We start from the raw sequence: 57,671 nt of genomic DNA, 5'->3' as shown, positions 1-57,671 counted from the left end.
GTCTCCGGCAGGCCGGGTTCGCGGCCCTCGGTGCGGGCCGTGTACAGCTCGCCCAGCTCGCGGGTGACGATGCCCATGGACCAGCCGTCGGTGACGATGTGGTGCATGCCGAGGACGCACACGTGCTCGTCGTCGGCGAGGCGGACCAGCAGCACGCGGAACAGCGGCCCGGCCGTCAGATCGTAAGGGCGCTGCGTCTCGGCGCGGACGAGTTCGCGCAGCCGCTCGTCACGCGGCGCCTGCGCGAGGCCGCTCAGGTCCTCGGTGCGCCACTCGGGGGCGAGCCGGGGGTGGACCACCTGGACACCACGTCCGCCGACGACGCCGAACGTCGTGCGCAGGGATTCATGGCGGCCCGTCAGGTCCTCGGCGGCGGAGCGCAGCGCGGCGGTGTCGAGGGCGCCGGTGAGGCGCAGCGCGGTCGCGGTGTGGTACTCGGCGCTGCCCGGGTCGAAGTCCTCCAGGAACCACAGCCGCTGCTGACCGTATGACATGGGAAGGGCGCCGTCGCGCGGGACGACGGGGATCGCCGGGTCCTCGTCCGTCTCGTCGGGGGCGAGGGAGACGGTGAGTCCCGCGATCGTCGGGGTGTCGAAGAGGATGCGCGGCGGCAGGGTCATGCCGAGCGCGGCGCGCATCCGGGAGACGGCGCGGACGGACAAGATCGAGTTGCCGCCGAGGTCGAAGAAGTTGTCGTGGACGCCGATGTCCTCGATGCCGAGGACATCGGACCAGACACCCGCGAGTGTCTCCTCGACGGCGTTGCGCGGTGCGGCTCGACCGGTGCCGGCCCGCTCCTGGACCGCGGCCGGGTCGGGCAGCGCCTTGCGGTCGACCTTGCCGTTCGGCGTGAGCGGCAGCGTGTCGAGCACCATGATCACGGACGGGACCATGTGGTCGGGCAGGCCCTCGGCGAGGTGGGCGCGCAGGTCCTCGGGGGAGGGGCGGCGTACCCCGGACGGCGACACGTAGGCCAGCAGGTTGGTGTTGTGGGTGAGGACCACGGCCTGGGCCACGTCGGGATGGAGCGCGAGGGCGCTCTCGATCTCACCCGGCTCGATGCGGAAGCCGCGCACCTTCACCTGGTCGTCGGCGCGGCCCAGGTACTCCAGGTTCCCGTCGGTGTTCCAGCGCGCCACGTCGCCGGAGCGGTACATGCGCTCGCCGGGGTCGCCGAACGGGTTGGCGACGAAGCGCTCGGCGGTGAGGCCCGGACGCCCGTGGTAGCCGCGGGCGAGGCCGACACCGGCGATGTACAGCTCGCCGCGCACACCGGCGGGCACCGGGCGCAGGGCGTCGTCGAGGACGTACACGCGGAAGTTGGCGATGGGCGTGCCGATCGGCGGGACCGTCGCACCGCTGAGCGGGGCGCTCATGGTGGCGCAGACGGTCGTCTCGGTCGGGCCGTAGGCGTTGATCATGCGCCGGCCGCGGGACCAGCGGGCGACCAGGTCGGCGGTGCTGGCCTCGCCGGCGACGACGAGGGTGGCGTCGTCGGGCAGGCCGTGCCCCTCGGGGAGGACGGCGACGGTTGCGGGGGTGAGGGTGGCGTGAGTGACGCCATGTGCGGCGGCGTAGGACGCGAGCGGCTCTCCGGGGGCGAGGGTCTCCTTCGAACCCATGACCAGCGTCGCACCGGTCAGGAGCCCCATGCACACCTCCCAGAACGCCGCGTCGAAGCTGGCGGAGGCGAACTGCAACACGCGGCTGCCGGGAGTCACGTCGAACGCCTGAACCTGTACGGCCGCCAGGTTGCCGATGCCGCTGTGGGAGACGAGGACTCCCTTGGGACGGCCGGTGGAGCCGGAGGTGTAGATGGCGTACGCCAGGTCCTCCGGTGCGAGCGCCACGTCGGGCGCGGTGGCCGGGTGGGCGTCGAGGGCGGCGCGGTCGGCGGTGAGGTCGACCAGGGTGGCTCCCGTGTCCGGCAGCCGGTCGCGCAGCTTCTGCTGGCTGACGACGAGGCGGGCGCCGGAGTCCTGGAGCATGTGGGCGAGCCGGTCGGCCGGATAGGACGGGTCGAGCGGCAGGTAGGCGGCGCCGGCCTTCATGATGCCGAGCAGACCGGCGGCCATCTCGCCGCTCCGCTCGACGCACAGCCCGACCAACTGGTCGCGCCTGGCGCCGCGTTCGATCAGGTGGTGGGCGATCCGGTTGGCCCGCTCGTCCAGTTCGCGATACGTGAGGGAGCCGTGTTCGTCGATGATGGCGACGGCGTCGGGCCGGGCGGCGACCTGGGCGGCGTACAGCTCGGGGAAGGTGCCGGTGGGCACCTCGCGCGCGGTGTCGTTCCAGCCGCGTACGACCTGTTCGAACTCGCCGTCGGTGAGCAGCGGCAGCGTGGTGAGGGGCGACTCCGGGCTCTCGGCGGCGCCGGCCAGCAGGACCGTCAGGTGGTCCGCCAGGCGGGCGGCCGTGGCCTCGTCGAACAGGGCGGTGCTGTACCTGACCCGCAGACGCCGCCCGGCGGGGGTGATCTCGACGGACAGGTCCAGCGGGTCGAAGTCCCGCTCCTCCTCGGTCAGCTCGCCGAGGTCGGCGACCATGGCCTGGATGTACGGCGTGATGCTGGTGTCCGGCGCGGGGGCCAGGGCCTCGACGAGGTCCGGGAAGGGGACGCCGTCGTGGGCGAGGGCGTCCGCCAGGGCGCGGGCCGTGTCGCGCAGCAGGGCCGTGAAAGGGGCTGCGGCGTCCACTTCGGTCCGCAGGACGATCGTGTGCCCGGTGCGTGGGGAGACGGTGCCGAGGGCTGTGTCCTCCTGCCCGGAGTAGCGGGTGAGCAGGGCGGTGACGGCGGCCGCGAGGACGGCCGTGCGGCTGGTGGCATGGCGTCGGGCCAGCTCCGTCAGCGTTCGGGCGGCGGAGCCGGGTAGCGCGCGGGTGTGGACCGCGGTGTCGGCCGACCGGACGACGGGGCGTGACCGGTCGGCCGGGAGTTCCAGGGGCGGGACGCCGTCCAGCCGGGCCCGCCAGAACTCGGTCTGGTCGGACACTGCCCGGTTCACCGGTGCGTCGGCGCGAGCCACGTGGGTACCTCCAGAAACGGGGCGGCTTCCGGCCACTGGTGGGCATGGCGAGGCACGGAAACCGGAGAGAGCCGGAAAGTTGGAATGCTGGAAAGGTGGAGCGGGGAGGGCGGTGCCGGCCGGAGCGTGATGGCGGGGCTCGGCGCGCGTCCGCGGTCGGCGAGGGGCTACGCGGCCGACGTCCGCCGGGCGGAGCGTCCGCCGAGTTGCATGAGGACCACATCGCCCGTGGCGGTTTCGGTGACGAACCGGCCGGAGAAGGGGGCGGTCTCGGCGTCCGTGCGCCGGGCGTCGAAGGTCAGGTCGCCGCGGAGCGCGAGGCCGGCGGTGAGACCGGTGGCGTCCGTCAGGTGCAGGGTGGTGCCGTCCTGGTGGGTGCGGACGATGAAGCGCGTGTCGCCGTTGCGGTAGTCGCCGGTGAAACGGTTGAGACCCGTCTGCACGGCAGATGCGGTGGAGGTCGTGGGGCGGTGGTCGCCCACCGGTATACCGTGCTCCCGCAGGATGTCGACGAGGTCGGCCCACAGCAGGGTGCCGGTGGTCGCGTTGGTGGTCAGTGCGACGGCGGTGCCGGTGCGCGGATGGAACCGCAGGTGCGCGGTGCCGCCGTCGGCCGTGCCGTCGTGTCCGAGCCAGGGGCCGTCGGACGAGGCGTAGTGGGCGAGGCCGAGGCCCCATCCGTCGGCCATACCGAAGGCGTTCGCGCGGGGATCCCGGGCCGCCATCTCGGCACGGTCCGCGGCGGGGAGCAGGGCGTCGGCGTCGGGGTGGTCGCCCAGGTGCAGGGCGGCGAGCGCGACCAGGTCGTCGGCGCTGCCGGCCAGCCCGCTCGCCGGTGCCCAGCCGTCCGGCACGTACACGCCGACGGGGTGCACACTGCGCTCGCGGCCCGGCCGTACGGTGTGGCCGTCGGCGACGGTGCGAAGGCCTTCCGCCGGGCCGCCGCTCAGGAACACCGGGTCGATACCGAGCGGTCGTAAGAGGGAATTTTCGACGACCGCCTGCCATTTCATGTCACCGACCGTCTCGATGACGTGTCCGGCGATGTTGTAGCCGGTGTTCGAGTAGGAGAAGTATCGACCGGGTTCGTGCAGGGGAGAGGTGAGCACGGCACTTGCCGTGTAACGCGCCAGGGACGATTCCCGGCTGCTGTCGAGTTCATGGTCGGCGACCAGCCCCGCGGTGTGAGAAAGCAGGTGCCTCAGGGTGACGGCGGACATTCTCCCGTCCACCGCCCCGTCGAACTCCGCCAGGTATTCACAGACCGGGTCGTCCCATTCCAGTTCGCCCTGCGCGACGAGTTGGGCGACTACGGTGGCCGTGAACGCCTTGGTCACCGAGCCCAGGGCGAAGGCGGTGTCCACAGTCACCGGCCGGGCGGTCCCGACGCGTGTCACACCCGTGGCCACCGATACCCTTTTGCCGGCCCGGCGGATGGTCAGCTGGGCGCCGGGAACAGAGTGGTCGTGCGTGAGTCCTCGCAACCGATCCGCCGTGAAAGGCGCTTCCACATCTCCCCCTTGATGGATGTCATCGGTACGGCTACCCGCACCACGGAGGTGCGGGTAGCCGTACCCCTTCATCCTCGATCACACGTTCAATGAACGGCAAGGGCTTTCGATTTAGAGAAAAGATGCAGGTCAGACAGGGTGAATCGACCAAGGGAGAGTGGCGGTCACCGTGGTCGGCCCACCCGGCGGACTGCTGACCTCCAGCTGCCCGTTGAGGGCGGCCGCCCGGTCCTCCAGCCCCCGCAGGCCCGTCCCGGCCGCCGGTGAGGCGCCGCCCGTGCCGTCGTCCGTCACCGCGACGACGAGCTGGTTGTCGTGTTCGTCCAGGCGGACCCGAATGCACGTGGCGGACGCGTGCTTGACCGTGTTCGCGAGGCATTCCGCGACGATGTAGTACGCGGTCGACTCCACGCTCACATCCGGGCGCCGAGCGAGCGCGCCGCACACGGTCACGGGCACGTGAAAACGTTCGGTCAATGCCGTGATGGCCGCTTCGAGACCGCGGTCGCTCAGAATGGGCGGCTGAATGCCGCGCACCAGGTCCCGGATGTCGTCGAGCGCCCTGCCGATCTCCTGGTGGGCTTCTTCGACGAGCGCGGACAGGTATTCCGCATTGTCGCTCCGGCGGTGTTTCGCGTACGACAGGCGCATGAGCAGGGCCGCCAGGCGCGCCTGTGCCCCGTCGTGCAGATCCCTTTCCAGGCGGCGGAAATCCGCGTCGTTGACCCGCAGCGCCGCGATGCGCTGGCGTTCGGCCGCCTGCTCCCGCAGTTGCGCCTCGGCCTCGTCGATACGGCTGAGGACGCGCCGCACCAGCCGGGCCCGGAGCTTGCCCATCCAGAACAGCAGCACCACGAGCACCGAGAAGAGCGCCACGGCCGCGGCAGCCACCGACACGCGCGTGAACGCCCCGGTCACCAGCAGGGTCACGCCGGGTCCGAACGCGAGTTGCTCGGGCGGCCCGACCGGCAGGGCCACGGCGAACAGGACCACAGGGAGCGCGAGTGCCGCGAGCGGCAACAGCCAGACCGAGCCCAGCAGCAGCAGTCCGAGGTAGCCGATGTCGTCCCAGCGCGGCTCGGTGGAGCGGCGCTCCCGCTCCACCTCCCGGTTCGCCTCCGCCGACCGGTGCGAGGGGTCCCCGGGGTCGCCGACGACCGAGTGGGCGAGCAGGCGTTCCAGGTCGGCGACGGCCCGCAGCAGCGGCAGGCTGAATGACATGCCGTCGTGCAGGGCCGCCATCCGGGCTGCTACCTGCCGCGGAACCTCGCCCACGGCCTGGTCGGCTCTCGGCGGTCGCCGCCGCGACGCGGCCACGGCCCGCCGAACCACCGCCGCCGTACCGTGCACGAGGGTGACGACCACCGTCGGCAGGCCGACGAGCAGGAGCCACGAGACGGCGCGCAGCGCCAGGGAGGCCGCCAGAAGGGGGACCAGCAGCAGGCCGACCAGACTGCCCACGGAGAGGTAGATCAGGCCCGCGGCCACACGGTAGGGGGTCGGAAAAGTCATGGGGCTACGAATTGCGATACGTCAGCCGGCTCAGTCCTTCAGCCTGTCCAGGCCCCGTAGATAATCCAGCACCGCCAGCACCCGGCGATGGTTCTCGCCCGAGTTGGGAATCTGCAACTTGCCCAGGATCGACGTGACATGCTTTTCCACCGCGCGTTCGGAAATACCGAGCCGATTCATGATTCCACTGTTGGTCAGCCCCGTCGCCATGAGTTCGAGTACCTGGCGTTCGCGCGGCGTCAGCAACTCGGTGGCACGCTTCTCGCGCGGACTGCCGACGAACTGCTTGAAGACGTCGGAGTCAAGGACGGTCTCCCCGTGCTGCACCCGGTGCAGGGCCGAGAGGAACTCCTCGAAATCTCCGACGCGTTGCTTCAGCAGATAACCCGCCCCTGCCGACGCGTTCCGCACCAACTCCTCGGCATAGGTGGGCTCCACGTACTGGGAAAGAAGCAACACGGCCGTGTCCGTGCGGAGCTGTTGTATGTCCAGAGCGGCGCGTATGCCCTCGTCCGTGAATGTGGGCGGCATGCGGACGTCCATGATGACCACATGCGGGCGAGCGGTACGGACGACTTCCAGAATCCCCGTCGCGTCGCTCAGCGAGGCGACCACTTCAATTCCTTCGTCCGCCAGCAGCCTCGCCATCCCGGCTCGCAGGAGCGCGGAATCCTCGGCGATCGCGACGCGCATGGAGACTCCCGCTCGTTAGGATCGTGCCAACCAATAGCCGGGCATGATGCCACCCGGTGGCTGAAAGAAGTGAAGTTGTGTGGGGGGCATCAGCATAGGGCGGCACGATGGACGACGCCACGCCCGGCAAGGCGCGGCCAGGGGCCCGAAGGGCCTACCGGCGGGAAGCGACCATCGAGACGCCGGCTTGCCGCAGCAAACGCCCCGACGCCGCCAGACTCACCACCACCCCCGCGAGCACGCATGCCGCCGTAAGTGCCGAGAGCATCCCCCACTCCACGCTCAGCGGCGCCTCGCCACCGAACACGGTGAGTGCTCCCCGGTAGGCCCGCGCACCCAGCGCGACCACTCCCGCCGCGATCAGCACACCCAGCGCGGAGGTGGACAGCGTCTCCCACAGAGCCATGCGGCGTACCTGCCCCGCGCTGACGCCGAGCATCCGCATACCCGAGACCTCCCCGCCGCGCCGGCTGTACGACATCACCAGCGTGCCCGCCACGGCGATCAGCGCGTACAGGGACGCGGGCACCGTCAGCACTCCCAGCACCAGCCGGTTGAGCCGGTCCTGGTCGGTCGCCGTCTTGCCGAGCCACTGCGCCGACGGCACGACCCTGACCCGGTCGCCCCCCAGACGCGCGGTCAGCTCGGCGGCCGTCGCCCGTGCCGAGCCCGCGGCCTCCTTGTGGAGCAGCACGGTGGCACGCGACGGGGCCGGGGTCGTACCCCGCGCCCCGTCCGGCAGCAGCAGTGAGGGCACGGCCGAGCCGCCGTCCAGCACCGCCACCACGCGGGCCTTGACAGGCCGACCGCCGAACAACCCGTAGGTCACGGTCGATCCCGCACGTTTCCCGTACCAGTCGGCGAACTCTCGTGACACGGCGACCGTCCCCGGCCGGAGCGGTCCGAGCGTTCCGCCGACCACGGAGATCCGGTGCGTGCGGGCCAGGGCCGGCGGGTCCGCGATCGCCGCCTGTTCCTTCCACACCGAGTACGGGCCCGCCACCGCCACCTCCAGCTCGGCGGGGGCGGAGACGGCCGCCACCGCCGGGTCGGCACGGAGCGCCTTGATGTCGGCCGCGCTCAGCGCGCCACCCCGAGCGGGTTCCACGACGAGCTGTGCGACCGTGCGCGCGCGGTCGTCCGCCTGCGTCGCCGCGCCCGTGGTGGACAGCACCGTGGTGAAGGCGCCGACGACCGTGAGGATCGCCAGTACCGGCCCAACCAGGGACGCCGTGCGCCGCCGCGACGTGCGCACCGACTCCGCGGCCAGGCGCCCGGCCACCGGGTCCAGCCAGCGCAGCGGCAGCGCCATCAGCCTCAGCAGCGGCGGCAGGTACACCGGTCCCAGCAGTGTGGCGGCGACCGCCAGCGCCATGGTGCCGAACAACGCGAGCGGAGTCGCCGCCTCCGCCCCGGCGCCGGGCGCCAGAGCCAGCATCACCGCACCGCTCACCAGCGCCAGCCCGCCCGTCACCCCGCGCCCCGCCGTCATGGTCCGGGCGTCCAGGTCCGCCTCGCGCAGCGCCTCCGTCGGGCGGACCCGGGCGGCGCGCCTCGACGCGGCAAGGGTCCCCAGCACGGCCATGAACAGGCCACTGCCCGCCGCGAACACGAGCGGCCAGAGCAACGGTCCCTGCCGCAAATCGACCGGGGACAGGCCGGTGCCGTTGAGTGCCCCGACAGCGACCGGCGCGGTCACAGCGGCGACCGCGCACCCCACGAGCGCGGCGGGCACCGCCACCGCCAGCGCCTCGCCCAGCACCATCCGGCGCACCTGCGGCCCGCCCGCGCCCACCAGGCGCAGCAGCCCCATGTCGCGTCGGCGCAGGGCGATGCCGAACGCGCAGGTACCGGTGACGACGACGATCGTCACGAAGGCGGACACCACCCCCGCCATCGCCAGCACGCTCTGCACCCCGCCCATGTCCACGTCACCGCCGGACAGGGTGTGCGCCGCGCCGGTGCCGTCCGTGAGCGTCACCGAAGGGCGGCCGGCATCCGTCGAGGTCGGCACCGCCCAGGTCGCGGCCAGCGCCGAGGCGGACACGCCGATCAGCGCCACGCCGAGCGTGAGGGCCACGAAGGTACCGGTGAACAGGGCCCAGTAGTGCCGCACCGAGCGCACGGAGATCCGCCACATCACCGCTCCCACATGCTCAGCCGCTGGGCGACCGCGTCGGCCGTAGGGTGGTCGAGCCGCCCGACGACCTGACCGTCCGAGAGGAACACGACCCGGTCCGCGCAGGCCGCCACCGCCGGATCGTGCGTCACCATGACGACCGTGCGCCCCGCCCGGTCCACCACGGTCCGCAGCAGTTCCATGACCTGCCGCCCGCTGGACCGGTCCAGAGACCCGGTCGGCTCGTCGGCGAAGACGATCTCGGGCTCGGCGACCAGCGTGCGCGCGATCGCCACCCGCTGCTGCTGGCCGCCGGACAGCTGCGCGGGCCGTCGGTCCGACTTGTCCTCCAGGCCCACCTCGCGCAAGGCATCCACGACCCGGTCCCGCTTCACCCGCCGGCCCTGCAGCCGCAGCGGCAGCGCCACGTTCTCGTACGCGCTCAGCATCGGCAGCAGATTGAACTGCTGGAAGACGAAGCCGATCCGGCTCCTGCGGACCGCGGTGAGTTCCCTCTCGTCGCAGGCGGCGAGATCCGTGTCGCCGAGCAGGACCCTGCCGCTGTCGGGCTTGTCCAGACCGGCCGCGCAGTTCAGCAGTGTCGTCTTGCCGGAGCCGGACGGGCCCATCACAGCGGTCATCGCGCGCTGCGAAAAGCCCAGACTGACCTCGCGCAGCACCGGGACCGGGCTCGCGGCGCCCGCGTAACTCTTGGAGACGGCGGCCAGCTGGACAGCGGGAAGCTGGACATCGGTGAGCAATGACATGCTCCCAGTCCAGCAGAGCGGGCCGCCCAGGTCAGTGGACCTTCGCAGAGTCCTGGGGGGCGGGTTTTCCCTACCATCCGCCGGGCGCGCCGGCCGGATAGAGTAGCCGGTGGCCCCGCACGCGTCCGCCCCGGAGGGACACGCACCATGACCGTCGCCGTCTGGGAGTCCTTACGGCGGAACCCCCTGCGGTTCGCCTTCTCCACATGGCCGCTGCGGTGCTGGGCTTTCCTGCTGAGCGGAACCGTCCTCGGCTTCGCCGTGCTGTTCCTTGTGACCGCCCTCCTCTTCGTCGGTGTCGGCCTGTCCGTGGTCGGAGTCGGCCTGCTCGTCCTCATGGCGGTCGCCGTCTCCGGCATCCCCGTCGCCGCCCTGGAGCGGCGCCGGTTACGGCTTGTGGAACCGGAGCCCCTCCTCGACCCGCACGGCTCCCTGCCCGGTACGGGAGCCTGGCCGTGGCTGCGCACCCGGCTGCGTGAACGGGCCACATGGCGGGAACTGGGGTACACGCTCGTCCTGGGAGTCGTCTCCACCACCACGGGGTTCGGCTTCGCCGCCTTGTTCGGCCTGTCGGTGATCCTCACGCTGACACCGGCCATCGTGTGGGCGATTGCGCCCGACACGGTGATGCTGGTGCCCGGCAGGTCCATCTCCGACCCCGTGGCAGCCCTGCCGGGCAGCGCCATCGGCCTGTTCGGGCTGTTCGTCTCGGCCTACGTGGGCGGGCTGCTCACCGGCGCGCACGTATGGGTCGCCCAGTTCCTGCTGTCGGCGCGGGACGAGGACCTGAGCTCCCGGGTCATCGAACTGACCCGCTCCCGCGCTCGGTTGATCGACGCGTTCGAAGCCGAGAGGCGACGCATCGAACGCGATCTGCACGACGGTGCCCAGCAGCAACTCGTGGCACTCAGCATGACCTTGGGACTGGCCGAGATGGAGCTGCGAGGCCAGGACTCGCCGGCTGTCGCGCTCATCGCCCGAGCCCGCGGCGAGGCCCGCGAGGCCCTGGGCCAGTTGCGTTCCCTGGTCCGCGGCATCCATCCCCAGGTCCTCACCGACCACGGCCTGCCCGCCGCTCTCGCCGAACTCGCCCTGCGCAACCCGATCCCGGTGACCGTCGACATCGATCTGCCGCACCGGTTGCCACCGGCCATCGAGACGACGGCGTACTTCACCGTCACCGAGGCGCTGACCAACGCCTCCAAGCACAGCGGTGCCGACCAGGTCACCGTCGTCGGACGGCTGCGCGACGACAAGCTGGTCCTGCTGATCACCGACAATGGGCACGGCGGCGCCGATCCGGCCGCCGGTGCCGGTCTGCAAGGACTGGCGGACCGCGTGGCCATTCTGAAAGGGAGACTCGTCGTGACAAGTCCCGTCGGCGGACCCACGCAACTGCGGGCGGAGGTGCCGTGCTCCGCATAGTGCTCGCCGAGGACGCCGTCCTGCTCCGCGCCGGCCTGGTGGAGCTGCTGTCCCAGGTCGGACACGAGGTGACAGCCGCTGTCGGGGATGCCGGTGAACTGGCGCGCGCCGTGGACGCCGACCGGCCGGACGTGGTCATCACCGATGTCCGGATGCCGCCCGGCTTCCGCGACGAAGGGCTGAAGGCGGCTTTGGAACTGCGCGGTCGGCACCCCGGCCTGCCGGTGCTCGTGCTGTCGCAGTACATCGCCACGGCCTACGCGACACAGTTGTTCAGCGGCAGTTCGCCGGCCGAGGGGGGACTCGGGTATCTGCTCAAGGACCGGGTCGGAGAGGTCGCCGACTTCCTCGACGCGCTGGACCGCATCGCCGACGGGCAGACGGTGATCGATCCGGAAGTGGTTCGCGTGCTGCTGCAGCAGCGTGCCGCCGACGAGCCGCTGCAGCGCCTGACGCCCCGCGAGCGGGAGGTACTGGCTCTCATGGCGGAAGGACTCAACAACCAGGCCATCGCGCAGCGGCTCACCATCACGGAGGCGTCGGTGGTCAAGCACTCGAGCAACATCTTCATGAAGCTGGATCTCGACCCGGCAGAGGGCAACCGCCGAGTCCTGGCCGTCCTCGCCCACCTGCGCGGGCAGCCCCCGCGAGTCTGAGCGGGGGCACCCTCAGGAGGCCGCAGCTCCGTCAGCTTTCCCCGTCACTCCGCCCGGACACCGCCGCGCTGAGATCCGCACCGGGGGAGAGCAGCTGGGCCAGCCGCTGTGCCGACACGTCCCAGGACCACTGCGAAGCCACCCAGGCCCGGCCGGACTCGCCCATCGCCGCGGCCTTGTCCGGGTCGCGCAGGATCTCCGTCACAGCACGGGCCACGGCCCCTTCGTCCGTGCCGTCAACGACGGTCCCCGTCACCCCGTCGACGACCGCGTCCGGCGCGCCCCCCGAGTCTCCGGCGACCACGGGCAGCCCGCTGGCGGCAGCCTCCAGGAACACGATGCCCAGCCCTTCCGCCTCCAGCCCGGCCTTGCGGGTCCGGCACGGCATGGCGAACACGTCCGCCGCCGAGTAGTACGCAGCCGTCGACGCGTGATCCAGCCCGCCGGCGAACACCACGTGGCCGTCGGCGTGCAGCCGTGCGAGCCGGCGCAACCGGTGCTCGTCCGGGCCGCGGCCCACGATCACCAGCACCGCTTCCGGCACGGCCTGCCGTATGCGGGGCATCGCCCGGATCAGCATGTCCTGGCCCTTGCGCCGGACCAGCCGTGAGACGCACAGGACGACTTTGCGGTCCACGATGCCGTGCCGCTCCCGGATCTGCCGGGCCCGGCCGGGCTCCGGCAGGAACGCCGCGGTGTCCACGCCGGGAACCAGCCGCGCGAGTTCGGCCCGCGGCCCCAGCGCCGGCGCGATACGACGCCGGGTGTACTCGCCGAGGTAGGTGACCGCGTCCACATGGTCGCCGATGCGTCGTAGCACCTGCCTGGCGCCCGGTGTGCGTGCCCACCAGATCTCGTGACCGTGCGTGGTGGCCACCATCCGCTGGATCCCGCCGCGCCGCAGTGCCGGCGCCATCGCCGCGAGGGGAGCGGCGGCGCCGAACCAGACCCGGTCGCAGCCGTACCGCCGGGCGATCTCCAGAGCGCGGCGGGTCACCTTGGGGGTGGGCAGCAGCTTGCCGCTGGGATCCCGGACCACCGGGAACGGCAACGTGGCGTCGTACTCGGCGGCGCCCGGCTCACTGGACGTGTAGACGACCACGTCGTTGCCGGGTATGCGCGTGGCCATGGCGTGGACGAACGTTTCGATGCCCCCTTGGCGAGGCGGGAAGTCGTTGGTGACGATGAGAGTGGTGCCCATGGTCGGTCGCTGCCTTCGGGACGGGGACGGTCAGGTGGTGAAGAGGTAGTTGCGGCGGTCGTCGGTGATGCGGGTGACGGGATCCCAGCGGCCACGGCGCCAGCAGTGGGCCCGGTAACCCAAGTCCCGCAGGTGGGTGAGGACATCGGCCGGATCCGCGCCGTACTTCGCCAGGTGGCGCCGCTCGATCTCCAGCAGCAGCGTGGGCCGGTGGCGGAGCAGAGTGGCCGAGCCTCCCTTCAGCAGGGCGAGTTCAGTGCCCTCGACATCGGCCTTGACGAACGTCAGCCGCTCCAGGGCGATCTCCTGGGCCAGCTGGTCGAGGGTCCGGACCGGGGCCGGCACGGTGCGGGAGTCGCGGAACTCGGTATTGGGGCCGGGCCCGTCCGCGCCCGCGGTGAGATAGGCCCGCCCGTGCACCGGCAGACCTCGCCGTACCGGCAGGCTGAGCGTTCCGGACCCGCACCAGTCACCGAGGGCGGCGCGGTGCACGGTCACGTTGCGGGCGCCCAGGAGCCGCGCGGTGCTGCGGAGCAGGCGGTAGGGACCGGGCAGCGGCTCGACGCTGTGCACCCGGCCGGACGGCCCGGCCAGGGCGGCCAGCACCCAGGTGTACAGCCCGTACTCCGCGCCCGCGTCCACGCACACCGATCCCGCCGGTACGAACGCCCGTAGACCCGCCACCTCGTCCTCGACGAACGGGAACCGGTGGGCGCCCCACCGCAGGGTGGCCGCCACCGCCGCGATACGACGGGCCCTCACCGGGTGCCCCCCGGGGCCGCGACGGGGGTGGGACGCGCAGGCCGGGAGTCCCGTACGACGAGGCCGTGCGCGGGCTCCTTGCGCCCGGTGCCGCCCAACAGCCGGGCGAACACGACCAGGGCGACCGGCAGGGCGAGGTACCCGAAGCGCCCGGCCGGCGCGAGGAGGAACGCCGCGGACAGGCCGACGGCGAGCCGGTCGGCGGCCGACACGAGATCGTGCGGCGGCCGTACCAGAAGGGACAGGGCGACGGCCAGTCCGGCGGCCAGTAGCAGGGCGACCGCCGCGTACCAGCCGGCCGGCCCGCCGTCGGCGAGCAGTCTGCCCGGCAGCGGGCTGGCCGCCGGAGTCTCCCATGGCCCCCGCCCGATCGGAAAGGCGAACACCTGCTGCACCAGGGGCCCGGGTGACGACAGCGCGCTCGGCAGGACGAGCAGGGCCGTGCCCGCCACTGCCACGGCCGCCCCGCGCACAGCTGGGCGGGGGCCGCCCCGGCGGGCGAGCAGCGCCACGGCGACCGCGACGGCGGGCCAGGCCGTCCATTTGAGGGAGCAGGCGGCGACGAGCGCGAGACCGCTGGCCGCCGACCGCCCCCGCGCCGCGTACGCCAGCGCGAGAACCAGCAGCCCGATCAGCGGCAGGTCCACGCCGCTGACGCACAGCGGCAGGGCCACGGCCGGTGAGGCGACGAACGCGCCGACACCGTACATGCTCATCGTGTTTCCGGCAGCCGCCCCCGGACCGCGGGCAGGGCGCCGGGCCGCACGCCGAGCCGTCCACAGGCAGCCGAGGAACGCCGCCGCACACCAGAGCCGGGCGTCACCCAGCACCCTGGGCAGTGCGCCGCTGTCGCCCAGCACGGCACGCGGCAGCCCGAACACCGCCATGCCCGGCAGGTACGGGGTGACCTCGGCCACAGTGCGGGGATGCGCCAGGTACGGTGTGGACTGGTGCACCGTCAGCAGCCCGGCGCGCTCGATCACGCCGACCTCGCTCTGCGCCGAGCCGGTCAGTACCAGCAGTGCGAGGGGCACGACGACGGCACCGCCGACGGCGAGCCAGACCGATACGGCATGTCCGCGCCGGCGCGGCGACAACGCGGCGACCGCCGCGCAGAGGTAGCCCGCGCAGGCGCTCATGCCCCACACACGGTGCGGCTCGGGTGCCGTGATCAGCGGGAAGACGGCGGCCCACACGGCGGCCGCGAGCCAGCCGCAACACCACAATGCGCGGTTTTCCGAGGGAAGTTGATGCCTATGAGTCAGCACCCGTCCATTGCACCGGGGAGCGCCTTGCCGGGGCATGACAGCCAGGTCGAGACCTCAAGGTCGGGTTTACCCGACCATGGAACCGATGTGTACCGCAGGGGGTCTCGGCAACAGGGCAGGTCAGCTTGTCTCAAAGTCGTCAGCAAGGGATCAGCAAGATCTACGCTCGGTGGCGCCCTGCGATCTTGAAGGAGCAAGAACAGCAGTGAAGAAGAAGCGAGTTGTCATCGTGACCGGCGGAGGTACGGGCATCGGGGAGGCCACCGCCCGGCTGCTGCGCGAGGGAGAGCACCATGTGGTCGTCTCCGGCCGGCGCAGCGAGCCGTTGCGACGCCTCGAACAAGAGACCGGGGTGCTCGCGCATCCGTCCGACGTGCGGGACCCCGAGGCCGCCGACAGTCTCGTCGCGGCAGCGTTGGACGCGTACGGACGGATCGACGGAGTGGTGCTCAACGCGGGCATCGGGCGCGGAGGGGCCGTGGGCGACCTGTCGTTGGAAGACTGGGACGAGGTGATGCGCACCAATGTCACCGGCCCACTGCTGCTCCTGCGCGCGGCGATCCCGCACCTGCTGGAGGCGAGCGGCGCGGTGGTCGCCGTCGCTTCGGTGTCCGCGCTGCGCAACGGCACGAGCAACGCGCCGTACGCCACGTCCAAGGCAGCCCTGCTCCAACTGTGCCGTTCCGTCGCCGTCGACTACGGCGGCCAGGGGGTGCGAGCCAACGTCGTGTGCCCGAGCTGGGTGCGGAGCGAGATGGCCGACCGCCGCATGGCGCGCTTCGCCGCCGAAGCGGACCTGCCGGGAGACGGCGTGGACACCGCCTACGAGGAGGTGACCGGATTCCTTCCGCTGGGTCGTCCGGGTGAGCCGAGGGAGATCGCGGAGGCCGTTGCCTGGCTGCTGTCCCCCGCGGCGTCGTATGTGAATGGCGCCGTGCTCACCGTGGACGGCGGGGCGACGGCCCTGGACCCCGGGACGCTCGGCTTCGACTTCCGTGTGGTGCCGCGCGACGACGAGGCGGGAACTCGTCGGTAGTACCGCCGGTCCCGCGGCTCCCGGCCCGTCCTCTGTCGCTCGCGAGGGGGTGGGGTCAGGGCCGCCGGGCCGCGACGGTTTCGCTGTCGCACGGCAGCGCGTCCGTCATCGACGGCCACATCCGGGCGATCGTCAGCAAGGTCGCCGCGCTTCCGTGCTCCACGCCGGGGAGGGGGCGGGCGGCGGACGGTGACGCACCGACGAGTTTGGCTCGCCTCGCCTGTCCCAGCGCGCCGGCGAGTGCGGCGGCGGCGAGTCGGTCGTCCCGCACTCCTGCCCGCTGGGCGTGTCGGCGCGCGTCCTCGTAGGCGCCGGGCCGGGAGTACTGCTGGAGCACCAGGAGCGCGTCATAGGTCTCGATGGTCTGTCTGTGCGCCTGCAGCGCCAGCGGGGAACGCGGGCGCAGCACCTCCTGGATCCTGGTCTGCTGTGGACTGGCAAGCGCCACTTGGGGCACTGCCACGACGAGATCGCGCCACAGCGGCCACAGCCGCCAGGTGACCCGCAGAGCGGTCCAGGTTCGGGCCGCGGCCGTCGCCGTGGGGACCAGCAGTGATACCGCCCGGATGATGCCGTGAACGCCGATGACCAGCGACAGGTAGGGAAGGATGGCGGGGGTGCCGCCGAAGAGGTACCAGAGATAGCCGCCCCAGAAGGCGACCGCGAAGACGCTTCCCACCGCGAACAGCCGCAGCGACCAGACGAGATCGCGATCTGCGGTACGCAGGCTGTACGACCAGCACACCGTGAGGGCGACGGCGTCACCGACCAGATGGGCCACGACGAGGATCAGCCAGTAGGCGGACCCCGCATCGGCGGGTCCCTGAACGGAGGGTGTGCTCTCGCCGGAGTGAACCGCCTGCAACAGGCTCAGGACGAGCAACGCGCCCATGGCTGCCGCGAGCCCCACCACGACGGAGAGGTGCAGGCGGCGAGCGCGGGTGGAGTCGACCATGAAGAGAAGGACCAGCCCGGCGCTGAGGACACCGATCAGGTTGCGGACCAGAGCGATGGTGCGGACGTCCGTGCCGGCGTCCGTGAGCAGTTCGACGATCCTGGGCTGGAAGAGGGTGATGGCGACGGTTGCGGCCAGGACGCTGATCCACAGTCCCCGTTGCTGGGCCTGACGCAACGCAGGCCGGGCGCGGCATGCGACGGCGAACCACATGATGAGAACGCTGCCGAGCCCCACCTGAGTCGCCAGCTCACTCGCCGACATCGACCGTCACTCCCAGGAAGGCGCCGAGCCGTCCCAGCGGGCCGGCCATGGGGCCCGTCTTTCCGGCGCTCTGTATGAGGCTGGCAATCATCTCGGCTTCTTGTTCCTCGGTGGTCGTGTAACTGGTGCGTGCCATCAATCGCTTGACGAGGTGGGGCTGCAGGCCGCTGAGGATCTGACCCGCCAGTTCATCGCCGTGGGCCGTCGTCCCCCGGTGGTGGTCGCACAGCACATGGCCGATCTCGTGCAGAATGATGTGTTCGCGATGCAGGGGCGCCGTACGCGCCTCGTAGAAGACGTAATCGGCGTCATCGGTGCCCAGCCAGAGACCGCAGGCTCCGGCGATCGCCGCCTGCTCCGGCAGCTCTTTCAGAACGAGCGGGCGGCCCCTGAGCTCCTCCACCCGCACAAGAATCGCGTCGAGGGACAATGACCCGTGCATCCCGAGATCGCGCAGGATAGCCGTACACTTCCGCTGCAACTCGGCGTAGTGGCCCGTCCTTCTCACCTGCTGTCACCCCCGTCCCGGCAGACGCAACCACGGAAACGTCACAGGGCGCCTGAGTGGGTGCGTGAGCGGGCATCGTTGCTTCTGCTCTCGTTGGTCGTTAACGCGCCGGCGCTCTGAATGATTCCTATCGGTTGTGACGTCCCCCGCCCCGGACTCGTCGGACATCGCGTTCACGAGCGCGAGCAGAGCGTCGAGTCCTGCCTCCGACAGGCCATCGGCACGAAAGGCCAGCGTGCGGACCTTGTTGTTCCCCAGGGCGACGGCGAACTCCATCTGGCGCCTCACCCTCTCCGAGACCTCCTCGTCGGTGAAGTAGTCCGGTGTGACGCCGAAGTGCTCGGCTAGGACGCGGAGATGGTCGCGGGTGACGTTCCGTTTCCGCCCCGTCGCCAACTCCCAGAGGTAGGTGGCCGAAAATGTACGCCCTGTGCTTTCGTGGATTTCTTCGGCGATTTTGCTGTAAGGGGGCCGGTTGCCCCGGTAGTACGCGTTGATGATGTCCTCAAGCCGCCGAGCCAGGGACGCCGGACCTGTGGTGCCCTTGTCATCGCTGCTGATACTGGCCAATTCTCCAACTCCTGTGTGCCACGCCGCTCCTGTGTCCCGCCAACAAGATATGGCACTCGGCGTGGGCACGACCATTTCCAAAGGCCGTCCAGCCCTGAGCGCGGAGCCGGTCCGCGTCCCGTGACCGCCCTGACGCAGGAAATGAGGGCCCCAGCGGATCAGTTGACACCCTTTCATCCGCTGAGTACGGTTCCCGAGTGCTTGTGTCGGCCTATGCGTATGGGGAACGCCTGACGACCCGGTGACCCGCCACGCATTCTTCGTCGGCACGTCCGGCGCCGCGGTGGTGTCGAGAGGGAACAGCACAGGGGGAACAGCAGGCATGACATCCGCTCCACAGCCAGACGAACTGCGACCACATGACCCACGAATCGCACGTGTCGAGTTGAGGAGATAGCGCAGTGGTCTGCCTGCGTCTCACGGTGGAAGATCTTTCCCGTATTCGCTTCGTCGACTCCCTCGGGCCGGACATCGAAGCCCGCTTCGCCGAACTCAGGTACGCCGAGGTGCGACCGGACGAGTTCGCGGAGTGGCGCATGAAAGTACGGAGAAGGCTGCGGGGGCCGGGGTCGGCACCTCACGCCGACATCCGCCGCTTCCGCTCGGTGGCCGTCGTGCCCTTCTGGGGGCGCATACGGAACTACCTGCGGCTGGAGGGTGAGACACGTGGACGCGCCGTCCTCTCCGGCGGCGTCGAGGGTGTCCTCAACGAACTGCATCCGGGCATCAGTTGGCGCGCCCCGCTGCTTCGCGTGGACAACGAGCGGCAAGGGCATGGCATCGAGCTGTGCGGGCAGGGCCTGGTCATCGCCCCGTCGCTGTTCGCGCCCGGGCCCGTGGTCCTGGACGCGGAGACCGGGGGACACGATGCTCCCGTCCTTGTCTACAACGTCACGCCCACCACCGAATCGGCGGCCGGGCTCTGGCAGCAGGAGGAAGAGGACCGGGCCGCAGCTCTGAGCGAGCTCCTCGGACAGACCCGTGCGAACGTCCTGGAGACTTTGCAGGCTCCCGTGTCCATCGGCGAGATAGCGCGCCGTCTCGACCTCTCGCACCCTTCCGTCAGCAGGCACCTGGGCATCCTGCGCCGGTCCGGGCTGGTCGCCGCCGAGCGCCGCGACAACCTGACCAAGCATCGGCTGACGCACCTCGGTGAGGCGGTTCTCGGCCGGCAGGACTGACGGGCCGGACGGACAGCGGTCATAAGGGGGCGATGTCGGCCATGATGTTCGTTTCACGCTCCAGGGTGCCGGCGGATGTGACGTCGGCCGAAGGCCACGCATCACCCGCTCCGGGTGAAGGTCTCCTGACCCGCGGCTTGTGTGCGCATCCGCTCGGTCTTCCCGCAGTTCGCCGAGTCGCGTCCCGCGGAGGCGCCGGAAAACTGGCTGCGCGATGCGGCGGCCGCCGAGCAGGCCACCACGTCCGCCCGGACCGCGCGGGCGCGCGGCAGGGTTTTGATACCGACGTACGACCGTTCCGCCCGCGCCTTCCCCCGAAGGCGCGGGCGGTCCGCGTCGGCCGGGACGTGGGTCAGACCCGGACGCCGAACATGAAGGGTCCGCCGATGGTGTCCATCGACTCGTAGCGCACGACCGTGCCGGTGCGCGGGGCGTGCAGGATCTGGCCGTTGCCGGCGTAGAGGCCGACGTGGTGCAGGTCGTTGAAGAAGAAGACCAGGTCGCCGACCTGGAGCTGGCTCCGGGTGAGGCGGGTGCCGATGCCCGCCTGTTCCTCGGAGGTGCGCGGTATGTGCACGCCGGCCTGCGCGTACGCCCAGGAGGTCAGGCCCGAGCAGTCGTAGGAGGCGGTGCCGGTGGCGCCGCGGAAGTACGGCTTGCCGAGCTGGCCCTGGGCGGCGGCGAACGCGGCGCCGGCCCGGCCGGAGGCGGAGTTCTCGTCGCCGAGCCGCACCCGCTCGGTGGAGGAGCGGCTGGCCCGCTGCTGTTCCTCGGCGAGGGCCGACTTCTCCTTGGCCGTCAGGGTGTTGAGCAGTTTCTGCGCCTCGGCGAGCTTGCCCTGCATCTCCTGCTTCTTGTGGCCCAGCTCGGTGCGGGTGGTGGCGAGGTCCTTGAGCTTCTCGGTCGCCTCGGCGCGCTGCTGCGCCAGTGCGCGCTGCTTGGCCTGGATCTTCTTCAGCGCGGAGACCTGCTGGCCACTCAGCTGGTCGAGTGTGGACGCCTTGTCCAGGAAGTCGTCCGGGTCGGCGGACAGGAAGAGCTGGACCGAGGCGTCGAGGCCACCGGAGCGGTACTGCGCGCTGGCCATCGAGCCCAGGCCGTCCCGCAGCTTGTTCAGCTCCTGCTGGCCACGGGCGACACCGTCCTGGATCGCGGTGATCTCCTTCTGGAGCTTCTGCTGCTTCTCCTTGGCCCCGTTGTACTTCTCGGTCGCCTGTTCCGCCTGCTCGTAGAGCTTGTCGACCTTCGCCTTGACCTCGTCCTTGCCGGGCTTGTGGCCCGGCGCGGCGTTGGCGGCCTGCGCGCTCAGGGCCACGGCGGCCGCGGCGGCGGTGGTCAGTACGGTGACACGCGTCCGGCTGGGCTGCTTGGGTCGTCGATGGGAGGCCACAGGGGCGAACTCCTTGCTTCCTTCAGCCGCCTGCCAGCACGGCGGTGGGCGGGGCCCGCCGCCGTCACTCCGTCTGAGTGCGCACTGGAACGGGGGTTGGAGCCTGACCTTAATGAATTTCTTACCATTGGATCAAACGTTTGGGCATCCCTCGCCGGCGCACCCGGCCGCATCACCCGCCGACCGTGGCTCACCTCGTGGGGGTGGTCTCCTCCAGAGCCGACAGTGCCGCGGCGGCCTCCGCCCGGCGCGGGCTGCGCAGGTCCGTGAGGTCGTCCCGCGCGGCGAGGAGGGTGGCCCGGGCGTCCGGGTGGCCCAGGGCGCTGAGGACGTGGCCCAGGTCGAGGCGGGCGGGGCCGGCCCACGCGGGCATCTGGGCGGTGTCGAAGGCGGAGAGGGCCTGGCGGAGCGGCGGTTCGGCCTCGGCCCAGCGTTCCAGGGCGGCCAGGTCGTTGCCGATCTGCTGGCGGGCGACCGCGTGGTACAGCGCGATCAGCTCGTCCGTACGGCCCGGGACACCCGCGCGGCAGATCCGCTCGCTGCGGCGGTGGGCCTCCAGGGCCTCCACCGGCTGACCGGCCTGACGGAGCAGTGTGCCCAGGGAGTTGAGGATCGTCAGCTCGGCCAGCCGGGCCTGCGCGGAATCCTGCGAGGCCAGGCAGTCGGCCCCCGCGCGCAGCCGCGCCTGTGCCTGCGGGACCAGGCCCTGCCGGTGCAGCGCGCCCGCGCCGTAGCCGAGCGCCCAGCCCTCCTGAAGGCCGTCCCCGCAGTCGCGGGCCGCCACGAGCGCGGCATCGGCGGTGGTCAGCGCGTTGTGCGGGTCATAGGCGCACATGTTGTAGGACCAGGCCAGGTAGTTGAGGTGGATCGCCTCGTCCCGTCTGCTGCCCAGCAGGCGCGCGGAGTCGGCGGAGCGCTGGAACACCTCCACCCACTGTTCCCAGTGCTGGTTGAGGTCGGAGAACCAGTGCATCGCCTGCGCGGCGTCGAGAACCTGCTGGTGACGGCCGGTGTCGTGGGCCCGGCGCAGCGCGGCGAGCCACTGGGTGCGCTCGGACTCCAGCCACGCTCGGGCCTCCTCCCGGCCGACGGGGGCGCTGTCCGGGTCGGGGTCGCCGGCGTACGTGCCGTCCGGGAGGCTCCCCTCGTGCTCCACGTCGAAGTGCAGGGCCGCGGCGGTGGCCCGGCGCAGCATCCATCGCGTGGTCCGGTCGAGGGCGGCGTCGCGCAGTTCGGGGCCGTCCTCGAGGGCGACCTGCTCGGCGGCGTAGAGCCTGAGCAGGTCGTGGAAGCGGTACCGCTCGGCGGTGGGATCGCTCTGGAGCAGCCCGGCGTCGGTCAGTTCCTCGGCGCAGGCGACGGCGTCGTCGTAGGAGAGGCCGGCCAGCAGCGCGCCGGTCTCCGGGCTGAAGTCCGGTCCGGCGGACAATGCGGCGCGGCGTAGGAACGTCCGCGAATCGGGCGCAAGTTGGCGGTACGACAGGGCGAACGCGGCCCGCACCCGAAGGCTTCCGGCCTGGAGTCCGTCCAGTCGGCGGCCCTCGGCGGCGAGGCGGGCGACGAGCTTGCTCAGGCGCTCGTGCGGGCGGCTGAGGAGCCGTTGCCCGGCGATCCGCACGGCCAGCGGCAACTGGCCGCACAGGTCGGCGAGGTCGCGTGCGGCCTGGGCCTCCGCGCGTACCCGTTCCGGACCGATGATGCGGGTCAGGAGTTCGACCGCCTCCTCGCGCCGCAGCAGGGCCAGATCGGTGCGGTGGACGGATGCGAGGCCCGCCAGGGAGTGCCGGCTGGTGACGATGGCCAGTGCCGGTCCGGTGCCGGGCAGCAGCGGGCCGACCTGGGCTTCGTCGACGGCGTTGTCCAGCAGCAGGAGGAAGCGCCGGTCGCCGGCCAGGGATCGCCACAGGCCCGCGCGGTCGTCGGTGCCGGCCGGTATCGCGGCGTCGGCGACGCCCGTCGCGCCCAGCAGCCGGGCGAGCGCGTCCCGGGGTGTGGTCGGCTCGGGATCCATGCCGTGCAGGTCCAGCGCGAACTGCCCGTCCGGGAAGTGCGGGGCGAGGCGGTGCGCGGCGTGCACCGCGAACGCGGTTTTCCCCAGGCCGGGTTGGCCGGCGACCACGGCGACCGCCGGCCGGTCCGGACCGGTGTCCCGCGCCAGTTCCAGCAGCCGGGCGAGGGCCGGGCCGCGGGCGGTGAAGTCCTGGATGTCGCGGGGCAGCGCCAAGCCGCCGTTAGCGGCCGGGCCGTTGCCGGTGCGGGGGCGCGGACGGCCCACGGCGGCGGAACTCTCCAGGCCGGCCGCCTCGGCGTCGTCCAGGCCGAGGGCCCCGGCCAGCATCCGGACCGTACGACGCTGAGGTCCCCGGGTGCGTCCGCGCTCCATGTCGGCCAGGGCCCGCACGCTCACCCCGGCGGTGTGCGAGAGAGCCTCCTGACTCAGTCCGGCGCGGGTCCGCAGCCGGCGCAGCCGCTGCCCGAAGTCTTCCGTGCGAGGCGTGCCGTCGCCCACCGTCGAAGTCCCCTGATCGTCCGGCTCGCCCGGATGCGAGCGCCCGGCAGAAGTATGGCGGACGGCATTTCTGCCGGTGGAACCGCATGGGCCGGGCAGGTCGCGGGTGGTGAACTCAACGCAGGGCACGGAACGCCGAGTTGCCCGGCCGAGCGCATGCCGGTCGTGGCGAGTCCGCGTGCACACCGCTTCCCGGCTCGCACGAGCCGCCGTACGACCTCGCGCGCGACCCGCCGCCCGACCGACGGCCGGCCGGGGCGAGGAGAACCACGGAACACGACCGGCACGACCTCGGCCGAGGCCACCGCGCCCCGGCCCCTCACCACTCATCGGGGGAATCTCCATGAACACGCTCCACCGCACCGCCCTGCTCGCCGCCACGGGCACGGCCCTCGCCCTGTCCCTCACCGCCTGCCAGGGCGACGGCGACGCCGACTCGGCACCCCGGTCCGGCTCTTCGATGACCGTCCAGTCGCCGAGCGGCAAGGCGACCGACGGGTCCGGTACGGCGGGCTCTGGCAACTCCGCCGGTTCGGGCGGCTCTTCGGACAAGGCGGGCGCGAACGGTTCCTCGGGTGCGGCCGGTTCCAGCGGCAGCGGCGGCTCCACCGGGACGTCCGGCTCGTCCGGTTCCTCCGGCTCCTCCAGTGAGCAGGCGTCCGCCTCCACCCCGGTCTGCGCCGCCAAGGACGTCCACATCACCGCCGCCACGCAGGACGGGCCGCCGTACACCCACATCGTCCTCACGGCGAAGAACACCTCCCGCCACTCCTGCCGGCTGACGGGCTTCCCGCACATCCAGTTCCTGGAGAGCCACAAGCAGGACGTGCCGGCCGTCGCCAAGAGCAAGCCGGAGGCGCCGGTGGTGCTCGCGGCGGGCGACCCCGCCTACGCCCTGGTCAAGCTGTCGGACGGCGGGCGCGAGGAGGACAACGAGCCCGTGACGGCATTCTCCGTCATGCTCGCGGGCGACCCGACGGTCATCGCCGTCACCGCGCCCGGCAGCGAGGGCATCGCCGTCGACCCGGCGAAGGCCCTGACCGGCTACTGGACTCCCGAACTCCGCAACGGCGCGGACGACTTCTGAGCTGAGCCGCGTGGCGGGCCCGGGGCCCGCCACGCACCCCGGCACGGCACGGTGTCACCCGTCGGCGCCGAACAACCCCGCGCCCAGCGGGCGTTGGCGATCGAACCCGGGCAGGATCAGAAACGTCCCGCTGGCCGTCGTCGTCGTGAACTCCAGCAGCGCGTCGGCGGCGTCCATGTGCGTGAGCGTGGCGGTGAACGTCCGCAGGTCGTTCTGGAAACTGATGAAGAGCAGCCCGGGGGCGGGCTCGTCGACGCTGTAGGAGCGGCGGAGCATGAGGCCGGTGCCGACCACGTTGGCGTGCGCCCTGCGGACATGGGCGTTCGCGGGGACCAGGTAGCGGCCGTCGGGCGTCTTGGCGCCGAGATCCGGACCCGAGGCGACGGTGCCGCCGGAGAGCGGAACCCCGCTCGCCCGGCGTCGTCCGAAGACCGCCTCCTGCCCGGCGACCGACAGGGCGGCGAACCGCGGCAGGTCCAGCTCCATGCGCCGTACGACGGCCAGGGTGCCCCCGGCGACCGGGGGCGGCCCGGTCAGCCACAGGTCGCGGCGCTGTTCGGCGGCCGTGTGCGGGCCCACGACGCCGTCGATGAAGCCCAGCAGGTTCCGCGGCGCGGAGAGATCCTCGCCGACGGGCACGTTCGTACCCCGGCGGCCGGACTGCCGCCAGCGTTCGCGGACGCGGTCGCCGGCCCGGTCCAGGAGGGCCGCGGCGGCGACCGGGACGATGAGCGGGTCGCTCGCGCAGATCTGGATCAGCAGGTCACCGCCGCGCGCCCCGGGGGCGATCCGCTCGCGGGAGAAACGGGGCAGGTCGGTCGCGCCGGGCAGCGTGGCACCGGCCGCCCGCACCAGCCGGGGGCCCACGCCGACGGTCACGGTGAGGTCGCCGGGGGAGAGGCCCAGCAGCCGGGAGTCGGTCCCGGCCGCCAACGCACGGATGGAATCACCGAGTTCGGCCAGCAGCAAGCCTGGGGAGACCGTCGTACCGACGTCGGCCACCACGACCAGCAGGTTGCCCTGGGCCGGCCGGGGGAGCGTGACCCCCGCCTGATGCGGGCCCAGCGCCGGAACCCCGGTCCTTGCCGTTCCGGCGGAAGCGCCGTGCCGTCCCGGCCCGGTGGCGTCCGTCGTGCACCCGGCCGCGAGACCGGCGGCCATCATAGCGCCGGTGACATCGAGGAACGCGCGGCGTGACGGGCGGTGATCGGCTCGGTGCATGGGGTGCAGGGTGCCACACCCGAAACGCCCATGATGCTCAAGTTCCTTATTCCGGTGCGGAATTCGCCATCGTGCCAGACTGGGATCATGCCTCGATTAGCTCTTCGCCTGATGGCGGCGGCAGTACTCGGCGCGCTGGCGCTCGTGACCGGTTGCGGTGGTGGCGAGGACGGTGGCGACGGCGGATCGGGCAAGGGCCGACGACCGGACGGCGCGCGGGTGACGATCCAGGTGCCCGCCGACGCCCCGACCATCTCGGCGGCGGTGTCCCTGGCCCACCCCGGTGACCTGGTGCTGGTCGCTCCCGGCGTCTACCACGAGTCGGTACGGATCAAGACGCCCCGCGTCACCCTGCGCGGCGCGTCCCGGGACAAGGTCGTCATCGACGGGCGGCTGCGGCAGCCGAACGGCGTCGTCGTGGCGGCGCCCGGGGTGGCCGTGGAGAACCTGACCGTGGAGAACAACACGCAGAACGGAGTGCTGGTGACCGGCTCGGCCGCCGCGGTGGCCGGGCTGCCGGGACGAAACGGTGGCTACGACACGGGAGATGAGCCGGTCACCTTCCTCAAGTCGTTCCTGGTCTCCTACGTGACCGCGACCCGTAACGGGCTGTACGGCATCTACGCGTTCTCCGCGCAGAACGGTGTCATCGAGCACTCCTACGCCTCGGGCGGCGCCGACTCGGGGATCTATGTCGGACAGTGCAAGCCGTGCCGCGTCGTGGTGCGGGACAACATCGCCGAGCTCAACGCGGTGGGGTACGAGGGCACCAACGCGAGCGGCGACATGTACGTCGTCGGCAACCGTCTCGTCGGCAACCGCGTCGGCCTCACCACCGACTCCGACCACCAGGAGAAGCTCCTCCCGCAGCGCGGTGCCGTCGTCGCCGGGAACCTGATCGCGGACAACCAGCAGACCCGGACCCCCGAACAGGCCGACGGCGGCTGGGGGATCGGCGTCGGCGTCGACGGCGGCAGCGACAACCGGTTCCTGCGCAACCGGATCACCGGCAACGCGAACGCCGGGTTCGTGATCACCGCGACCGCCGACGTCCCGCCCGACGGCAACCGGATCACGGACAACACCTTCGGCGCCAACGGCGTCGACGTCGGCTGGACGTTCCCCACCGCCACGCACGGTAAGGGCAATTGCCTGCACGGCAACGTGCTTCGTACGACCGTGCCCGCGCGGCTCGCCACGACGGCGAGGTGTCCGTCGGCCGCCGACGCGCCCTCGCCTTCGGGCACTTGGGCAGCGCCGCCGGGGCCCAGAGGTATCCCGTTCACCGAGGTGGCCGAGCCCGCCCCGCAGCCGCAGTTCCCGGACGCCACGACCACCGGCGCCACCGAGGTGCCGGCCGTTCCGGTACTCCCGGACCTCGCGGGCATCGCCCTGCCGCCGACCACGCTGCTCGCCACCGGGGCCCGCGTGCGGACCTCCTGAACCCCAGGCCGGACCCGGCCGCTCGGCCACCCTCCCCTCGGCCCCCGCCGCCCGCTACCCGGCCGGTGTGACCTCGGGCGCGGGTCGCACGGGGACGTATTTCCGGTCGTCGAAATCGATGACCACCGGCCGCGACTCGGAAGCCATACGCGCCCGCACCCGATACATGGTCCCGTCCGCGCCGATCCAATACCGTACGGCGTCCTCGGTATTGGATAAGGCGGCATTCGAACTACCGTTTTTCGCATAGGAGTTCGGACCAGTCACGACGTCCACGGAATGGCCGCGCAGCTCGTCCTTTCCGACCATCGCCGCGCCATTCTGCGGAAGCAGCTCCGCGTTGTCCGGCCGGTCGCTGCCAAGCCCGAGTGCGATGGCCAGCGAACTGTCCAGCGCGCTGCCGGACTTCTGGAGCGGGCGGCGGAACCAGCCGGACGCGGGCGGCGAGGGCGGCGCCGTGGCCGGGACGGCGGACATGGGGTGGACGAGCACGGTGCCGGCCGTCCACTGGATCAGCCCGTCGCCGGACGCGTCGCGCCCGGCGCCCCGCACCACCCCGTACCCGATCCCGGCCCGGTAGTCGATGGACCCGGTGACGACCAGGCCCCCGGCGGTGCTCGGCACGGTGATCGTCACCGCGCGGCCGCCCGCCTGGTAGTTGAGGAAGCGGGTGACGGCGAGCCGGTTCGCCTCGTCCGGCGTCAGCGCGCGCCGACCGGTCGAGTCACCGCCGTTGCCGTGGACGGCGAACGCGGCGATGGCCGCCGCGAGGACGAGCGCGCCCGCGACCCAGACGGCCCGCGGCCAACGGCGCCGTCTGCCCGCCGCACCCCGCCGGAGACCTCGCTTGATTCTCTTGGTCCGCACGCGGCGCGATGCTAACAGCTACCGCGAAGGTGTCTTCGCTTTTGCCGTTCCGGTCATATGACGGTCCCTCAACTTGTACTCTCCGAGCGGGGTTGCCGTCAATTTGCCGAGTCGGCGATGACGTAGACAACGCGAAGGAATGCGATGCCATTACGTAGGCTGCTGCGGGTGGGACTGTCCGGTCTGTTATTGATGGGCGGCGCCACCGGTACGATCGCGACAAGCGCCGGGCAGGCCGGCGCCTCGACCTCCGACGGCACACTGACCGTCGAGACACTGCGGGACTTCTTCGGCACCGGTGTCGTCAACACGACCATGGACGTCCCGCAACGGGGCATGAAGGTCGACGTCACCGACCCCGCCGGACACCACGTCGGCGGCGTCACGGACGCCACCGGGAAGGTCGCCGTCCGACCCTCGGACAAGGGGCTGTCCGGCGGCCGCTACCGCGTCGACGTCACCGTCCCCGCGCCCTACAGCGGCTATCTGCGGGCGGCGCCGGCCTCGACGGCGGCGAACCACTTCGACAGCTTCACCTCGTTCGTGGACGTCTCGGGCGGCAAGGACGCCTCGGTGATCACCGGCGTCTGGGACGCGGCCGACTACGCCCTGCCGGACTCCCGGTACTTCGTGCCGGTCCAGAACGGCGGCAGCGGGACGGACACCCGGGCCCTGGTGGCCTTCGGCACGGGCGCCCGCGCCAACTGCCCCGACAAGACGGCGTGTCCGGACGTACTCGACACGCAGGACCAGGTGGGCACCACCTTCGGGCTCGCCTACGACAAGGACCGACAGCGGCTGTTCCAGGCGGAGTTCGCCCGGCGGTACACCAAGTACGGGCCGGACGGCGGCGACGCGATCTACACCGTGCCGGCCGCCGGCGGGGGCGCCCCGAAGCTGTTCGCGAAGGTGCCGGGCGCCACGGTCACCCCGCACGACACCGCCCGGCTGATCAAGGACGGGGGCTTCACCGACGCGCCCGGCAAGGAGAGCATCGGCGGGCTGGCCCTGTCCGAGGACGGCTCCACGCTGTACGCGGTGAACCTGCGCACCCGGTCGCTGGTGAGCTTCGACGCGGCCGGAGCCTCCTCCTCGGCACCCCGGGCGACCGTGCCGATCCCGGACCCGGGCTGCGCGGCGGCCGGCGACTGGCGGCCCTTCGGACTGACCACCCACGACAACACCCTGTACGTCGGCGGGGTGTGCGACGCGGAGAGCACGCAGAAGCGCGACGATCTGAAGGCCGTCGTATACGCCTACGACGGCAAGCGGTTCACCCCGGTGCTGACCCACGCGCTGACCGCCGAACGCGGCAATGTGCTCAGCGGTGACGCCGCCTTCCCGCAGGCCCACTTCTGGAACCCGTGGAACGGCAGCCTGAAGGACTGGGACAGCTTCAAGCTGAACAACACGATGATCGACCCGCAGCCGGAACTGGCCTCCATGGCCTTCGCCCGTGACGGCTCGATGGTCCTCGGCTTCCGCGACCGGTTCATGGACCTGGTCAGCTGGGGCGGCCTCGACCCGAGGCCGGCGAACGACGAGGCCGAGAACGGCATGTCCGGCGGCGACATCACCATGGCCTGCGCCAAGCCGGCCGGCGGCTACGACTGGGAGGGCACCGGAGCCTGCCCGAACCACGCGTCGCCCGCCGTCGACGGCGCCGAGGCGACGAGTGTCGTCGAGTACTTCCCGGGCGACTTCTTCCCGAACGGCGGCTCCGCGACCCAGCCCGGACCGCACCAGGAGTCCTCGCTGGGCTCGGTCGCCTACATCCCGCAGCAGCAGTGGGTCGTCAGCACGCAGATGGACCCGACCGGCAACGTCATCACCGACGGCACCGGCTACTACGACATCACCACCGGCGCCGGCCCCGGCAACGACCCGGCCGCCAACGCCTACCAGTTCATCGGCCCGAACCAGAACGGGTTCGGCAAGGCCGGCGGCCTCGGCGACATCGCGTACGCCGCGGCGAACGCGCCGATCCAGATCGGCAACGTGGTCTGGTACGACGGCGACCACAACGGCATCCAGGACGCCGGGCAGGTGCTGCTGCCGGGCGCGACGGTCAACCTGCTGGACGCGGACGGCAAGCAGGTCGCCACGACGAAGACCGATGCCGACGGTGAGTACTACTTCGGCGGGGTCGGCGCGGACTACCAGCTGACGCCCGGCGCGAAGTACACCGTGCGGTTCGACGTGTGCACGGCCGACACCAGCGGGGTACCGGGCCAACCCGCCGCCGACAGGCTGCGGTTCACCCTCCCGAGGGTCGGCTCCGACCGGGCCCATGACTCGAACGTGACCCCGCCGACCACCGGGCAGCTGTGCAGTGGGCAGGCGCCGGTCACCGCCCCCGCGAAGCCGGGAGGAGTCGACCACACCATCGACGCCGGCGTGTACATCCCCAAGGCGAAGCCGCCGGCCCCCACCCCGTCGCCGTCGCCGTCCGTTTCCTCGCCCTCGGCGCCGCCGACCACCGGCGCGTCCACCGGCCCGGCCCCGGGCGGCACGAACCAGGGCGGCGGCGGCCCCCTCGCCAGCACCGGCATGGCCGACATGGGGAGGGTCCTCTCCCTCGTCGCCCTACTGCTCTGCGCGGGCGCGGCAGCGGTCTATCTGGGCCGTAGGCGCCGTACCACCAGGCGCCACTGACACGTCCGAACCCCCGGGGCTCGTAGGGGTCCCTACGGAAGGCGGGCCGGTGCGGGAACGCGCACCGGCCCGTCGCCACGGCCCTCACAGCGGGCGCCGCACCGCTGTCGTCGTCGCTCTACCCGGCCGCCACACCGACGACGGCGAGCAGCACGACACCGAGCACCAGACACAGCGGGATCAGCCCGAGGATGCCCTGCGGCCGTTTGAACACCGACTTGCCCGGGTTCAGCGGCGGCCGGTGCCCGGCCACCACCGGCTCCGGAATACGGCGGATCGTGGCCAGGGAACCGAGGTTGACCAGGAGCGTGATGGGCGTGATGACCAGGGACATCGGCCCCCACCACCCCTGCACCATGGTGTTCGCCTGCATCTCCCGGAAGGTCGCCAGCGCACAGGGACGGCACATCGTCGCGCGGCGGCGCAGCGAACGCATGACGATCAGCATGCCCTGATGCCCCCGCACCGTGACCTGCGCCGCGGGCCCGGCCCCGCACAGCCGGCATGCCTGCATCGCCCCGCCGACCGGCATCCCACCGCCGTACGGCTGTGCCTGCGGCGGCTGCGGCTGCTGGTACGGGCCCGGAACAGGGGCTTGCTGGTACGGCCCCGGAGCGGCCACGGGCGCGTACTGCGCCACCCCCGGCTGCGCATAGGGCCCCGGCGCGGGCGCGTACGCCCCCGGCACCTGGGCGTACGCCCCCGGCGCCTGCGGCTGCCGATACGGCCCTGGAGCCTGCTGATACGGCCCCGGCAGCTGCCGGGGGTCGGGGTACGACGGTGGCGTGCTCAACTGCGGCCTTTCGAATGGGCATGACAGATCTGGGGGGAACGGCACCGCAGCCTACTCATGCACCACGCCGTTCGATCACGCCATGGCCCCGGGGCGGACACCCTGACGTCGAGACCTGGTGGGACCACTGGCGGACCGACGGCCGGGGCCGCGGATCACCTCTGAAGAGGCGGTGCGCCGGGCGCGATACGCGAGGTGACGATGGTCACCGTGCGCCCCGCTCCCGCCGGGGTTCGCTCGTGCGGCCTGCTCTGGTGGACCGGCGGTCGGCCGGTCGTGCCGGTTCGGGACCGGTGTCGTCACTCCCCCTTGGAGCGGAACGAATGGACCCCGTCCAGAAGCTTCGACATGCCCTGCTGATCCTGGTCGTCACGGGGCTGGTCACCTGCGTGGCCTTTCTCGACCCGCCGCTCGGAGTCGCCCTGCTCGTGGGCGTCGGCATCGCCGATTTCGTTCGCCAGGTGCTGAGTTGAGCGGGAGGGCGCTCGAACTCAAGGCCCGAAAACGCACCGAACCGGGTCCGCCCGACGGCATGGATGGATGAAGCGGTGAACTGTCGCTGGACAGAGACGAGTTGGCAGACCGACGGGAAGGATGGTCCCTATGCGCAATGCCCCCGACGTTCGAGGGCCGACGGAGCCGAACGATCCACCGAGTACCCCGCCGGCCCCCGTCCCCGGCGCCCGTACCGCCCCGGAGTCCAAACCCCGTCGGCGACTGACGGCCGAACAGATCGAGGAGCTGCGGCGGTTGAAGCCGTTCCTCGAAGGCATGGTGCGCCAGGCACGCATGCAGTACATGCTGGAGGACCTGGTGCAGAGCTGCGTGCTCCAGCTGGTGCGCGCCTGGTCGCGGCCGGACTTCGCCCTGGACCGGCGGGACGGCGGGCGCGCCTTCGCACGCAAGGTCATGCGCGATGTCATCGCGGACGCGGTGCGCGGCCGGGATCGTGATCTCTCGTCCCCGGTGCGCGAGTTCCCCGAGGTGCCGGTCGAGGCGGACGAGGGCGACCACGCACGGGAGGTCCGCCTCAAGGCCATCGACCGATTCCTCGCCGAGAAGTTGACGGACAAGCTGTACCCGGTCGGGAGGCTCGCGATCGTCGAGGGCCTCAGCCAGGCGGAGATCGCGCGTTGCCTCGAGATCGACCGGCACACGGTGGGCCGCCGGTTCAAGGACGTGTGCAAGGCCCTGGAGCCCTACAAGGAAACGATCTACGACGAGGTACTGGGCGACGTGACGAGCTAGTGCCGCTACTCGGACTCACGGGAGGGGCCCCACAAGTCGCCTCCCGTGAGCCCAGGTTGGGTCCTAGCGACCCGGAGAACGACAAGGGCCACACGCACACCTCGGGAGGGAACACGCGGGATGTATCAGACATTCGAACTACTCCGCCAGGCGGCGGAGGCATGCCGGGCGCCAACTCGGCAGCCACCGGACGAGATTGATCCGGTGAGCTGGGAGGCGTTGCTGGATCGCGTCGAGGATCAACTGGAGGAGGACGTCCGAGACGCTGGTAACGCCTCGGCCGGCTCGCTCTCGCTTCACATCTGCTGAACACCGATGAAGACAACCAGCGGTCGGGGGGCGCACGGGACGTTCGAGGTCAGATCCGCACGGGGGACGGACCCGGACTCGGACAAGTAGCGCCACGACGGCTGGACATCAGGCCCGGCGTGCTACCTCTTCAAGAGAGGGGGGCGGCACGCCGGGCAAGCGTCCAGGCTGCCGGGATGATCAAGCCGATCGAGGTCGTCGGCCGGTTCATCGGCCGCTCGCATGCCGCGATCCGCGCACAGGTCGCCGACCGGCTCGGCACGGTGACCGCGGCCATCTGGTCCGAGCGCTTCGAAGAGCTGCACCGTGAGGCCGTCGACAGTGAACTCGCCCCCGTGGAGGGGCTGATGGAGACGCTCGACGCGATCGCGCTGCCGACGTGCGTGGCCTCCAGCGGGACCCATGACAAGATGCGGCACACGCTGGGCCGTACCGGACTGTACGACCGTTTCGCGGGCCGCATCTACAGCGCCACCGAGGTCTCCCGGGGCAAGCCCGCGCCGGACCTGTTCCTCCACGCCGCGCGGAGCATGGGGGTCGAGCCGGCCGCCTGCCCGGTGTACGGGCCGCGCGCGCCGCGGGGATGCGTGCGTTCGGGTACGCGGGGGGACCTACGCCCGCCGAGCGGCTGGAGGGGCCCGGCACCGTCGTGTTCCGCGACATGCGGGAGCTGCCCGCGCTCATCACCGAGCGGTAACCCGGTACGGGAATGGCTCATGAGCTTCTGTGGCTTATCGAACTTCCGAAGACACGGCGGTCAGTAGCCGCCCAGCAGGGTCCGTACCCGGCGCAGGGCGTCCGGGCCCGCTGCGCTGTGCCAGCGGGAGGGGTCGGCGGGGCGGCGGCCCCACAGGAAGAGGAGCCGGGTGGCCGCGTCGCTCTCGATGGTCGCGGGGCCCTCGGGTGCGGCCAGGCGGATGCCGGCGGTGTCGGCGTCGGCGGTCAGCACGATGTCGTCCGTGCCGGGAGTGCGCAGCCGGGCTTCGAGCCGCTCGCCCGGGGTGAGGCCCAGCTCGGCGCGGCCCCGGGCCAGCAGGGGGCGGCCGACGGAGACGACGCTGTGTCGCGTCATCCAGGGCTCGTCGAGCGCGCGTACGGCCGTACGGTCGTCGCCGGTCAGGTCCCAGCGGTGCAGGATCAACTCCTCACGCATGTGCTCGGCGAAGAAAGGAGCCGTCACGGTCCGGCCGGTCCAGATGATCTCCGTGTCCGGTGAGAGATCCCGCGCGCCGGCCGCGGCGATGTCCGTCAGGTGCGCGCAGTTGCGCAAGAAGGCCGACCAGAGGTCGGCGTCGGACAGGAGACGGTAAGGGGCCTCGCGGTCGAATCCGCGGGTCTCCACGGGCGCGCCCGCGAGGAACGCCTCAAGGACCCGGGCCAGCTCCTCGGCGTTCCCCGCCTGGTGGATCAGCACGTCCCGTACCGTCCACGCCTCGCACCAGGTGCCGTCGTCGGGCCGGCGCGCCTGTACGGCGCGGGCGAAGGGGACGAGTTCCGGCAGGGTTTCGGCGACCTCGGTGGGGATCATGCGGCCATGGGTAACCGGGGCGGGGGGTCGGTCAAACCGGCCCGGGGACTCGGCTCGCCCCCAGGGGCTCAGCTTGTGCCCGGGTCGGCGACCAGGTCCGTGAGGCGGTGCAGCAGCGTGACCAGCAGGGCGCGCTCGGCCGGGGTGAACGCCTCGTAGGCGCGGGCCTGGCGCTCGCGCAGCCGGCTCCGGAGCGCGGCGAGCCGCTCGGCGCCGTCGTCGGTGAGGCTGACGAGGACACGCCGTTCGTCCTCGGGGGAGCGACGGCGTACGACGACCCCCTTCGACTCCAGCTGCTGGAGCATCCGGGTCGCGGTCGGGACGCTGACGTCCGCGCCGCTCGCCAGCCGGCCCACCGGCAGATCCGGCTCCGTGGCCAGCGGTTCGAGGAGGGCGACCTGGGGGAGGGAGAGGCCGCCGTGCTGCTCCGCGCTGGCCGTACGGGCCCGGCGCATCGCGAAGAAGAGCGCGTCGGCGGCCTGGGAGATCTCCTCCGCGCCGATGCCGCCGTGCGCCGCCGACCGGTCCTGATCCGGGGACCGGTCCTCATCCGCCGACCGGTACTGATCCGCGGACCGGTCCTCATCCGCAGATTGGTCGTGAGGCGCCGGCCGGTCGTTGTCCACCGCTCGGTCGTGAATCGCCGACCGCCGGCCCCGACCGTCAGCCCGTCGGCCCAGATTCTCGGTCCGCCGGTCGCCGTCCGCCGTCGGCTGGTCGCGGTCCGCCGTCGGCCGGGGGGCGTCGGCCGACGAGGGACTGGCGTCCCCGGTCACGGTCGGCCGGTCGCCGTCGCGAAGGTTGTTGCGTCTGTCACTCACGGGTGCTACTTTAGCAAAGCAATCGTTAGCAGGCTAAATGTTAGGAGGGCAAGAAGAGATGGCCGCTTCTCGACGCATCGATGTCCACCAGCACCTCATCCCGGGCGCCTATCGGGAGGTGATGGAGCGGCATGGCGCCACGGCCGGGGGCTGGCCCACGCCCGCGTGGGACGCGGAGAGCGCGATCGCGATGATGGACCGCCGCTCGATCGCCACCGGCGTCCTCTCGGTCAGCTCCCCGGGCACTCATTTCGGCGACGACGCGGAGGCCCGCGCGGTGGCCAGGAGTGTCAACGAGTACGGCGCGGAGCTGGTCAAGGACCGCCCCGACCGCTTCGGACTCTTCGCGAGCCTTCCGCTGCCGGACGTGGACGGCGCACTCGCCGAGGCCGCGTACGCACTGGACGAACTGCACGCCGACGGCGTGGTGCTGATGTCCAACGCCCAGGGCCGCTACCTCGGCGACAAGGAGTTCGCCCCGCTCTGGCAAGAGCTGGACGCCCGCGGCGCCGTGGTGTTCATCCACCCCACCGGCTCGGCGCTGCCCATGCTCGACGGCATGCCCAGCCCCGTGGTCGACTTCCCCTTCGACACCACCCGCACCGCCCTGCACATGACGCTCAACGGAGTGATGGGCCGGCACACCCGGATGAAGGTGATCCTCTCCCACGCGGGCGGCTTCCTGCCCTACGCGGCCTGGCGGTTCACCCTCGGCGCCCAGATCAACCCCGGCACCACACCCGAAGGCATCCTGGCCGACCTGCGGCGCTTCTACTTCGACACCGCCCTCTCCGCCAGCCCGTCCGCCCTGCCCTCCCTGCTCTCCTTCGCGGCTCCGGGCCATGTCCTCTACGGCAGCGACTGGCCCTTCGCCGCGGAGGAGCACGGCAGAGTCTTCGACTCGATGCTCGACGGCTACGACGGTTACGCACCGGAACAGCTCGACGCGATCAACCGGGGCAGCGCCGAGGTCCTCTTCCCGAGGCTCGGGGCCGGCTGACCGCTCGTCCTGATGGCGGGGGAGCGGCGGCGGTACGGCCCCTGCCGCGCTCCCCGTCTCAGCCCGGGTCGGCCGGCCGGCGCGAGGGCGGCGCCACCGGTCGGTAGGTCGAGCGGGAGTGGTGGCGTTCTTCGCCGAGGCCGCTGCCAGAGGTGGATCGGGAGTCGGGGCGGGGAGGAGCCTTGGAGCTGGAGCTGGAGCTGGAGCTGGAGCTGGAGCTGGAGCTGGAGCTGGAGCTGGAGCTGGAGTCGCGGCGCGGGCTGGAGTCGGTGCGCGGGCCGGAGTCGCGGCGAGGGCCGGGGTGGGGGCCGGAGCCGGTGGCGGGCGGTATCGGCTGGGGGCCGGTGACGGAGAGCCGGGACACCAGTTCGGCGAGATGGCCGCAGGCCCGGGCGATCTCCCTCTGGGACCGGTCCCGCTCGCTGACGGCCGCCGCGACGAGCAGGGCGGTCAACGCGGAGGAGCCGTTGTATGCCTGGAGGGTGACCATGTCGGTGAGCATGCCGTGCCTGGCGAACGGGCCCGAGCCGTGGTCGGCGGCGATGATCGCGAAGATCGAGACGGCCAGGGCCACGGGCGCGGCGCCGGCCAGCCGGAAGCGGAAGGCGGCCCAGATCAGCAGCGGGAAGCCGAGGAAGAGCAACGGGGTGGAGCTGGTGTCGATGACCCCGACACAGGCGGTGGCCGCGAGAAGCAGCAGCACCTCCGCCCAGCGGGACGGCGGCACATGTCTCGGCAGACGTGCCCGGCACAGCACGAGCAGGACCGGCGTCACCACCAGGACGCCCATCGCGTCGCCGGTCCACCAGACCCACCAGGTCGGCCAGAACCGGTCGGTGTCCAGGGCGCCGGTGAGGACCAGCGTCCCGCTGCCCGCCGTCGCGCTGACCAGCGTCCCGGTGAAGGCGCCGAGACAGATCAGCGCGAGCGCGTCGTGCAGCCGGTCCAGTCCGGGACGGAACCCCGCATGCCGAAGGAGGGCGTAGGAACACAGGGGCGCGAGGGTGTTGCCCACGACGATCAGGAAGAGCCCGGCGTACGACGGCCCCGGCGCGAGGTTGGCCAGCAGCGCACCGAGCGTGATGCCGGGCCAGATCCGCGGACCGCGCAGCAGCAGCGCTGCCACGGCGATACCGGTCGGCGGCCACAAGGGGGTGACCTGGCTGCGCACCAGCTGCTGGAGCAGCCCCAGCTCGGCGGAGCCGTAGTACAGCGCCGCGACCGCGCAGATCTCCAGGGCGGCCACATCGCCGCGCCGGAGTCCTCCACGTCGCGCGACCGTCATCGGGCGACCTCCGCATCGACATCGCCCCGGCCACCATCATCCGCCGTATCGCGGGGTTCCTCCACGGCAGGGGGGTGGCGGGGGCGGGGCGGGCCGGTGCCGGGTCAGGTCGACGGGGTGCGGAGGGCCAGGACCGCCATGTCGTCGTGGCCGTCGCTGGGGTGGTGGTCGGCGAGGGCCTGGACGAAGTCGTCCAGGGGGAGGGAGGAGTACTCGGTGACGAGTTCGATCAGTTCGGCGAGGCTCTGGTCGATCGGGCGGTCGGGGTGTTCGACCAGGCCGTCGGTGAAGAAGACCACGGTGGCGCCGGAGGGCACGGAACAGGAGTGGTCGGGCCGGGGCAGCCCGGGGTCGACGCCGAGCGGCAGCCCGGGCTCGGCGAACAGGTACTCCGCCGGGCGGCCCGGCGCGATCAGCAGGTGCGGGACATGGCCGGCGGTGCTCCAGGACAGCCGCCAGCCGGCCCCCTCCGGTTCGATACGGGCCAGCGTGGTGGTGGTGATGGGGTTCTCGGTGATGGCCTGAAGGGTGTGATCCAGTTGGGACAGGATGGTGCCGGGCGCGCTGCTCCGGTCGAACAGCAGGGCGCGCAGCATATTGCGGGTGGAGGCCATCGCGGCCGCGGCCGGCAGATCGTGGCCGACCACGTCCCCGATGACGACCGCCACGACGTTGCCGGGCAGCGCGATGGCGTCGTACCAGTCGCCGCCGAGCTGGCTGGGTTCGGCGGCGGGCCGGTAGACCGCGGCGGCGGTGAAGGGGTGCAGGTCGGGCAGGGTGGGCAGGAGCAGGCGCTGGAACTGCTCGGCACTCTCGCGGACCCGTTCGAAGAGGCGGACGTTCTCGATGGCGATGCCCGCGGCGCCGGCCAGGGCGATGACCACGCTCTCGTCCTCGGCGTCGAAGGGCCGTCCGTCCCGGCGCTCGGAGAGATAGAGGTCGCCGTAGATCTCGCCGCGGACGCTGACGGCGACGCCGAGCAGGGTGCCCATGAACGGATGGTTCGACGGGAAGCCCACGGAGGCCGGATGGGCGGCGATGTCGTCGACCCGCAGGGGCTCAGGGTTTTCGATCAGCTGCCCGAGGACGCCTCGGCCGTGGGGGAAGTCGGTTCCCGCGAGGGCGGCCCGCTCCTCCTCGGTAAGGCCGGCGGTGATGAACTGCTCCAGCTCGTCGCCGGAGGGGGCGAGCACGCCGAGCGCTCCGTAGCGGGCGCCCACCAGGTCCATGGCGGTGGTCACGATGCGGTAGAGGACCGAGGGCAGCTCGTTCTCGCGGGTGATGGCGACCACCGCGTCCAGCAGGCCCTGGAGCCGGTCCATGGCGTCCAGCAGGCCGCGCATCTGCTCGTCCATGCGGCCCAGCTCGGTCCGCAGGCGGGCGTGCAGATCGGATTCCTCCGGCTGCCTCGGCGACGCACCGTTCCCGGGCCCGGCCATCAGGGGCTCCCCGCGGCCGGGTGTCCGGTCTCGGAGCGGTACATTGCGCCCTCCTGTGGTGACCCTGAGTCATCAGTGGCCGGGGTAAGGTGCGGCGAAACCAGCCTTTCGGTCATCTATCAAAAAATAGGGCAGTGTGCGCCGTCCCGCCGCTCGCCCGGGGCCGTGACGCGCGGGCGGACCTCGAACCATGTGCTCGATGACCGTCCCGGCCCGACCTCCCGGGCCCTCGGACACGGCCGGACGCGGTCTCATCCGAAGGGGTAACTCGCAGGTCAGACACGTCAGTTGAGGCAATCACGGAGCGTGGTGCGCTGTGCTAGCCTCGTGGATTCCGTCCATGGCATCGGTCCAGGGGATGCGGGCCGTCGAAGTGTTCGAGGCGAAGCTCATGCGCAGAAGCAATCCGGGACGAAGACTGCACGACGCCGTGGTGATCGTGCCCGGCATCATGGGCAGCGAGCTGAGGGAGGCCGGGACCGGCCGGAAGTTATGGGGAGTCGGAAAGCTCCTCACCTACACCGCGCGGGCCCACACCGACCGGCTCCGGCAGCTCGCGGTGACCGAGGACGAACGCGAGGGCCGCACCGGACGCGTCGAGGTGACCGGGCTCCTCGAAAGCTTCGAACCGCTGCCGGGTCTCGGCTCCGCCCACCCCTACACCGCCATGGTCGCGGAGATGCGGCGCAGTGTGGTGGACCCCGCCGCGCTCCTTCCCTTCCCCTACGACTGGCGGCTGTCCGTCGAGCACAACGGCGCGCTCCTCGCCGCCGCGGCCCGCCGCCACCTGGACGCCTGGCGCGCCCACCCCGGGCATCGCGGGTACCTGGAGGCCAACCCCGAGGCGGGTCCCGCCCGGCTGGTCGTCGTGGCCCACTCGATGGGCGGCCTGCTCACCCGCGAGGCCCTGCACCTGGACCCCGCCCTGCGCGGGGACATCCGGGCGGTGATGACCGTCGGCACCCCCTTCAACGGCTCGGTCAAGGCCGTGCTGATGCTCAACGCCGGCAAGGGCCTGCCGTTCCCCGTGCCGCCGGCGGTCCTGCGGCAGGTCGCCGCGACCATGCCTGGGCTGTACGACCTGCTGCCCGGCTACCGCGCCTTCGAGGCGGACGGCGACATGCGGGTGCCGGGCGTCGAGGACATCGTGGCGCTCGGCGGGCGGCGCGAGCTGGCGAAGGCGGCCGTGGACTGGCGTACCAGCCGGGCGGAGACCACCCTGCCCGAGCATGTGACGGTCGTCGGCATGGGCCAGCGCACCTGGACCAGTTACCGGCTCGCCGACGGCGTCGCGCTGTTCGACCGCTGCCTCTTCAAGCGCTACCACGACGGCCGGCTGCTCCCGGACGCCGAGGGCCGGCCCCAGCGCGACCCACGGACCGGCGACGGCACGGTGTACCAGTACGCGGCCCAACTGCCGGGCACCGAAAGGCCGGTGCACTTCTACCACGAGCACGGCGCCCTCATCCGTACCCGCAGTGTCCTCGACATGGCCTCCGGCCTGATGCACGGGCTGCGGCACCCGGAGGAGCGGGGCGCCATGCTCGGGGACGAGGCGGAGTTCGAGCTGTGCGCGCCGGAGTGGGCCGCCCTGGGCGAGCCCTTCGCCATCGAGGTCGACGGGGTCGCCCGCGGCGCCGACCTGGAGTGCAGGGTGCGCGGGGTCGACGGCCTGGACGAACTGCTGACCCCCGCCCTGCGGCCGGTGCCGGGCCGGCCCGGTGTGCTGGCGGCCTCCTGCACGCCCGACCGCCCGGGGATGTACGAGGTGGAGGTGACCGGTGGCGAGGAGCCGAAGCGGCGCCTCGTCCCGGTCCTCGACATGGTGCACGACGGCTGACGCCATGGCGACGGAACTGGTGGCGGCGGGGCGCGAGCCGGCGGCCGTGGGGGACGGGGACGGAACCGTGACCGGCGCAGGGGCCGCCGGGCCCGCGTCGCCGGGGCCGCCCGCGCCACCCGTGCCGCCCGTCGTGCCGCGGCAGGGCGCGGCGGTCCGGGACGGGACGGTGGCGGAGGCGTTCGACGCGCTGGTGGTGCCCGTCGGGCATGTCGCCGGGTATCCGAAGGCGGACACGGCGGCGGAGGCGGCCGCCGTGCTCGACGTACTGCGCAGGATCGGGGGGCAGCCGGTACGGCCGTCCACCGGGTCCGGGACCGTCGACTCCCTCGGCGCGGCCGACGACGAACTCGCGCGCTGGTCGGGGAGGTACGGCGACCCCGGCGAGCGCCGCGAGAAGGAACGGCCCTCGGCCCTGGTCTGGCTGGGGCACGGCCGCCGGGGCGCCATGGGGCCGGCCCTGCTCGTGCCCGGCTCGGCGGAGCGCGGGGACTGCGCGCAGCTGACGCCCGACCTGTTCGCCCATCATCTCTACGCCGAGTCGGACAACCGACTCCGGGCGGACGGGCATTGGGCGATGGTGGTGATCGAGGCGTGCAAGTCGTCGGACTTCGCGAAGGCGGTGCGTGAACGGTTCGATCGTTCGGCCGCGACGGGCGACGCACCCCACTCCATTCTGCTGATCGCGACGGGGAAGGAAGCGGCGCAGGCGTACCTCGGGACGTTCCGCGAGACGCTGGAGGACTGTCTGGACGCGCTCACCAGCCATGACGTCCTCGAACTCCATGAGCTGCGCCGGTTCTTCATCCAGGCGGACCACTACTGCGAGTTCGTCGGGGAGTCCTGTGCGGAGCTGAAGCTGCTGGTGCGGGACCGGGTGCCGTTGCCGGGGGTCACCACGGTGGCCGAACAGCGGCGCAGGCAGCGGGAGTTCGACACCGTGCCGGTGACCGGGTCCCGGTCGGTCGAATCGCCGCAGGAGCGGGAGCGCGCCGGATTCCTGGAGGTCGTACCGCATTTCACCGGGCGCCAGGCGGAGTTGGCCGAGGTGGTGCGGTGGGGCACCGGGCCCGGGCCGGAGCGGGTGCTGATCGTGCCCGGGGCGCCCGGCGTCGGCAAGTCCGCGTTCCTCGGGGAGGCGTTGCGGCGGCTCAGGGCGGCGGGGGCCCGGGTCGGGGCCGTGCTGCGGCTGACCGGGAGCACCGTGGCGGAGGTCCGCGAACGGCTCGAAGGGGTGAGGGCGAGCCGGACGCCCGCAGAGGAGTGGGGACCGGATTCCCCGGAGCCGGGCGAACGGATTCTCGTGATCGCCGACGCGCTCGACGAGGCGCGGGACCCCGTGCCGACGGCCCAGTTGCTCCGCGCGGCGACGGAGCATCCCCAGGTCTCGCTGATCATCGGCACCCGCCGGGCACCCGGCGACGACGGGGACCCCGAGGCCGCCCGGATCGATCTGCCGACGGTGCTCGGCTCGCACACCGGCGGAGCGCGGGTGCTGGAACTCCTGCCGGACCCCGTCGCCGCCGGTGCCTACGCCGCCGCCGGAGTGCGCAGGGCACTCGTGGACAGGGCACGGGGAGAGGGCGTCGACGCGCCACGGGACGGGGCGGACGCGCCGTCGGCGGGGACCGATCCCGTGGGGGCGGAAGCGGTGGCCGGGACGGTGCGGGCGGCCGTCGAGCGGCATGTGCGCGAGGGGGCCTGGCAGTTCCTCCAGGTGGCGCTGCTCGTGCAGGAGATCGAGGAAAATCCAGGGGTGCTGTCGCGGGACCCCGGCGCGCGGCCGGCGCTCCTGAAGCTGCTGGACAAGGACCGTTCCGGGCTGTTCGGGGCGGCCGTGGCGCGGATCGCGGCGGAGCTGCCGATGGCGCTGCCGTTCCTGCGGGCGCTCGCGCTCGGCCACGGCCGGGGACTGCCGCGCGCGGACGGGATCTGGCTGCGGGCGGCGGGCGCGCTGGCGGGAGAGAGCGGGTGCGCGCCGGACGAACGGACGCTGACGGAGTTCCTGGGCAAGGCCGCCGCCTATGTGCTGCTGGACGGGGAGGACCGGCGCAGTGTCTACCGGCTGGCCCACCGCACCTACGCCGAGCGGCTGGCCGCCGACGTCACCGGTGAGCAGCGGCTCGCTCTGCTCGGCGCGCTGCTGGAGCTGGCCGCCGACCAGATCGCCGGGGGCCGGCCGCCGAGCCCGCACCTGGAGAGCCGGCTCGCCGAGTACGCGGCCGACTGCGGCGCCCCCGGGTGGCGGCGACTCGCCGCACGGCGAAGTGTGGTGGACCAGCTCCGCGTTGCCGCGCTGTGCGCGCTCGCGCTCGCCCCGGGGCGCAGCGGTGGCGGTACCGTGCCGACCGACCTGCCCGTCGAGATCCTGGGCACGGTCGCCTCGGCCCATCTGATCGAGCGCTCGGCCGCCGCCGACCGGCCCGGGCTGCGCCAGCTCGGCGGGCTGCGCGCCCGCGGTGTGCCGCACCCGGCCGGGGACGGCGGGGCGTGGCAGGTGTGCTGGGGCGCGGTGCGTCGTACGCCACCGCATCTCCAGCTCGACGCCGGGCAGATGGTGACCGCCGTCGCCGCGTGCCCCGGCCGGCCGTGGCTGGTGAGTGGCGCCCGCGACGGCTCGGTGACGCTGTGGGAACCCTGGCGCACCCACGCCCCGGTGCTGCTGACGCGCGGCTCCGACAGCCCGGTCACGGCGGTGGCGGCGAGCGGTGTCCCGGGCACGGCCGACGGAGGTTCGGGGGCGACAGGCGCTGCCCCGGGTGGGGCTGGGCCCGGCCTGGTCGTATCGGCGCATGAGGACCGTACCCTGCGCGTCTGGCGCCCCGCTGCGGGGAGCGCTGCGTATGCCGATGAGCGGGTCGTGGAGGCGCCCGAGCCGGTGTGGCGGCTGGTGGCGCTGCCCGACGGGCGGTTCGCCGTGGCCGGGGAGACGGGCTGGGTGGCACTGCTGGACCCGGGCCCGGACGGGAAGCCGGGCGGGGTGCGGTTGTCGCCCGCGCCGGGCGCGCCCGGCAGCGAGGTGGTGGGCCTGGCGGCGGTCACCGGGCCGGACGGGGAGCGGTGGCTGGCGGTGGCCGAGCGGGCCGGGGATCTCACGCTGTGGGAGGTGGCCGGGGAGGCGCCGCGGCTGCTGCACACCATGAGTTTGCGGCGGCAGCTCGCGGGGCTCACCGCGATGGCGCCGGCGGAGCTGGCGGTGGCCTGTGACGACGGTTCGCTGTGGTGGTGGGACGCGTCGTCCGAAGGGCATGCGGCGGTCGGGCGAGTGAGCGTACCGGGGCCGCCGTTCAGGGCGGGGGGCGCCACGGCCCTCGCCGGGTGGCGGGCGCGGGACTCCGGCTGGACGGTCCTGTGGGGAGACCCCCGGGGCCTGTGGGCCCTGGCGGCGGACCAGCCCCGCCGGCCGGTCGGCGGGGGAACGGGAGCCGGGGTCCGCGCGCTCGCGGTGCTGGCGGGACCTGACGGAGGGCGGGTGGTGGCGGCCGCGGCGGAGCGCGGTCCGGCCATCCACTTCTGGGACCCCTCGGCCCACCTGACCGGCGCGGCGCCGGGCGCCGGGGTGCCCTTCGGCCGGATCATCGGGATGCACCGGTACGTCACCGAGGAGAGGGCCGAGGCGTTGGCGCTGTGTCATGAGGTGCGGGCGTCGGGGCGTACGGAGCGGGCCGTACGGGTCCTGCGGGCTTCCGACGGACGGGAGTTGACCGGGGAGGCGGTCCGGGCGGCCGGCCGCCCGGGGTGGGACGGCACCGAAGGCCGCCGGCCCGAGGCCGTGACGCGCGCGCACCAGGGCGACGTCAGCGGCCTGGTGCGGCTGCGCGGGGCGCCGTACCGGGGGATGCGGGCGAGCGCCGATGACGACGGCGAGGTCCAGCTCTGGACCACCGGCCCGGACGCCGCCCGGCCCCTCGTCCCCGGCCACCGCATCCGCCTCGGCTCCCCGGTCCTGGGGCTGTCGGCCCTGTCCGGCGGGCGGCTCGCGGTGGCCTTCAGGGACGGCGTGGTCGTCCTGTCCGTGACGGCGGCGGAGCCCCGGCAGCGGGACACCGGCGCGGCCGAGGACTCCGGTCCCGGGGACGACGAAGCCGGGAGCGCCGGTCCCGGGGACCACGAAACCGGGAGCTCGAGTCCCAGGGACGACGAAACGGGGGGCCACGATGGATGAGCCGGGGACCACGATGGACGAGCCGTGGGCGGAGCTGGACGTGGAGTTCCAGATCAAGGACCTCTTCACCGGCGGGCGGGCGGTCTACGCGCCGGAGGGCGGCGGCTGGGAGCTCGACGGCGGGGTCGAGCATGTCATCGACGGATGGCTGACCCGGTTCGTGCTGCGGGCACCGCACGGGGAGGAGCCGCCCCGGGAGGTGTCGCTCTTCCACGGAGTGGACGATCTCGCGGGCGAGTTGTGGGACCACGAGGTCCGGAATCTGCTGCGGCTGCGGATGCTCGGGCACCCGGCGCTGCCGGAGATCGTGGACGGGCGGTTCGACAAGACGAACCGCGTGGCCTTCATCATGACCCGCAAGGTCGGGGGACCCCTGGCGGAGCAGGACTGGGGCGACGTACAGGAGTGGGTCCGCGGGCACCCCGTCGTGGCGTTCGAGCAGTTCAGCCTGCTGGTGGACGCCCTCAGCCAGCTGCACGGCACCCGGATCGTGCACCGCAATCTGACCCTGGGCGCGATCAGGCTGGCCATGGAGCCGAGCCGGCCGGAGCGCGCGGCCCTCGCCCTGACCCGGTTCGAACTCAGCGCCCTGCTCAAGAACCTGCTGCACCACGTCGCGGGCCCGGACGACCATCGCTCGCAGGACGTACGGGAGTTGTTCCTCACCCCGCCCGCCGGCGTCCCCCGGGCCCGCCATCTCGCCTACCTCGCGCCCGAGACACACCCCTCGCTCCTCGGCCGGGTGCGGGTGCGCAGGCTCGACCACGGCAGCACCGATGTGTTCGGACTCGGCGTGCTCGGCTGGGAGTTGTTCCTCGGCGCCGTCACCGAGCTGCTGCCCGGAGAGTGCGCGGCCGTCGAGCGGTCGCCCGAGGACCGGCTGCCCGAGACCCTGGCCGCGCTGCACACCGCGATGCGCCGGGCGCTGACCGGGGCCACGAGGGTCCCGCGCCGGCTCCGCGAGGCGCTGGGGGACATGCTCGACCCGTCCCCCAGCGGCCGTATCTCCTCCTTCGACGCGGCGGCCGCGCTGCAACGCCACTGGACGGAGATCACCCTCGGCTTCGCCCCGGTGGAGCAACACGACGAGAAGCCGCGGCTGCTGGCGTTCATGCCGGAGAAGTCCGTGCAGACGGTGTACGAGAGCCGGGGCTGGACCGACCACCGCCCCGACACCCCCGAGGGCTGCCGGGAACTCCAGACCTTCCTGGAGGACGAGCTGCGCCAGGCCCAGCTGGTGCACAGCCCCAGCGGCGCCCAGGGCTTCGTGCACGGCGACTCCCCGCAGTCCCAGGCCGAGGCGGAGTGGGCGCTCATCGGCAACCAGGCCGTGTGGTTCTGCGCGTTCCACTACGACGAGGCGATCTCCGGCCGCCGCAAGAAGATCCACAAGGACACGTTGGTCATCAAGTACCTGCTGGACAAGCGGTACGCGGACGATCTGCTGACCGCCTGGCCCCGGCGCAGCATCGGCAAGGTGGACCTCGTGCCCTTCTGGGTCGGCCAGACCCTGGACAAGGGCGGCGAGACGCGGCCCTCCTGGGAGGAGCTGACCAAGGCGGTCGTCACCGAACGCGCCGTCGACCACCAGGGCTCGCAGAAACTGCTGCGGTCGTACCGGTTCATGCTGGAGTACCAGGGTGTCGCCCTGCGCGCCCGCCAGTACCCCTATGTCAGGGTGCGCTCGGAGGAGGGTGACGCGATCGTGCTCACCCAGGACCACGAGCGCGACCGCCGCTGGCTGCACGGCGACCCGCTGCTCACCTCCTACGCCCAGCCCCGGCGCAGGCCGCCCCTCGGCGACTTCGCCCGGCAGCTGCTCACCGAGAACGAATGGGCGCGGGTCACCCTGGTGGAGGACCGCACCGGCCGCGACGGCCACCCCACCGACCCCTACTTCGGCGGCCGGGCCGTGGAGGCCCGGCTGAAGGTACGGCTGGACGCGGACTCGGTGCAGATCCAGCCGCTCGGCGGCCGTCAGGTGCCCGAGCGCGGCTGGCTCCGGCCCGACGAGGACCGCGGCGCGGAGACCCAACTGCGGCGCGAGGCGCGTGGGCTGGACTCCCTCGCGCACAAGCCGGGCCTGGTGCGCATCCTGGACGCGCCGGAGGCCATCGAACTGCGCAGCAGGGGGGTCACCAGCCGCGACCAGAGCGAGCTGCGCGGCAAGGGCCAGGCCATCGTCTCCAACATGCTGCGCTTCCACCCCTTCTACGCCCTCCAGGGGCCGCCCGGCACCGGCAAGAGCACCGTCGTGGCCAAGGCTCTGCGGGACTTCCTGGAGATGGAGCACGGAGCCCGGGTCCTGGTGAGCGCCCAGTCGAACGACGCGCTCGACCAGCTCGCCGAGAAGATCGTCAAGGAGCTGCGGCCACGCATCGAGGACCGCTCCCTGCTCGCCCTGCGGGAGCTGTCCCGCACCAGGGAGCGGGGGGAAGCCCCCGATTCGGTGCGGAAGTTCACGGCGGAGAACATCGTCGGGGACCTGGTGGCGCACATCGTCCGCCGCGTGGAGCGGGGCTGCGAGGGGGCGCGCGACGAGGACGAGAAGCGGCTGATGAAGCGGTGGGCCGAGCTCGCGGGCGACACCCAGCTGGAGCTGATCGAGCGGGTGAAGTCCGGTGCCGACATCGTCTTCGCCACCTGCTCCATCGCGGGCACCCTGTCCGACGAGGTCCGCGACCCGAGCGACATGTTCGACTGGGTGATCATCGAGGAGGCCGCCAAGGCATGGCCCACCGAGGTCGTCATGCCACTCGTCCGGGGCGTGCGCTGGACACTGGTCGGCGACTACCAGCAGCTCGGCCCGCACCGCGCCCAGGACATGCGGAACTTCCTCGAAGGGCTCGCCGCCCACGAACACGACCGCGTCCAGGCCCACCACGCCAACCAGGACGCCTATCTGGACCATCTGCACATGTTCCGGCGCTTCTTCGACGGGCACGACCCGCGGCGCACCGCCTCCGCGCGACGCCCGGTCGACGTCCTGGTCACCCAGTTCCGCATGCACCCCGACATCGCCACGCCCTTCGCCCGGGCCTTCTACCCCGACGCGGGCCCGACCGGCACCTTCCTGACCTCGGACCCGTTCATCGACCAGATCCACGGCCGCACCGAGCCGCCGTACGTGACGAACGCGCCGCTGGTGTGGCTCGACACCGGGCGCCACGACGGCTGCCGCGACACCCCCTACTGGGGCAACGAGGGCGAGGCGGAACTGATCGACAACCTCGTGGCCCGGCTCGGCCTCGCCCACCGCACGGACCCCGGCGCACTCGTCGTCATCACCCCCTACCGCAAACAGGCGGGCATCCTGGAGGCCAAGGGGCTTCGGGGGCGGGTGCACACCGTGCACTCCTTCCAGGGCGGCGAGGCCGAGGTGGTGATCGTCTCCCTGGTGCGCAGCGCCGTGCGCGGCGAGGGCGCCCGGGGCAACATCGGGCACACCGCGCAGCCCGAGGTGGTCAACGTGATGCTGTCCCGGGCGCGCCAACTGCTCGTCGTCGTCGGGGACCTGGCGCATTTCGAGCAGTACGGCGGAGCGGACTGGGGGACGGTCATCGAGGCGTTCCGGGACAGCGGGGTGATCGTGGACGCGGTCACCGAGGAGATCACCGGCGGCCGGCGGGCGGTCGTACCCGTGCCGCGGGACGAGACGCCCGAGGGCGCCGCCGGAGCCATGGCAGCGGAGGACGCCGGTGAGTGAGACGACCCTGGTCGCCCTGCCCTGCCGGGTGATCACCCTGAGGGTGGAACTCGGTTCGGAGACGGGCGCCTCGACCCTGGAGGAACTGGTGCTCGCGGCGGTCGCCGGCGGCCGCACCACCGTCGACTCCCTCGGCGACCTCTTCTCGCTGCCCCGCCGGCTGATGCTGGACGTGGTGCACGCCCTGTGGAGCCGGGGCTTCCTCGCCGTCGACTTCACCTCGCACACCCTGGAGGGCACCCCGGCGGCCGAGGCGGTGCTCGGCGACGGCGACGGCGCGCAGGCCGTCGCCACCAGCGTGGATTCACGCAAGTTCCTGTTCGACCCGGTGACCGAGACGATCCTGCCGTACCGGGACGGAAGCGTCCGGGTGCCGCTGGGCGCCCTGGAGATGCCGATGGCCCGGGGCGTCTTCGCGGAGGACCTGCCCCAGACCGAACTGCTGCGCGCCGTCCGCCGGGCCGTCGCCGAGGAGCGCCGCGACCGGGGCGTGCGCCGCCGGGTGCTGAACGTGTCGTTCACCAACCCCGTGCTCAGCCCGCCCGAGGCGGTCCGCTGGAGCACGGTCGAGGTCGTGGTGAAGCGGGACCCCGGCAGCGGCCAGATCGCCGCGGTGCCCGTCGAGGCGCCGCCCGGCTGGGGACGCAGGGGCGCCCAGCTCTTCCAGGCACACATCACCCATCTGCTGCGCACCCGGTCCGAGAGCACCTTCGTCAAGAAGCTGCTGAACCGCCAGGTCCCGGAGGTCGTACGGCCCGACACCCTCAAGGAGCTGATCCGCGATCTGGAGCAGCTCGCCGAGGGCCTGGACGACGCCCCCGAACTGCCCGACCTGCCCGGCCGGCACCACGCGCTGAAGTCCAGGGCGGACCAGCTGCGGGAGCAGATCTCCGAGGCGCGCAGGGCCCGTTGCGGGGCCCACCGGGTGGCGCCCGGGGCCGGGGTCGGCTATGTCGTCGGCGACCTGATCGACCGCGCCGAACACCAACTGGTGCTGGCCGCGCCCACCATCGCCTACGACGCCCTCAACCCGCTGCTGCCCGGCCTGGAAGAGGCTCTCAAGCGGGGCGCCACCCTCGTCCTGCTGTGGGGCGACCACCCCACGGCCAGACTCGAACCCCGGGTCGAGACGGCCCTGTTCGACCTGAAGGCCCGCTACCTGGGCAAGGTGCTGCTGGAGAAGCGCAGCAGCTCCAGCGCGGCCTCGCTGCTGATCTGCGACAACCGCGCCGCCTACGTCGGCTCCCGCGGCTTCCTGTCGGCCGAGACCGGCGCCGGGGTGCTCGTGGAACCCTCCGAGGACGCCGACACGCCCCCGCTGTGCGTGGCCGACCTGCTCAGCTGGGTGCGCAGGGTCTACACCTACTGGGAGACCGCGCGGAGCATCGCCATCGCGCCCGACGACTTCGGCCGCACCGGACGCGGACTCCCGGCCGAGCCCGCGCGCTGGTGGCGGTGGGAAGCCCCCGAACTGCCCGAGGGGTGGGACGAGGACCCGGTGGGCTTCCAGGTCGGCTGGGCGGCGGCCTGGGGCCGGGTGCTGCGCGAACTCGTGGACGCGGTGAACGACGTGTACCGGGGCACCGACCCGGTGGTGCGCGCCGTATGGGACGGCGCCTACACCGAGGTGGCCGGCCGCCTCCTCGCGAGCGCGGGCGAACGGCTCGCCGTCACCGACGACCGCGCCGAGCACGAAGCCTGCGACGAGATCCTCGCCCTGCGGCTGCGCCGGCTGCGGGAGGCCGGCGGTGTCGTGCACCTCCAGCATCCCTCGCTCAGCGGCGGCCGGCGCACGGCCACCGCGTACGACGCCCTGCTCAAGGCCCTCAAGACGGACGGCACCCTGCGTGTCGGCAAGGCCAGGGCGCGGGCGGTGCTCAGCGATCACGAGCTGGTGGTGGGCAGCCGTCACCCGGTCGGGCACGGGGCGACGCATCCGGGGCAGGGCGCGGTGGCGCAGGTCGGGCTGCACATCGTGGGGACCGCGTTCACCGTGGACTTCGCGCGGGAGCTGGGAATCCCGGAGTGGTTCGGGGACGCAGGGGACAGCGGGGCCGAGGGGCCGGAGTACCACCCGACGGCCGGGGTGTTCGCCGCCATCCCGCTGGACGACGACCCGTGGACGGCACTGGCCCAGCGGGAGCGGGCGGGCCGGGGCGCGGGGGAGCTGCGGCGGTACGCGGCGGCGTTGTTGATGGGCCGGGGCGACGCGGAAGGCCCGGTCGGCACGGGGGAGCGGGGTGCCGACACCCACTGCCCTGAAACCGATGCCTACCGCCCCGACACTGACACCCACCGTCCCGACGCCGGCAAATGGTCCCGCTGGCTTCTGGAGGACGCCTGGCGGCGCGGGGCGTTCATGGAGGCGTACCTGCTCACCCCGCTGCTCGGCGGGGGCCCCGGCGCGCTGTCTGTCGAACTGGCCGCCGTCGCCCTGCCGTTGGAGCACGGTCCGTTCGGTGAGCAGCTCTTCTTCAGCGCCCTCGCGCTGGAGTCGGCCCCGCCCGAGCAGCGCACCGTCGCGCTCGCGGGCGCCGTCGCGGAGATGCTGCTGCACGGCGGCGACACGGGCCGGCTCGCCTGCCGGCACCTGACGGAGGGGGCGCCCGCCGAGGGGCTGCCGACGGCCTGGCTGGAACTGGCCCGTGCCGCCCGCGCCTGCTTCGAGGCGGCACCGGCCCCGCTGCCCTTGCAGGACGTCGACGAATGGGCGGCGGGGCAGGAGCGCTCGGCGCGCTCCGACGAGCGCTGGGCCGGGCTCGCCGCCGGGGTGGCCGCCTTCGAGCAGGCCAAGAACCACTTCAGCTTCACGGACGGCCAGAAGCTGCACCGCGCCCTGTTCCGGCCGGGCGGCATCCTCGCCCGGGTCCGCGAGATGGCCCGCGACCCCCGGCCGGCCGACCGCTGGGTCCCGGTGGCCGAGGAGCTGCCGCAGGGCGAGCACGACATCCGCACCCAGCTCGACCGGATGTCCGCGGACCTCGGCCTGCGCAAGATCGAGTGGAGCAACCACTTCGCCTACGCCCGCAACATCGCGGAGTTCGTCGCCGAGGCCAGGTCCCTCGTCGCCGGCTCCGAGGAGCAGCTCCAGGGTTCGCCCGCACCCCGGCTGACCGCCGCCCAACGGCGGTTCGCCCTGCACCTGGACGGCTCCTGGCACCAACTGCTCAAGGAGGCGGACGAGTTGGGCGAACCGGCCTGCCATCCGGCCAAGGCCCTGCTGGAGGCGCTGTCCGCGCTGCCGAAGGCCGGGAAGGAGAACGCATGAGCGCGCCGAGCCACGACAGCCAGGTGCGGAACCATCTGGACGGCGCCCGGCATCTGCTCGGCACCTGGCCCGGCCGGTTCCGCTACCCCGAGGTGCTGGCCCTGCTGACGCGCGGGCAGTCGTCGTACGGCCCCGAGGACGCCGTCGAGCTGGCCCGCGCGGTCCTCGCCCGGCTCGGCGGCCGCCCCGTGGGCCTCGTCTGCGAGGAGCTGCTGGAGCGGGGCGAGTTCGACGCCGCCGAGTATCTGCTCGCCGGCTGCGCTGACCTGCGCCCGTACGACGCCGAGCGGCTGGCCCGGCAGCTGGAGAGCCTGCGGGTGAGGGCCGCGGAGCTGGTACGGCAGCGGCTCGGCGCCCTCGCCCGGCGGGCCCAGGGCGCGGGCGTGGCGTGGGAGGACGACCCCGCCGGGACCGAGGCGCTGGTGGAGCGGGCACGCTCGGGGCGGCCCGGGGTCGTGGCCCGGCTGGACGCGCTGGCGGACGATCTCGAACGGCGCATCGCGGACGCCGCCCGCGCACTGGCCGACCGGCTGCCCCCGACGGAGCGCGCGGGTGCGCGGGGGCAGGCGGTCGCCCGGGTCAGGGCTCTGCTCGACGCCGGTGAACTCGTCGCCGCCACCGCCCTGTTGAACCGCGAGCCGCCCGGCGCCCCGATCCCCGAGGGCATGACCGCGCCGCCGGCCTGGAAGGCGGAGTGGGACCCGCGCCAGTTCCTCGACTATCACCTCAACCCCGGACGGCTGCGGCCTCCGGCGTTCGTCGACTGGCGGGCGGCCGACCGCGAGGGACAGGAACTGCTGGCGGCGTACGGCAGGCTGGAGCACGATCTGTCGGCCGCGGCGGCCGCCGGGTTCGCCCATGCCCTGTGCTGCTTCCTCGGGGTGCCGCCCGGACCGCTGACGGCCACGCCGGTCGAGCACAGCGCCTTCCATCTCACCTTCCTGGACGGCCTGTTCGGCGGCCCCGCCCTCTCCCGGCTGCACCCCACCGGACGCGTCGACCTGTACGTCGGCGGGCCCGGCGCGGTCGGCCTGCCGGACACCGGCGAGGACGAGCGGCCCTGTGTGGCGGTCGGCCCCCAGGTGGAGCCGTCCGGCTACACCGACCGGCGGCCCACCGCGGTACTGACCCTGCGGGACCTGCTGCGCCTGGTGGTGCTCGCCGAGGTACCGGACCGGGCCGCGGCGCTGCTCGGCGTTCTCGCCCCGCAGTGGCCGGTCTCGGCGCTCGCCGGGCACAGCGGTGCCGAGCTCGGCCGGATCCTGGGCGGCGAGGCCGACGTGGCCTGGCGCACCCTGCGCTGGATCAGCCGGCTGTCGCTGGGCTGCGGACCGGCGGCCGTGCAGGCCATGGAGCACTGCACCGGCATGGACCCGCATCTGCTGCTGGTGATGCTGCGGTACGCGCAGGACCCCGCCGACGACGCCGGCCCCGTACGGCGCTGGGCGGCGGCCGAGGGCGGCTGGCAGCGGGACGAGGCGCTGACCCATGCCTTGCGCGAGGAGCTGACGGCCCGCTGCGGCGGGCCCGCGGCGGAGGCGGCGTGGTGGGCGGCGCTGGCGGCGAGCGACCCGGTGGGCGGGCAGGTCGGCCGGGACGAGGCGGCGGACATGGCGGAGGCGTGCGGCGCGGGGCCCGGGGTCAGGGCGCGGGTGTCCGGCGCCGTCGACGAGCTGGTGCGCCGCGGTCTGCTGACCCCGGTGCCGGACGGCGACGGCGAGCTGCGGGTGCCGCCCGGCGGTGTCGTACGAGCGCTGCGGGCCGAGGCCGAGCAGCAGCTCACCGTGCTGCTCGGCCGGCTCGCCCTGGAGCGGGAGGGACGGGGCGACGGCCCGCGGGCATGGCGCCTCAACCGTTACGCGACCCTGCCGGTGTATCCCCGGCTGCGGGAAAGCCCCTCCGCCTTGGACGAGTTCGGCGAGGAGATCGAACTTGAGCTGTCCCTGGAAGACCTCCGGCGGGTTGCGGCGGCCGAGACCGAACTGGGCCCGCTGCTCGGCTCCTTGGGGCCCGAGTTCGAGGAGGCGCACCCGCATGTGGGACTGGATGTGCGCTGCCCGCCCGGACTGCGGGTCGCGGTCCCCGAGCCCGAGCTGCGCGTGGTGCTCTACGAGGTGATGGACAACGCCGCGGAGGCCCTCGCCGGGCAGGACGGGGTGCTCCAGATCCTGGTGGAGCGGGAGAGCCCCGAGGTGCTGGTCGTGCTGCGGGACAGCGGCCCCGGCCTGCCGGAGCGGGCCCGGTCACGGCCCGCGCGGATCTTCGGGCCCACCTGGACCACCCGGGGCGAGGGCCGGGGCCGGGGCCTGCACCGGGTCCGCCGCTTCCTCCGGTCCCGGGCCACGGACGACGTCTCCGCCGACATCGAGATCCTCGACCCCGACAACCGCGCCCTGACGGGGGCGGCCTTCCGCCTGGTCCTCCCGGAACAGGAGAACTGACGGGCCGCGCGGGGCCCTCGCTCCGCGGAGCCCCGCGCCCCCGGGTCCTCGGTGACCGGCCGGGCTCGCTCCCCTGTGCCCGCGCGGCCCGACCCTCGGCCACCCGACGGGCCCCTCCGGAGCGGTGCGGATCGACTCTTGCGCACCCGCCGGCCTCGCCTTCCCGGGTGGGTCCCCGCCCTCCCGCCCCGGCCCTTCCGCCCCCGCCCCCGCGGCCCCTCCGCCCCCGCCCCCGCGCCCTCGTGTGTCCCGGTCGGCCGGGGTCGGGCAGGGATGCGATGGTGGAAACAGGGCAGGTGGTCGGTCTGGTGAAGGCAGGCAGGGAGGAGAACGATGGATTGGCGCGTGTTCGCCGAACGGATGGCCGCACTGGCGCGGGAACTGCTGGCGCAGGAGACGGTGACCGACACCCTGGAGCGGATCACCCGGTCCGCCACCGAGCTCGTCCCGGGCTGTGACGCGGCCGGGATTCTCCTCCTGCACGCCAAGGGCGTCCGCACCCTCGCGCCGACCGACCAGGTGGTGATCGACAGCGACCAGGCGCAGGAGCGGCTCCAGGAAGGACCGTGCTACGACGTCGCCCGCCCCGAGAGCGACGAGCGGGTGTTCCGGATCACCGATTTCAGCGAGGAGCACGCGGGCTGGCCCCGCTATGTGAGGGCGGGCCGCGAGCTGGGCCTCGGCAGCATGATGGGCTTCCTGCTCTACACCGAGGAGGAGGACCTCGGCGCGCTGAACATCTACTCCCGCAGCCCGGGTGCCTTCGGCGACGCCAGCGAGACGGCCGGCTGGCTGCTCGCCTCGCACGCCGCCGTCGCCTTCTCCAGCGCCCGCACCCACGCCCAGCTGGAACAGGCCGTCGCCACCCGGCACGTCATCGGCGAGGCCATGGGCATCCTCATGGGCAGCCACGACCTCACCGAGGACCAGGCGTTCGACGTGCTGCGCCGCTACTCCCAGGACAAGAACATCAAGCTCCGGGACGTGGCCCGGCGGATCTGCGAGCGCGGCGGCCTCGGCTGACCAGGACCCGGCCGACCTCGACCGGCCGACCAAAACTCCGCTGACCTGGACCCGGCCGACCTCGACCGGCCGACCAAGACTCCGCCGACCAGGACTCAGCCCGCCGGCTCCGACCGGCCCGCGCCGCCCCCCTCGAATGTCCCCAGAATCCGCTCCGCCGCCAGCGTCGCCGTCAACTTCCCCTCCCTGACCTGCCGTTCGAGCTCCGGTGCCGCCGCCCGGACCGCCGGGTCCGCGTGCAGCCGGCCGAGGAGTTCGTCGCGGACCATCGCCCAGGTCCAGCCGACCTGCTGGTCCCGCCGCTTGGCGGTGAGCCTGCCGGTGGAGTCCAGCAGCGTGCGATGCTGCTCCAGCCGTTCCCACACCGTGTCGAGCCCCATGGACTCACGCGCGCTGCAATGCAGCACCGGCGGCGTCCAGAACGCGTCCTTGCCGTGCATCAGCCGCAGCGCGCCCGCCAGCTCCCGTGCCGCCGCCCGCGCGTCCCGCTCGTGCGGCCCGTCCGCCTTGTTGACGGCGATCACGTCGGCCAGCTCCAGGACGCCCTTCTTGATGCCCTGCAACTGGTCGCCGGTGCGGGCCAGGGTGAGCAGCAGGAACGTGTCGACCATGTCGGCGACCGCCGTCTCCGACTGCCCGACGCCGACGGTCTCCACCAGGACCACGTCGTAGCCCGCCGCCTCCATCACCACCATCGACTCCCGGGTGGCCTTCGTGACCCCGCCCAGCGTGCCCGCGCTGGGGGAGGGCCTCACGAAGGCCGCCGGATCGACCGACAGCCGTTCCATCCGCGTCTTGTCGCCGAGGATGGAGCCGCCGGTACGGGTCGAGGAGGGGTCGACGGCGAGGACGGCGACCCGGTGGCCCAGCGAGGTCAGCATGGTGCCGAACGCGTCGATGAACGTCGACTTGCCGACCCCCGGCACCCCGCTGATGCCGATCCGCCGGGCCCGGCCGCTGTGCGGCAGCAGCCGGGTCAGCAACTCCTGCGCCAGCACCCGGTGCTGCGGCCGGGTGGACTCGACGAGCGTGATGGCGCGGGCCACCAGGGCCCGCTTCCCGTCGAGCACACCCTTCACATACGTGTCGAGATCGATCGGGGCCATCGCGGCCCTACAGCTCGTGGCCGAGGTCGGCCGCCAGGCGCTGGACCAGGTCGTACGCCGCGTCCGGGATCACCGTCCCGGGCGGGAACACGGCCGTGGCGCCCATCTCCAGCAGCGTCGGCACGTCCTGCGGCGGGATCACCCCGCCGACCACGACCATGATGTCCTCTCGGCCCTCCTCCGCCAGCTTCTCGCGCAGCGCCGGTACGAGGGTCAGATGTCCCGCGGCCAGCGAGGACACGCCGACCACGTGGACGTCCGCCTCGACCGCCTGCCGGGCGACCTCGTCCGGCGTCTGGAACAGCGGGCCGACGTCGACGTCGAAGCCGAGGTCGGCGAACGCGGTCGCGATCACCTTCTGGCCCCGGTCATGGCCGTCCTGGCCCATCTTGGCGACCAGGATGCGCGGCCGGCGCCCCTCCGCCTCCTCGAAGGCGTCCACCAGGGCGCGGGTACGGTCCACGGACGGGGACTCCCCGGCTTCGTTGCGGTACACACCGGAGATCGTACGGATCTGGCTCGCGTGCCGGCCGTACACCTTCTCCAGGGCGTCGGAGATCTCGCCGACGGTCGCCTTGGCGCGGGCCGCCCGCACCGCCAGCTCCAGCAGGTTCTCGGTGCCCTCGGCGGCCCGGGTGAGCGCGTCCAGCGCGTCCCGGCACGCCTGCTCGTCCCGCTCCGCGCGCAGCCGGCGCAGCTTCTCGATCTGCTGGGTGCGCACCGAGGAGTTGTCGACCTTGAGCACGTCGATCTGCTCGTCGCTGTCGACGCGGTACTTGTTGACGCCGATCACCGGCTGGCGCCCGGAGTCGATGCGGGCCTGGACCCGGGCCGCCGCCTCCTCCACGCGCAGCTTGGGGATGCCGGCGTCGATGGCCTGCGCCATGCCGCCCGCCTGCTCCACCTCCTGGATGTGCGCCCAGGCCCGGCGGGCGAGGTCGTACGTCAGCCGCTCCACATAGGCGCTGCCGCCCCAGGGGTCGATGGTCCGGGTGGTGCCCGACTCCTGCTGGATGAGCAGCTGGGTGTTGCGGGCGATGCGCGCCGAGAAGTCGGTGGGCAGCGCCAGCGCC

39 protein-coding genes and 1 pseudogene (2 of these 40 cut by a window edge) are annotated in these 57,671 nt (G+C 72.7%); 17 read left to right on the top strand and 23 right to left on the bottom strand.

Annotated elements, in window-relative coordinates; translation table 11 throughout:
• The 6 genes from GHR20_RS09375 to GHR20_RS09350 all read right to left on the bottom strand — a co-directional run.
• Window positions 1-2,993 carry the 5' portion of a non-ribosomal peptide synthetase gene (locus tag GHR20_RS09375; RefSeq protein WP_243877988.1) on the bottom strand. It extends 7,213 nt beyond the left edge of the window, so the window shows 2,993 of its 10,206 coding nt (coding positions 1-2,993); it begins with the start codon at window positions 2,991-2,993; its stop codon lies beyond the left edge, outside the window.
• A gap of 200 nt (window positions 2,994-3,193) precedes the next feature.
• Entirely contained in the window at window positions 3,194-4,537 is a 1,344-nt protein-coding gene (locus GHR20_RS09370) for a serine hydrolase domain-containing protein (protein WP_243877987.1), read from the bottom strand.
• A gap of 129 nt (window positions 4,538-4,666) precedes the next feature.
• A complete protein-coding gene (locus GHR20_RS09365) occupies window positions 4,667-6,049 on the bottom strand; it encodes a sensor histidine kinase (protein WP_153812919.1) in 1,383 nt (460 codons plus the stop codon).
• A gap of 30 nt (window positions 6,050-6,079) precedes the next feature.
• A complete protein-coding gene (locus GHR20_RS09360) occupies window positions 6,080-6,742 on the bottom strand; it encodes a response regulator transcription factor (protein WP_153812918.1) in 663 nt (220 codons plus the stop codon).
• A 154-nt stretch (window positions 6,743-6,896) separates the two neighbouring features.
• Entirely contained in the window at window positions 6,897-8,882 is a 1,986-nt protein-coding gene (locus GHR20_RS09355) for an ABC transporter permease (protein ID WP_153812917.1), read from the bottom strand.
• Window positions 8,882-9,628 (bottom strand): ABC transporter ATP-binding protein, encoded by a 747-nt coding sequence (locus GHR20_RS09350; RefSeq protein WP_153812916.1) that lies wholly within the window; start codon window positions 9,626-9,628, stop codon window positions 8,882-8,884. The genes GHR20_RS09355 and GHR20_RS09350 overlap by 1 nt, the downstream gene beginning before the upstream one ends.
• 147 nt (window positions 9,629-9,775) lie before the next feature.
• On the opposite strand from GHR20_RS09350, the gene GHR20_RS09345 reads away from it, so the two are divergent.
• On the top strand, window positions 9,776-11,053 hold the full coding sequence (locus GHR20_RS09345; protein WP_153812915.1) for a sensor domain-containing protein: 1,278 nt from the start codon (window positions 9,776-9,778) through the stop codon (window positions 11,051-11,053).
• Complete coding sequence (locus tag GHR20_RS09340; protein WP_111580880.1) at window positions 11,041-11,709, top strand: response regulator transcription factor; 669 nt, start codon at window positions 11,041-11,043, stop codon at window positions 11,707-11,709. Before GHR20_RS09345 ends, GHR20_RS09340 begins: the two co-directional genes overlap by 13 nt.
• 31 nt (window positions 11,710-11,740) lie before the next feature.
• On the opposite strand, the gene GHR20_RS09335 is transcribed toward GHR20_RS09340, so the two are convergent.
• Genes GHR20_RS09335 through GHR20_RS09325 form a run of 3 tightly spaced genes read right to left on the bottom strand, consistent with a single transcriptional unit; the run spans window position 11,741 to window position 14,811 of the window.
• Complete coding sequence (locus tag GHR20_RS09335) at window positions 11,741-12,910, bottom strand: glycosyltransferase family 4 protein (protein ID WP_153812914.1); 1,170 nt, start codon at window positions 12,908-12,910, stop codon at window positions 11,741-11,743.
• Window positions 12,911-12,940: 30 nt separating this feature from the next.
• Complete coding sequence (locus GHR20_RS09330; RefSeq protein ID WP_111580882.1) at window positions 12,941-13,672, bottom strand: FkbM family methyltransferase; 732 nt, start codon at window positions 13,670-13,672, stop codon at window positions 12,941-12,943.
• Entirely contained in the window at window positions 13,669-14,811 is a 1,143-nt protein-coding gene (locus GHR20_RS09325) for a glycosyltransferase 87 family protein (protein ID WP_243877986.1), read from the bottom strand. Before GHR20_RS09325 ends, GHR20_RS09330 begins: the two co-directional genes overlap by 4 nt.
• Before the next feature lie 334 nt (window positions 14,812-15,145).
• Between GHR20_RS09325 and GHR20_RS09320 the strand changes: the two genes are divergently transcribed.
• Window positions 15,146-15,976 (top strand): SDR family oxidoreductase, encoded by an 831-nt coding sequence (locus GHR20_RS09320; protein WP_111580884.1) that lies wholly within the window; start codon window positions 15,146-15,148, stop codon window positions 15,974-15,976.
• Window positions 15,977-16,031: 55 nt separating this feature from the next.
• Here the strand turns inward: GHR20_RS09320 and GHR20_RS09315 are convergent, their stop codons facing one another.
• The 3 genes from GHR20_RS09315 to GHR20_RS09305 form a co-directional block, all read right to left on the bottom strand.
• Window positions 16,032-17,195, bottom strand: a complete 1,164-nt coding sequence (locus GHR20_RS09315; protein ID WP_153812912.1) for an MAB_1171c family putative transporter — start codon at window positions 17,193-17,195, stop codon at window positions 16,032-16,034.
• Entirely contained in the window at window positions 17,182-17,598 is a 417-nt protein-coding gene (locus GHR20_RS09310) for a regulator component (protein WP_243877985.1), read from the bottom strand. Before GHR20_RS09310 ends, GHR20_RS09315 begins: the two co-directional genes overlap by 14 nt.
• 111 nt (window positions 17,599-17,709) lie before the next feature.
• Entirely contained in the window at window positions 17,710-18,273 is a 564-nt protein-coding gene (locus GHR20_RS09305; protein WP_153812911.1) for a hypothetical protein, read from the bottom strand.
• Window positions 18,274-18,674: 401 nt separating this feature from the next.
• Between GHR20_RS09305 and GHR20_RS09300 the strand changes: the two genes are divergently transcribed.
• Window positions 18,675-19,454 carry a winged helix-turn-helix domain-containing protein gene (locus GHR20_RS09300; protein ID WP_194858853.1) on the top strand — a complete coding sequence of 260 codons (780 nt, stop codon included), beginning with the start codon at window positions 18,675-18,677 and terminating at the stop codon, window positions 19,452-19,454.
• A 352-nt stretch (window positions 19,455-19,806) separates the two neighbouring features.
• Here GHR20_RS09300 and GHR20_RS09295 read toward each other — a convergent pair whose 3' ends face one another.
• Both GHR20_RS09295 and GHR20_RS09290 read right to left on the bottom strand, forming a co-directional pair.
• Window positions 19,807-20,844, bottom strand: coding sequence for a C40 family peptidase (locus tag GHR20_RS09295; protein WP_111580888.1), 1,038 nt, complete (start codon window positions 20,842-20,844; stop codon window positions 19,807-19,809).
• Between the two features lie 190 nt (window positions 20,845-21,034).
• Window positions 21,035-23,353 carry an XRE family transcriptional regulator gene (locus GHR20_RS09290; protein ID WP_243877984.1) on the bottom strand — a complete coding sequence of 773 codons (2,319 nt, stop codon included), beginning with the start codon at window positions 23,351-23,353 and terminating at the stop codon, window positions 21,035-21,037.
• A gap of 343 nt (window positions 23,354-23,696) precedes the next feature.
• Between GHR20_RS09290 and GHR20_RS09285 the strand changes: the two genes are divergently transcribed.
• Window positions 23,697-24,440 (top strand): DUF4232 domain-containing protein, encoded by a 744-nt coding sequence (locus tag GHR20_RS09285; protein WP_153812910.1) that lies wholly within the window; start codon window positions 23,697-23,699, stop codon window positions 24,438-24,440.
• Between the two features lie 54 nt (window positions 24,441-24,494).
• On the opposite strand, the gene GHR20_RS09280 is transcribed toward GHR20_RS09285, so the two are convergent.
• Entirely contained in the window at window positions 24,495-25,661 is a 1,167-nt protein-coding gene (locus tag GHR20_RS09280; RefSeq protein ID WP_153812909.1) for a Dyp-type peroxidase, read from the bottom strand.
• An 87-nt stretch (window positions 25,662-25,748) separates the two neighbouring features.
• Here GHR20_RS09280 and GHR20_RS09275 point away from each other — a divergent pair, with 87 nt between their 5' ends.
• Window positions 25,749-27,104, top strand: coding sequence for a right-handed parallel beta-helix repeat-containing protein (locus tag GHR20_RS09275; protein ID WP_153812908.1), 1,356 nt, complete (start codon window positions 25,749-25,751; stop codon window positions 27,102-27,104).
• Window positions 27,105-27,158: 54 nt separating this feature from the next.
• Here GHR20_RS09275 and GHR20_RS09270 read toward each other — a convergent pair whose 3' ends face one another.
• Window positions 27,159-27,863, bottom strand: coding sequence for a hypothetical protein (locus GHR20_RS09270; RefSeq protein ID WP_153815909.1), 705 nt, complete (start codon window positions 27,861-27,863; stop codon window positions 27,159-27,161).
• Between the two features lie 252 nt (window positions 27,864-28,115).
• Here GHR20_RS09270 and GHR20_RS09265 point away from each other — a divergent pair, with 252 nt between their 5' ends.
• A complete protein-coding gene (locus tag GHR20_RS09265; protein ID WP_194858852.1) occupies window positions 28,116-30,626 on the top strand; it encodes an SdrD B-like domain-containing protein in 2,511 nt (836 codons plus the stop codon).
• A 118-nt stretch (window positions 30,627-30,744) separates the two neighbouring features.
• Here GHR20_RS09265 and GHR20_RS36740 read toward each other — a convergent pair whose 3' ends face one another.
• On the bottom strand, window positions 30,745-31,419 hold the full coding sequence (locus GHR20_RS36740) for a hypothetical protein (protein WP_194858851.1): 675 nt from the start codon (window positions 31,417-31,419) through the stop codon (window positions 30,745-30,747).
• 323 nt (window positions 31,420-31,742) lie between these two features.
• On the opposite strand from GHR20_RS36740, the gene GHR20_RS09255 reads away from it, so the two are divergent.
• The 3 genes and pseudogenes from GHR20_RS09255 to GHR20_RS09245 form a co-directional block, all read left to right on the top strand.
• Complete coding sequence (locus tag GHR20_RS09255) at window positions 31,743-31,892, top strand: hypothetical protein (protein WP_153812907.1); 150 nt, start codon at window positions 31,743-31,745, stop codon at window positions 31,890-31,892.
• A 277-nt stretch (window positions 31,893-32,169) separates the two neighbouring features.
• On the top strand, window positions 32,170-32,667 hold the full coding sequence (locus GHR20_RS09250; RefSeq protein ID WP_153812906.1) for a sigma-70 family RNA polymerase sigma factor: 498 nt from the start codon (window positions 32,170-32,172) through the stop codon (window positions 32,665-32,667).
• Window positions 32,668-33,167: 500 nt separating this feature from the next.
• Window positions 33,168-33,673: pseudogene (locus GHR20_RS09245) on the top strand (HAD-IA family hydrolase); the annotation flags it as partial.
• Window positions 33,674-33,733: 60 nt separating this feature from the next.
• Here GHR20_RS09245 and GHR20_RS09240 read toward each other — a convergent pair.
• Entirely contained in the window at window positions 33,734-34,504 is a 771-nt protein-coding gene (locus GHR20_RS09240; RefSeq protein WP_153812905.1) for a maleylpyruvate isomerase N-terminal domain-containing protein, read from the bottom strand.
• Window positions 34,505-34,572: 68 nt separating this feature from the next.
• Window positions 34,573-35,130 (bottom strand): MarR family transcriptional regulator, encoded by a 558-nt coding sequence (locus GHR20_RS09235; protein WP_343335999.1) that lies wholly within the window; start codon window positions 35,128-35,130, stop codon window positions 34,573-34,575.
• Between the two features lie 253 nt (window positions 35,131-35,383).
• On the opposite strand from GHR20_RS09235, the gene GHR20_RS09230 reads away from it, so the two are divergent.
• Entirely contained in the window at window positions 35,384-36,325 is a 942-nt protein-coding gene (locus GHR20_RS09230) for an amidohydrolase family protein (protein ID WP_153812904.1), read from the top strand.
• A 58-nt stretch (window positions 36,326-36,383) separates the two neighbouring features.
• Here the strand turns inward: GHR20_RS09230 and GHR20_RS09225 are convergent, their stop codons facing one another.
• Both GHR20_RS09225 and GHR20_RS09220 read right to left on the bottom strand, forming a co-directional pair.
• Entirely contained in the window at window positions 36,384-37,610 is a 1,227-nt protein-coding gene (locus tag GHR20_RS09225; protein ID WP_153812903.1) for an MASE1 domain-containing protein, read from the bottom strand.
• Window positions 37,611-37,714: 104 nt separating this feature from the next.
• The gene (locus tag GHR20_RS09220) at window positions 37,715-39,049 is read right to left on the bottom strand and encodes a GAF domain-containing SpoIIE family protein phosphatase (RefSeq protein WP_243877983.1); all 1,335 of its coding nucleotides are present in this window, start codon (window positions 39,047-39,049) and stop codon (window positions 37,715-37,717) included.
• A gap of 340 nt (window positions 39,050-39,389) precedes the next feature.
• Here GHR20_RS09220 and GHR20_RS09215 point away from each other — a divergent pair, with 340 nt between their 5' ends.
• The 6 genes from GHR20_RS09215 to GHR20_RS09190 all read left to right on the top strand — a co-directional run bounded on the left by GHR20_RS09215 (window position 39,390) and on the right by GHR20_RS09190 (window position 55,492).
• Window positions 39,390-40,889, top strand: coding sequence for a hypothetical protein (locus tag GHR20_RS09215; protein ID WP_153812902.1), 1,500 nt, complete (start codon window positions 39,390-39,392; stop codon window positions 40,887-40,889).
• A 4-nt stretch (window positions 40,890-40,893) separates the two neighbouring features.
• Complete coding sequence (locus tag GHR20_RS09210; RefSeq protein ID WP_153812901.1) at window positions 40,894-45,054, top strand: AAA family ATPase; 4,161 nt, start codon at window positions 40,894-40,896, stop codon at window positions 45,052-45,054.
• Window positions 45,047-48,760 (top strand): AAA domain-containing protein, encoded by a 3,714-nt coding sequence (locus GHR20_RS09205; RefSeq protein WP_153812900.1) that lies wholly within the window; start codon window positions 45,047-45,049, stop codon window positions 48,758-48,760. Before GHR20_RS09210 ends, GHR20_RS09205 begins: the two co-directional genes overlap by 8 nt.
• Complete coding sequence (locus tag GHR20_RS09200) at window positions 48,753-52,028, top strand: hypothetical protein (RefSeq protein ID WP_153812899.1); 3,276 nt, start codon at window positions 48,753-48,755, stop codon at window positions 52,026-52,028. Before GHR20_RS09205 ends, GHR20_RS09200 begins: the two co-directional genes overlap by 8 nt.
• Complete coding sequence (locus tag GHR20_RS09195; RefSeq protein ID WP_153812898.1) at window positions 52,025-54,469, top strand: ATP-binding protein; 2,445 nt, start codon at window positions 52,025-52,027, stop codon at window positions 54,467-54,469. Before GHR20_RS09200 ends, GHR20_RS09195 begins: the two co-directional genes overlap by 4 nt.
• Window positions 54,470-54,802: 333 nt before the next feature.
• Window positions 54,803-55,492, top strand: a complete 690-nt coding sequence (locus GHR20_RS09190; RefSeq protein ID WP_111580906.1) for a GAF and ANTAR domain-containing protein — start codon at window positions 54,803-54,805, stop codon at window positions 55,490-55,492.
• Window positions 55,493-55,587: 95 nt separating this feature from the next.
• Here the strand turns inward: GHR20_RS09190 and meaB are convergent, their stop codons facing one another.
• Window positions 55,588-56,598, bottom strand: a complete 1,011-nt coding sequence (gene meaB, locus GHR20_RS09185; protein ID WP_111580907.1) for a methylmalonyl Co-A mutase-associated GTPase MeaB — start codon at window positions 56,596-56,598, stop codon at window positions 55,588-55,590.
• Window positions 56,599-56,605: 7 nt separating this feature from the next.
• A protein-coding gene (gene scpA / locus GHR20_RS09180; RefSeq protein WP_111580908.1) for a methylmalonyl-CoA mutase crosses the window boundary here: on the bottom strand, window positions 56,606-57,671 show its end. Its footprint extends 1,109 nt past the window's final position; the window shows 1,066 of its 2,175 coding nt (coding positions 1,110-2,175); its start codon lies off the right edge, out of view; its stop codon occupies window positions 56,606-56,608.

The sequence above is a fragment of the Streptomyces sp. SUK 48 genome, assembly GCF_009650765.1.
In the GTDB taxonomy this organism is placed as follows: Bacteria; Actinomycetota; Actinomycetes; order Streptomycetales; family Streptomycetaceae; genus Streptomyces.
Note: the sequence above shows the minus strand (reverse complement) of the source record. Positions and strands in the feature narration are given on the sequence as shown.

What these genes read in the sequence shown, in the direction of transcription:
- GHR20_RS09365 (WP_153812919.1), bottom strand. Translation starts at nt 6,049, where the DNA reads ATGACTTTTCCGACCCCCTACCGTGTGGCCGCGGGCCTGATCTACCTC.
- GHR20_RS09360 (WP_153812918.1), bottom strand. Translation starts at nt 6,742, where the DNA reads ATGCGCGTCGCGATCGCCGAGGATTCCGCGCTCCTGCGAGCCGGGATG.
- GHR20_RS09355 (WP_153812917.1), bottom strand. Translation starts at nt 8,882, where the DNA reads ATGTGGCGGATCTCCGTGCGCTCGGTGCGGCACTACTGGGCCCTGTTC.
- GHR20_RS09350 (WP_153812916.1), bottom strand. Translation starts at nt 9,628, where the DNA reads ATGTCATTGCTCACCGATGTCCAGCTTCCCGCTGTCCAGCTGGCCGCC.
- GHR20_RS09345 (WP_153812915.1), top strand. Translation starts at nt 9,776, where the DNA reads ATGACCGTCGCCGTCTGGGAGTCCTTACGGCGGAACCCCCTGCGGTTC.
- GHR20_RS09335 (WP_153812914.1), bottom strand. Translation starts at nt 12,910, where the DNA reads ATGGGCACCACTCTCATCGTCACCAACGACTTCCCGCCTCGCCAAGGG.
- GHR20_RS09325 (WP_243877986.1), bottom strand. Translation starts at nt 14,811, where the DNA reads ATGAGCGCCTGCGCGGGCTACCTCTGCGCGGCGGTCGCCGCGTTGTCG.
- GHR20_RS09315 (WP_153812912.1), bottom strand. Translation starts at nt 17,195, where the DNA reads ATGTCGGCGAGTGAGCTGGCGACTCAGGTGGGGCTCGGCAGCGTTCTC.
- GHR20_RS09285 (WP_153812910.1), top strand. Translation starts at nt 23,697, where the DNA reads ATGAACACGCTCCACCGCACCGCCCTGCTCGCCGCCACGGGCACGGCC.
- GHR20_RS09280 (WP_153812909.1), bottom strand. Translation starts at nt 25,661, where the DNA reads ATGCACCGAGCCGATCACCGCCCGTCACGCCGCGCGTTCCTCGATGTC.
- GHR20_RS09275 (WP_153812908.1), top strand. Translation starts at nt 25,749, where the DNA reads ATGCCTCGATTAGCTCTTCGCCTGATGGCGGCGGCAGTACTCGGCGCG.
- GHR20_RS09265 (WP_194858852.1), top strand. Translation starts at nt 28,116, where the DNA reads ATGCCATTACGTAGGCTGCTGCGGGTGGGACTGTCCGGTCTGTTATTG.
- GHR20_RS09255 (WP_153812907.1), top strand. Translation starts at nt 31,743, where the DNA reads ATGGACCCCGTCCAGAAGCTTCGACATGCCCTGCTGATCCTGGTCGTC.
- GHR20_RS09240 (WP_153812905.1), bottom strand. Translation starts at nt 34,504, where the DNA reads ATGATCCCCACCGAGGTCGCCGAAACCCTGCCGGAACTCGTCCCCTTC.
- GHR20_RS09230 (WP_153812904.1), top strand. Translation starts at nt 35,384, where the DNA reads ATGGCCGCTTCTCGACGCATCGATGTCCACCAGCACCTCATCCCGGGC.
- GHR20_RS09225 (WP_153812903.1), bottom strand. Translation starts at nt 37,610, where the DNA reads ATGACGGTCGCGCGACGTGGAGGACTCCGGCGCGGCGATGTGGCCGCC.
- GHR20_RS09220 (WP_243877983.1), bottom strand. Translation starts at nt 39,049, where the DNA reads ATGGCCGGGCCCGGGAACGGTGCGTCGCCGAGGCAGCCGGAGGAATCC.
- GHR20_RS09215 (WP_153812902.1), top strand. Translation starts at nt 39,390, where the DNA reads ATGGCATCGGTCCAGGGGATGCGGGCCGTCGAAGTGTTCGAGGCGAAG.
- GHR20_RS09210 (WP_153812901.1), top strand. Translation starts at nt 40,894, where the DNA reads ATGGCGACGGAACTGGTGGCGGCGGGGCGCGAGCCGGCGGCCGTGGGG.
- GHR20_RS09205 (WP_153812900.1), top strand. Translation starts at nt 45,047, where the DNA reads ATGGATGAGCCGGGGACCACGATGGACGAGCCGTGGGCGGAGCTGGAC.
- GHR20_RS09195 (WP_153812898.1), top strand. Translation starts at nt 52,025, where the DNA reads ATGAGCGCGCCGAGCCACGACAGCCAGGTGCGGAACCATCTGGACGGC.
- GHR20_RS09190 (WP_111580906.1), top strand. Translation starts at nt 54,803, where the DNA reads ATGGATTGGCGCGTGTTCGCCGAACGGATGGCCGCACTGGCGCGGGAA.
- meaB (WP_111580907.1), bottom strand. Translation starts at nt 56,598, where the DNA reads ATGGCCCCGATCGATCTCGACACGTATGTGAAGGGTGTGCTCGACGGG.